General features: G+C 41.0%; 55 protein-coding genes (1 of these 55 running past the window's edge). 27 read left to right on the forward strand and 28 right to left on the reverse strand.

Annotation, left to right across the window (positions count from 1 at the left end; genetic code table 11):
* The 4 genes from VIM89_RS01480 to VIM89_RS01495 all read left to right on the forward strand — a co-directional run.
* On the forward strand, window positions 1–351 hold a 351-nt coding region (locus VIM89_RS01480), incomplete at its 5' end, for a glycosyltransferase family protein (RefSeq protein WP_488154346.1).
* Between the two features lie 106 nt (window positions 352–457).
* Window positions 458–1,480 carry a Holliday junction branch migration DNA helicase RuvB gene (gene ruvB, locus VIM89_RS01485; protein ID WP_488154347.1) on the forward strand — a complete coding sequence of 341 codons (1,023 nt, stop codon included), beginning with the start codon at window positions 458–460 and terminating at the stop codon, window positions 1,478–1,480.
* 73 nt (window positions 1,481–1,553) lie between these two features.
* The gene (locus VIM89_RS01490; RefSeq protein WP_488154348.1) at window positions 1,554–2,630 is read left to right on the forward strand and encodes a Gfo/Idh/MocA family protein; all 1,077 of its coding nucleotides are present in this window, start codon (window positions 1,554–1,556) and stop codon (window positions 2,628–2,630) included.
* 81 nt (window positions 2,631–2,711) lie between these two features.
* A complete protein-coding gene (locus VIM89_RS01495) occupies window positions 2,712–3,527 on the forward strand; it encodes a polysaccharide deacetylase family protein (protein ID WP_488154349.1) in 816 nt (271 codons plus the stop codon).
* Here VIM89_RS01495 and VIM89_RS01500 read toward each other — a convergent pair.
* The gene (locus tag VIM89_RS01500; protein ID WP_488154350.1) at window positions 3,524–3,907 is read right to left on the reverse strand and encodes a pentapeptide repeat-containing protein; all 384 of its coding nucleotides are present in this window, start codon (window positions 3,905–3,907) and stop codon (window positions 3,524–3,526) included. The genes VIM89_RS01495 and VIM89_RS01500 overlap by 4 nt on opposite strands.
* A 179-nt stretch (window positions 3,908–4,086) precedes the next feature.
* Between VIM89_RS01500 and VIM89_RS01505 the strand changes: the two genes are divergently transcribed.
* Window positions 4,087–4,569, forward strand: coding sequence for a nuclear transport factor 2 family protein (locus VIM89_RS01505; RefSeq protein ID WP_488154351.1), 483 nt, complete (start codon window positions 4,087–4,089; stop codon window positions 4,567–4,569).
* A gap of 2 nt (window positions 4,570–4,571) precedes the next feature.
* Here VIM89_RS01505 and VIM89_RS01510 read toward each other — a convergent pair whose 3' ends face one another.
* Both VIM89_RS01510 and VIM89_RS01515 read right to left on the reverse strand, forming a co-directional pair.
* On the reverse strand, window positions 4,572–4,811 hold the full coding sequence (locus VIM89_RS01510; RefSeq protein ID WP_488154352.1) for a hypothetical protein: 240 nt from the start codon (window positions 4,809–4,811) through the stop codon (window positions 4,572–4,574).
* A gap of 12 nt (window positions 4,812–4,823) precedes the next feature.
* Window positions 4,824–5,291 (reverse strand): SpoIIAA family protein, encoded by a 468-nt coding sequence (locus tag VIM89_RS01515; RefSeq protein ID WP_488154353.1) that lies wholly within the window; start codon window positions 5,289–5,291, stop codon window positions 4,824–4,826.
* Window positions 5,292–5,406: 115 nt separating this feature from the next.
* Between VIM89_RS01515 and queG the strand changes: the two genes are divergently transcribed.
* Window positions 5,407–6,351 carry a tRNA epoxyqueuosine(34) reductase QueG gene (gene queG, locus VIM89_RS01520; protein ID WP_488154354.1) on the forward strand — a complete coding sequence of 315 codons (945 nt, stop codon included), beginning with the start codon at window positions 5,407–5,409 and terminating at the stop codon, window positions 6,349–6,351.
* A 40-nt stretch (window positions 6,352–6,391) separates the two neighbouring features.
* Here queG and VIM89_RS01525 read toward each other — a convergent pair whose 3' ends face one another.
* On the reverse strand, window positions 6,392–7,453 hold the full coding sequence (locus VIM89_RS01525; RefSeq protein WP_488154355.1) for an exonuclease domain-containing protein: 1,062 nt from the start codon (window positions 7,451–7,453) through the stop codon (window positions 6,392–6,394).
* Between the two features lie 120 nt (window positions 7,454–7,573).
* On the opposite strand from VIM89_RS01525, the gene VIM89_RS01530 reads away from it, so the two are divergent.
* The 3 genes from VIM89_RS01530 (at window position 7,574) to VIM89_RS01540 (ending at window position 13,503) form a co-directional block, all read left to right on the forward strand.
* Window positions 7,574–9,556 (forward strand): DUF3858 domain-containing protein, encoded by a 1,983-nt coding sequence (locus VIM89_RS01530; protein ID WP_488154356.1) that lies wholly within the window; start codon window positions 7,574–7,576, stop codon window positions 9,554–9,556.
* Window positions 9,557–9,619: 63 nt separating this feature from the next.
* Complete coding sequence (locus VIM89_RS01535; RefSeq protein ID WP_488154357.1) at window positions 9,620–11,599, forward strand: transglutaminase family protein; 1,980 nt, start codon at window positions 9,620–9,622, stop codon at window positions 11,597–11,599.
* The gene (locus tag VIM89_RS01540) at window positions 11,596–13,503 is read left to right on the forward strand and encodes a DUF3857 domain-containing protein (protein ID WP_488154358.1); all 1,908 of its coding nucleotides are present in this window, start codon (window positions 11,596–11,598) and stop codon (window positions 13,501–13,503) included. Before VIM89_RS01535 ends, VIM89_RS01540 begins: the two co-directional genes overlap by 4 nt.
* Here VIM89_RS01540 and VIM89_RS01545 read toward each other — a convergent pair whose 3' ends face one another.
* The 6 genes from VIM89_RS01545 to VIM89_RS01570 form a co-directional block, all read right to left on the reverse strand.
* Window positions 13,504–13,626: a hypothetical protein gene (locus VIM89_RS01545; RefSeq protein ID WP_488154359.1), complete on the reverse strand. Its 123-nt coding sequence runs from the start codon at window positions 13,624–13,626 to the stop codon at window positions 13,504–13,506. It abuts the gene before it with no gap.
* A gap of 27 nt (window positions 13,627–13,653) precedes the next feature.
* A complete protein-coding gene (locus VIM89_RS01550) occupies window positions 13,654–14,223 on the reverse strand; it encodes a C40 family peptidase (protein ID WP_488154360.1) in 570 nt (189 codons plus the stop codon).
* Window positions 14,224–14,294: 71 nt separating this feature from the next.
* Window positions 14,295–16,904 (reverse strand): DNA mismatch repair protein MutS, encoded by a 2,610-nt coding sequence (gene mutS, locus VIM89_RS01555; protein ID WP_488154361.1) that lies wholly within the window; start codon window positions 16,902–16,904, stop codon window positions 14,295–14,297.
* A 100-nt stretch (window positions 16,905–17,004) separates the two neighbouring features.
* Entirely contained in the window at window positions 17,005–17,469 is a 465-nt protein-coding gene (locus tag VIM89_RS01560) for a DoxX family protein (RefSeq protein ID WP_488154362.1), read from the reverse strand.
* 156 nt (window positions 17,470–17,625) lie between these two features.
* Window positions 17,626–17,874: a 4a-hydroxytetrahydrobiopterin dehydratase gene (locus tag VIM89_RS01565; RefSeq protein ID WP_488154363.1), complete on the reverse strand. Its 249-nt coding sequence runs from the start codon at window positions 17,872–17,874 to the stop codon at window positions 17,626–17,628.
* Between the two features lie 129 nt (window positions 17,875–18,003).
* Window positions 18,004–19,035: a right-handed parallel beta-helix repeat-containing protein gene (locus VIM89_RS01570; RefSeq protein ID WP_488154364.1), complete on the reverse strand. Its 1,032-nt coding sequence runs from the start codon at window positions 19,033–19,035 to the stop codon at window positions 18,004–18,006.
* 338 nt (window positions 19,036–19,373) lie between these two features.
* On the opposite strand from VIM89_RS01570, the gene VIM89_RS01575 reads away from it, so the two are divergent.
* The 3 genes from VIM89_RS01575 to VIM89_RS01585 all read left to right on the forward strand — a co-directional run bounded on the left by VIM89_RS01575 (window position 19,374) and on the right by VIM89_RS01585 (window position 21,665).
* Window positions 19,374–19,757 (forward strand): ribosomal maturation YjgA family protein, encoded by a 384-nt coding sequence (locus VIM89_RS01575; RefSeq protein ID WP_488154365.1) that lies wholly within the window; start codon window positions 19,374–19,376, stop codon window positions 19,755–19,757.
* Between the two features lie 14 nt (window positions 19,758–19,771).
* Window positions 19,772–20,536 (forward strand): oxygenase MpaB family protein, encoded by a 765-nt coding sequence (locus VIM89_RS01580; protein ID WP_488154366.1) that lies wholly within the window; start codon window positions 19,772–19,774, stop codon window positions 20,534–20,536.
* Window positions 20,537–20,729: 193 nt separating this feature from the next.
* A complete protein-coding gene (locus tag VIM89_RS01585) occupies window positions 20,730–21,665 on the forward strand; it encodes a hypothetical protein (RefSeq protein ID WP_488154367.1) in 936 nt (311 codons plus the stop codon).
* Window positions 21,666–21,721: 56 nt separating this feature from the next.
* On the opposite strand, the gene VIM89_RS01590 is transcribed toward VIM89_RS01585, so the two are convergent.
* The gene (locus VIM89_RS01590; protein ID WP_488154368.1) at window positions 21,722–22,021 is read right to left on the reverse strand and encodes a DUF3175 domain-containing protein; all 300 of its coding nucleotides are present in this window, start codon (window positions 22,019–22,021) and stop codon (window positions 21,722–21,724) included.
* 4 nt (window positions 22,022–22,025) lie between these two features.
* Complete coding sequence (locus VIM89_RS01595; RefSeq protein ID WP_488154369.1) at window positions 22,026–22,289, reverse strand: hypothetical protein; 264 nt, start codon at window positions 22,287–22,289, stop codon at window positions 22,026–22,028.
* Window positions 22,290–22,431: 142 nt separating this feature from the next.
* Here VIM89_RS01595 and VIM89_RS01600 point away from each other — a divergent pair, with 142 nt between their 5' ends.
* Both VIM89_RS01600 and VIM89_RS01605 read left to right on the forward strand, forming a co-directional pair.
* Complete coding sequence (locus VIM89_RS01600) at window positions 22,432–22,821, forward strand: hypothetical protein (RefSeq protein WP_488154370.1); 390 nt, start codon at window positions 22,432–22,434, stop codon at window positions 22,819–22,821.
* A 101-nt stretch (window positions 22,822–22,922) separates the two neighbouring features.
* Complete coding sequence (locus tag VIM89_RS01605) at window positions 22,923–23,357, forward strand: hypothetical protein (protein ID WP_488154371.1); 435 nt, start codon at window positions 22,923–22,925, stop codon at window positions 23,355–23,357.
* A gap of 56 nt (window positions 23,358–23,413) precedes the next feature.
* On the opposite strand, the gene VIM89_RS01610 is transcribed toward VIM89_RS01605, so the two are convergent.
* The 4 genes from VIM89_RS01610 to VIM89_RS01625 all read right to left on the reverse strand — a co-directional run bounded on the left by VIM89_RS01610 (window position 23,414) and on the right by VIM89_RS01625 (window position 27,803).
* A complete protein-coding gene (locus VIM89_RS01610; protein WP_488154372.1) occupies window positions 23,414–24,160 on the reverse strand; it encodes a hypothetical protein in 747 nt (248 codons plus the stop codon).
* A gap of 25 nt (window positions 24,161–24,185) precedes the next feature.
* Window positions 24,186–24,731, reverse strand: a complete 546-nt coding sequence (locus tag VIM89_RS01615) for a DUF6252 domain-containing protein (protein ID WP_488154373.1) — start codon at window positions 24,729–24,731, stop codon at window positions 24,186–24,188.
* Window positions 24,732–24,959: 228 nt separating this feature from the next.
* Complete coding sequence (locus tag VIM89_RS01620; protein WP_488154374.1) at window positions 24,960–25,499, reverse strand: GNAT family N-acetyltransferase; 540 nt, start codon at window positions 25,497–25,499, stop codon at window positions 24,960–24,962.
* 6 nt (window positions 25,500–25,505) lie between these two features.
* On the reverse strand, window positions 25,506–27,803 hold the full coding sequence (locus VIM89_RS01625) for a glycosyl hydrolase family 95 catalytic domain-containing protein (protein WP_488154375.1): 2,298 nt from the start codon (window positions 27,801–27,803) through the stop codon (window positions 25,506–25,508).
* Between the two features lie 126 nt (window positions 27,804–27,929).
* Here VIM89_RS01625 and VIM89_RS01630 point away from each other — a divergent pair, with 126 nt between their 5' ends.
* Window positions 27,930–28,259: a YbjQ family protein gene (locus VIM89_RS01630; protein ID WP_488154376.1), complete on the forward strand. Its 330-nt coding sequence runs from the start codon at window positions 27,930–27,932 to the stop codon at window positions 28,257–28,259.
* Window positions 28,260–28,334: 75 nt separating this feature from the next.
* On the opposite strand, the gene VIM89_RS01635 is transcribed toward VIM89_RS01630, so the two are convergent.
* From VIM89_RS01635 to VIM89_RS01655, 5 genes are all read right to left on the reverse strand, one after another.
* Window positions 28,335–29,483, reverse strand: a complete 1,149-nt coding sequence (locus VIM89_RS01635; protein WP_488154377.1) for a metallophosphoesterase family protein — start codon at window positions 29,481–29,483, stop codon at window positions 28,335–28,337.
* A 175-nt stretch (window positions 29,484–29,658) separates the two neighbouring features.
* On the reverse strand, window positions 29,659–31,101 hold the full coding sequence (gene cls / locus VIM89_RS01640; RefSeq protein WP_488154378.1) for a cardiolipin synthase: 1,443 nt from the start codon (window positions 31,099–31,101) through the stop codon (window positions 29,659–29,661).
* 17 nt (window positions 31,102–31,118) lie between these two features.
* Window positions 31,119–33,542 carry an alpha-L-rhamnosidase-related protein gene (locus VIM89_RS01645; RefSeq protein WP_488154379.1) on the reverse strand — a complete coding sequence of 808 codons (2,424 nt, stop codon included), beginning with the start codon at window positions 33,540–33,542 and terminating at the stop codon, window positions 31,119–31,121.
* A gap of 56 nt (window positions 33,543–33,598) precedes the next feature.
* A complete protein-coding gene (locus tag VIM89_RS01650) occupies window positions 33,599–34,144 on the reverse strand; it encodes a pyridoxamine 5'-phosphate oxidase family protein (protein WP_488154380.1) in 546 nt (181 codons plus the stop codon).
* A gap of 5 nt (window positions 34,145–34,149) precedes the next feature.
* Window positions 34,150–34,347, reverse strand: a complete 198-nt coding sequence (locus VIM89_RS01655; RefSeq protein ID WP_488154381.1) for a hypothetical protein — start codon at window positions 34,345–34,347, stop codon at window positions 34,150–34,152.
* Between the two features lie 264 nt (window positions 34,348–34,611).
* Between VIM89_RS01655 and VIM89_RS01660 the strand changes: the two genes are divergently transcribed.
* On the forward strand, window positions 34,612–34,824 hold the full coding sequence (locus VIM89_RS01660) for a hypothetical protein (RefSeq protein ID WP_488154382.1): 213 nt from the start codon (window positions 34,612–34,614) through the stop codon (window positions 34,822–34,824).
* Window positions 34,825–34,923: 99 nt separating this feature from the next.
* Here VIM89_RS01660 and VIM89_RS01665 read toward each other — a convergent pair whose 3' ends face one another.
* The 4 genes from VIM89_RS01665 to VIM89_RS01680 form a co-directional block, all read right to left on the reverse strand.
* Entirely contained in the window at window positions 34,924–35,298 is a 375-nt protein-coding gene (locus tag VIM89_RS01665) for a cupredoxin domain-containing protein (RefSeq protein WP_488154383.1), read from the reverse strand.
* A 132-nt stretch (window positions 35,299–35,430) separates the two neighbouring features.
* On the reverse strand, window positions 35,431–36,300 hold the full coding sequence (locus tag VIM89_RS01670) for a creatininase family protein (RefSeq protein WP_488154384.1): 870 nt from the start codon (window positions 36,298–36,300) through the stop codon (window positions 35,431–35,433).
* A gap of 71 nt (window positions 36,301–36,371) precedes the next feature.
* Window positions 36,372–36,845: a CYTH domain-containing protein gene (locus tag VIM89_RS01675; protein WP_488154385.1), complete on the reverse strand. Its 474-nt coding sequence runs from the start codon at window positions 36,843–36,845 to the stop codon at window positions 36,372–36,374.
* 3 nt (window positions 36,846–36,848) lie between these two features.
* Window positions 36,849–37,637 carry a CHAD domain-containing protein gene (locus VIM89_RS01680; RefSeq protein ID WP_488154386.1) on the reverse strand — a complete coding sequence of 263 codons (789 nt, stop codon included), beginning with the start codon at window positions 37,635–37,637 and terminating at the stop codon, window positions 36,849–36,851.
* Between the two features lie 182 nt (window positions 37,638–37,819).
* On the opposite strand from VIM89_RS01680, the gene VIM89_RS01685 reads away from it, so the two are divergent.
* The 5 genes from VIM89_RS01685 to VIM89_RS01705 all read left to right on the forward strand — a co-directional run bounded on the left by VIM89_RS01685 (window position 37,820) and on the right by VIM89_RS01705 (window position 44,997).
* Complete coding sequence (locus VIM89_RS01685; RefSeq protein ID WP_488154387.1) at window positions 37,820–40,543, forward strand: Ig-like domain-containing protein; 2,724 nt, start codon at window positions 37,820–37,822, stop codon at window positions 40,541–40,543.
* A gap of 50 nt (window positions 40,544–40,593) precedes the next feature.
* Window positions 40,594–40,998: a DUF1761 domain-containing protein gene (locus tag VIM89_RS01690; RefSeq protein WP_488154388.1), complete on the forward strand. Its 405-nt coding sequence runs from the start codon at window positions 40,594–40,596 to the stop codon at window positions 40,996–40,998.
* Window positions 40,999–41,199: 201 nt separating this feature from the next.
* On the forward strand, window positions 41,200–42,885 hold the full coding sequence (locus tag VIM89_RS01695) for a DUF6600 domain-containing protein (RefSeq protein WP_488154389.1): 1,686 nt from the start codon (window positions 41,200–41,202) through the stop codon (window positions 42,883–42,885).
* A gap of 162 nt (window positions 42,886–43,047) precedes the next feature.
* On the forward strand, window positions 43,048–43,908 hold the full coding sequence (locus tag VIM89_RS01700; RefSeq protein ID WP_488154390.1) for an aldo/keto reductase: 861 nt from the start codon (window positions 43,048–43,050) through the stop codon (window positions 43,906–43,908).
* Window positions 43,909–44,211: 303 nt separating this feature from the next.
* Window positions 44,212–44,997, forward strand: a complete 786-nt coding sequence (locus tag VIM89_RS01705; RefSeq protein WP_488154391.1) for a hypothetical protein — start codon at window positions 44,212–44,214, stop codon at window positions 44,995–44,997.
* 57 nt (window positions 44,998–45,054) lie between these two features.
* On the opposite strand, the gene VIM89_RS01710 is transcribed toward VIM89_RS01705, so the two are convergent.
* Window positions 45,055–45,345, reverse strand: coding sequence for a YciI family protein (locus VIM89_RS01710; protein WP_488154392.1), 291 nt, complete (start codon window positions 45,343–45,345; stop codon window positions 45,055–45,057).
* Between the two features lie 135 nt (window positions 45,346–45,480).
* Here VIM89_RS01710 and VIM89_RS01715 point away from each other — a divergent pair, with 135 nt between their 5' ends.
* The 3 genes from VIM89_RS01715 to VIM89_RS01725 all read left to right on the forward strand — a co-directional run bounded on the left by VIM89_RS01715 (window position 45,481) and on the right by VIM89_RS01725 (window position 48,063).
* Entirely contained in the window at window positions 45,481–46,656 is a 1,176-nt protein-coding gene (locus VIM89_RS01715; RefSeq protein WP_488154393.1) for a galactokinase, read from the forward strand.
* Window positions 46,657–46,727: 71 nt separating this feature from the next.
* Entirely contained in the window at window positions 46,728–47,261 is a 534-nt protein-coding gene (locus VIM89_RS01720) for an RNA methyltransferase (protein ID WP_488154394.1), read from the forward strand.
* Window positions 47,262–47,385: 124 nt separating this feature from the next.
* Complete coding sequence (locus tag VIM89_RS01725) at window positions 47,386–48,063, forward strand: YdeI/OmpD-associated family protein (protein ID WP_488154395.1); 678 nt, start codon at window positions 47,386–47,388, stop codon at window positions 48,061–48,063.
* 117 nt (window positions 48,064–48,180) lie between these two features.
* Here the strand turns inward: VIM89_RS01725 and VIM89_RS01730 are convergent, their stop codons facing one another.
* Window positions 48,181–49,659: a glutamate synthase subunit beta gene (locus VIM89_RS01730; protein ID WP_488154396.1), complete on the reverse strand. Its 1,479-nt coding sequence runs from the start codon at window positions 49,657–49,659 to the stop codon at window positions 48,181–48,183.
* A 6-nt stretch (window positions 49,660–49,665) separates the two neighbouring features.
* A complete protein-coding gene (gene gltB, locus VIM89_RS01735; protein ID WP_488154397.1) occupies window positions 49,666–54,189 on the reverse strand; it encodes a glutamate synthase large subunit in 4,524 nt (1,507 codons plus the stop codon).
* A 402-nt stretch (window positions 54,190–54,591) separates the two neighbouring features.
* Between gltB and VIM89_RS01740 the strand changes: the two genes are divergently transcribed.
* The 3 genes from VIM89_RS01740 to hisG all read left to right on the forward strand — a co-directional run.
* Window positions 54,592–55,092 carry a D-glycero-alpha-D-manno-heptose-1,7-bisphosphate 7-phosphatase gene (locus VIM89_RS01740; protein WP_488154398.1) on the forward strand — a complete coding sequence of 167 codons (501 nt, stop codon included), beginning with the start codon at window positions 54,592–54,594 and terminating at the stop codon, window positions 55,090–55,092.
* Window positions 55,093–55,300: 208 nt separating this feature from the next.
* A complete protein-coding gene (locus tag VIM89_RS01745) occupies window positions 55,301–56,815 on the forward strand; it encodes a hypothetical protein (protein ID WP_488154399.1) in 1,515 nt (504 codons plus the stop codon).
* Window positions 56,816–57,120: 305 nt separating this feature from the next.
* Window positions 57,121–57,671 carry the 5' portion of an ATP phosphoribosyltransferase gene (hisG, locus tag VIM89_RS01750; protein ID WP_488154400.1) on the forward strand. It continues 301 nt past the right edge of the window, so 551 of the gene's 852 nt are visible here — the first part of the coding sequence; the start codon lies at window positions 57,121–57,123; its stop codon lies off the right edge, out of view.

Raw genomic sequence — 57,671 nt, forward strand, 5'->3', positions numbered from 1 at the left:
ATCAAAAACTGGCCTTTCGACCGCATCTTCATTTCCTATGGCGCTTCAGTCTATGTGCGCATGATCACCTGGATGCCTGTGAAAGATTGCACTGCAGGTTTTGTATGCTACAAAAAAGAAGTGCTGGAAAAAATACCCCTGGACAAAGTGCAGTTTATTGGCTATGCTTTCCAGATAGAGATGAAATATACTACGGTAAAACATGGCTTTAACCTGGTTGAAATCCCTATAATTTTTACAGACCGTACGGAAGGCGCCTCAAAAATGTCAAAAGGGATATTTAAAGAAGCTATTTTTGGCGTTATACAAATGAAGATCAACAGTATTTTCAGGAAATATCCGGAAGGATGAATGCGGAAGTTTGAATGCGGAAGTTTTTTTTAAATTATTGTTTTTCTAATTCCGCATTCGACATTTCGACTTCCGCAATCAAAAAATAAATACTAAATTCGTTAGCATGAATGAATACCTTGATCCTGATGGTGAAAAACTCTCTCCTGTTGAACGTGATATCGAAAAAGTATTACGTCCGCAAGCATTTGAGGATTTTACCGGTCAGCATAAAATATTAGCCAATTTACGTGTATTTGTACAGGCAGCACGCCAGCGCGGCGAAGCGCTTGACCATGTGTTGCTGCACGGCCCACCGGGATTAGGTAAAACCACTCTATCGCACATCATCGCCAATGAGATGGGCGTTGGTATCAAGATTACTTCTGGCCCCGTATTAGATAAACCCGGTGATCTTGCAGGTCTGCTTACCAACCTTGAGGCGGGAGATATCTTATTTATTGATGAGATACACCGCTTAAGTCCACTGGTTGAAGAATACTTGTATTCGGCCATGGAGGATTTTAAGATCGATATTATGTTGGAGACCGGCCCTAATGCACGCTCGGTACAATTGTCGTTGAATCCGTTTACATTGGTGGGTGCCACTACCCGATCAGGCTTGCTTACCGCCCCCCTTCGCGCCCGTTTCGGAATTAATTCAAGACTTGAATACTATGATTCTAAGTTATTGACTAACATCGTATTAAGATCAGCATCGATATTAAAAACACCGATTAGCGAGGAAGGCGCTTATGAGATAGCACGTCGCAGTCGTGGTACACCGCGTATTGCGAATGCACTGTTGCGTCGTACGCGAGATTTTGCCCAGATAAAAGGGAACGGCAACATCGATACCGATATAGCCAACTATGCACTGAACGCCCTGAATGTAGATCAGCATGGTCTGGATGAAATGGATAACAAGATTTTGTTGACCATCATTGATAAATTTAAAGGCGGACCTGTCGGTTTAAAAACCATTGCGACAGCCGTTGGCGAAGATGAAGGAACTATTGAAGAGGTGTATGAACCGTTCCTGATACAAGAGGGATTTTTGATGCGTACAGCCCGCGGTCGGGAAGCAACTGATAATGCGTATAAGCATTTGGGCAAGCCGCGTACAGGTGGCAATCCAACTTTGTTTTAAAGTGTTATTTTTCTGTTACATCTGCTGATCGTATTAAAATATTATTTCTTTTGCTGCACCCATTTATTTTACCATGAAAAATAAAATATTCCTGACTATTGCTCTGTTACTGAGCTTATTCACCATCGCATCGGCTCAAAAATTAAAAGTATGCGTAGCCGGTCTTAATCACGATCACATCTATAACATCCTGAATGCCTATAAACACGGGCAGGTAGATATTATCGGCATTGCAGAACCCAATCAGGAACTGTGGGAAAAATATGGCAAACAATTCAATCTGCCGGATGCTGTATTTTATACCGATTTGAAAACCATGCTGAAAGGCAAAAAACCTGATGCCGTGTTGGGCTATAACGCAGTCGCAAATCACGTTGATATTGTAGAAGTATGTGCACCGCTTGGTATCCCTGTTATGGTAGAAAAGCCTCTGGCAGCTACTTTAGATCAGGCAAAACGAATTGAAGAACTTGCTGATAAATATCATATCAAGGTATTGACCAATTACGAGACTACCTGGTACCCATCTTACAATGATGTGTATACTTCTGTAAACAACGACAGCATCGGCCCTATCAAAAAGATGGTGTTTCATGATGGTCACCAGGGGCCAAAGGAAATTGGCTGCAGCAAGGAGTTTTTAGCCTGGCTTACTGACCCTGTATTAAATGGTGCAGGCGCATTAAACGACTTTGGCTGTTACGGCGCCGACCTGGTAACCTGGTTTATGCATGGCCAGCAGCCTATTGCTGTAACTGCTATTGCAAGGCATTACAAACCAGAAGTTTACCCTAAAGTGGAAGACGACGCTACCATCTTGGTAGAATACCCAGGCGCTACCGCACAAATTGAAGGATCATGGAACTGGCCTTTCTCTATAAAAGACATGGAAGTATTTGGTGAACATGGTTATTATCATGCTTTTAACGGAACCGAAATTGCCAGTCGCATGCGCGAAAACAAGAAAGGCGCAAAGACTGTTACTTCACTGCCTGCACCTATTAATGATCCTTTGGTTTACCTGGCTGCAAATTTGAAAGGTGAGATAAAGGAAGATGACCAGTCGTCATTAAAATATAATATGATTGCGATGAAGATACTGGATGCAGCCAAAAGATCGATCAAAGAAGGTAAGCGGATAGTTTTATAAACAGTGCCAAATATTGTTAACATTTAACGATATGGTAATGTTATTTTCTTTTAATTTCGCCATCAAACAATACCATTCACTATGTTAAAATTAACCCCTGTACTCGCTGCGCTTGGCTTATTTGCAACCGTTACCTGCCAGGCTAAACCGATAGAAAATCCAACGCCGCTGCCTTTTGTAGTGATACCTCAGAATAATGCAGCCATCATGGGCCGCAAACAAGTACCTATTTTGTGTTACCACCAGATACGCGATTGGAAATCTACTGATTCCAAAGTATCAAAAGATTATATCATACCACCTGCGGCTTTTAAGTCACATTTAAAAATGCTGGCCGAGCAGGGTTACCATACTATCCTGCCCGATCAATTGTATGATTACCTGACCAAAGGCACACCGCTGCCAAGCAAACCTATCATGCTGACTTTTGATGATACCGATAAGGATCAGTTTGATATAGCCCGTCCTGAAATGAAAAAATATGGTTTTAAGGGCGTGTTCTTTATCATGACTGTATCAATTGGTAAAGTAAAGCATTACATGAGCTCTGAACAGATAAAACAGCTATCTGATGAAGGAAATGTTATTGCCAGCCATACCTGGAACCACAGCAACTTCAAAAAATTATCTACTGCCAAGGACTGGGAAATTCAGTTGGATAAACCAACCAAAAAGCTGGAGGAAATTACCGGAAAACCTGTTAAATATTTTGCTTATCCATTTGGTGTATGGAACGAAGCGAATCTGCCTCAATTACACAAACGCGGCTTTAAACTGGCATTCCAGTTAGCCGAGAAACGTGACGCAAATGACCCACTGATGACCGTGCGAAGAATATTGGATAGCGGTTACTGGTCTGACAAAGCGTTGATGAATAGCATCGAGCATAGTTTCTAAGAAGACTTTCCGACGGTATATTGATTGATCAGTTCTTCAATCAGTATACCGTTTATTTTTAGTCCTTTTATATTACAATCCGTTAGTTCAACACTACTAAGGTCGCAATTAGTAATCGTGCTACCATGTAAATCACAATCCTTAAAACGCAGAGGGCGCTGCCTCGCTTCAGGGTCATACATTGGGTGATCTTTCGGCGGCATACCAATATTATGAATATAAGCACCGCCTAATTGTGCTCCTTCTATCTCCAGGTCGCTTAGATTAGCATTCACAATTTTTACGTTAGCCATCGCTACATCAAAAAAATCTGAATTATTTAGCATGGCATTCTTTGCAATAATTACTTTGCAATCTTCTTTTATTTCGATGGTATCCATAGCGTTTGGTTTACTTCAAATGTCAGTAATTAAAGCCTGAAAATGAACTCATAAAATCGACAAACTAAGGGTGCTTTTGCGACACTCAATCATATTAAAATAAGCATTTACGAGTAACTCTTTTAGGGTGATTTCAATAAAAAATTTCCATAATTAACTGATAATGTGTATATTCAAACATGAACCGACCATTATCTTATTGTAGCATAGTCGTCTTACTGATACTTTCAGTACAGGTTTTAAAAGCACAAACAACCGATGTGATAAGCGAGCATTTTAAGCTTTTGAATAGTCACGATATCAAAGGATTAGCCAATGAATATGCGATTGATGCAATGATTTATTCGCCTAATTGGGAAGGCCCCAAGATTGGGCCAACAGGTGTAACCGATGTTTACACTCGGTATTACAAAACTACACCAGATCTTGCTTACACGGTTACCAATACTATCAAGTCAGGTGATAATATAATTGTGCAGTATTCTTGGGGAGGTACCATGGCTAAGCCGGAAAACGGGGAACCGTCCTATATGGAAGGCAAAAAATATATGCTGCAATGCTGTGCAATCTTCGTTATTAAAAACAATAAAATAATCAAAGAAACCAACTATTTTGATCAGGTGGCGTATCTGCGCCAGGTTGGTTTCTTTGATAAGCACTGATCCTACAGCGCATATTTTTTAGATTCAGCATTCTTTTTAGATGGCTTTTCTTCGGCCGGAGCTCCCGGATCGCCATTATCATTATCGGGTGTAACGGTGGGGACACGTTCCTTATCAGGCTTATTCTGATCTGTTGGCTGCTCGCCTTTTTCTAAATAATTATCACCATCTTTATTGGTTATCGAGTCGTCCTTATTCAGGATATGCTCGTCCTTAGGATTATTCATTGCTGCGCTTTCCATAAAATTATATTTTTAAAGATTTTCACCTGCAGGGCCCTGCCCTTTGTTTGATGAGCGAGATTGAATATCGTTCAATACCGTATCCGAGGAAACTGTATCATGAAATTCATCTTCATGTTTTGCAGATACCCAGGCAATAGCCTCAGGCAACTCCGTTAATTTATATCCACGCGATTCGCCGGGTATAAAATGTCTGAACACATCAGTAAGCCATTCAACACTCGCCTGATCTGTTACTATCGCAACCTTATTCCACTTAGTAAAATTCTTTAAACCAAGCTTAAAGTCTTCGAACCAGGCCGCCGCGCTAAAATTCTGCACGTTAGTCTCTAGTACCAATAAATAATTTATTTCACCCTGACGCTTTGCTAATTCCTCTAAATGCGGAATTAATACTCTTTCATAATCGTCTTTATTCACTTCTCCTGTGGCACGTATGCCAACAACATGATCCGGAAGATCATTTATAAACTGTAACATGTTAGTATTTTATTAATAGTTATAATTATACAACAGTTAAGAAAAAAATCTGTTTCGCTTAATACCGCATTCATATGATTTAGCCATCATTTTACTTTATATTATCTTTGCATAAATGCAGCAGAATCTATCGGCTTATAGCAAACTGATCAAAACCGAGGCTAAAAAACTCGGCTTTTTGTTTTGCGGTATTTCTAAGGCTGAATTTTTGGAGCAGGAAGCCCCACGCCTCGAGTCGTGGTTAAAGCAGAACATGCAGGGCGAAATGCATTACATGGAAAATTATTTTGATAAGCGCCTTGATCCCCGTTTATTAGTAGATGGCGCTAAATCAGTGATTTCCCTTGGATTGAATTATTATTCAGAACAACAACAATCAGATCCCTCAGCTCCTAGGATTTCAAAATATGCATATGGTATTGATTACCATAGTGTTATTAAAGATAAATTAAAGCAATTATTGCAGACGCTCAACGAGAAGATCGGCGAGGTACATGGCCGTGCTTTTGTTGATTCTGCTCCGGTCTTGGATAAGGCCTGGGCAAAAAAAGCAGGATTAGGTTGGGTTGGTAAAAACACCAATCTTATTAATACAAAAAAAGGATCTTTCTTTTTTTTAGCTGAGCTGATCGTAGATATCGAATTAGAATATGATATTCCTTCCACTGCCGATCATTGCGGTACCTGTACCCGTTGCATCGATGCCTGCCCCACTGAAGCAATTGTTGCACCATATGTTGTTGATGGTAGCCGGTGCATCTCCTACCTCACCATCGAGCTGAAAAACGAAATACCACAAGAGTTTAAAGGCAAAATGGATAACTGGATGTTCGGTTGCGATGTATGCCAGGATGTTTGTCCATGGAACCGTTTCTCCGTCCTGCATCACGAATCAGCCTTTGAACCTCGCAGTAATTTACTTGAAATGAGCAAAAAAGACTGGGAAGAGATTACCGAAGATGTTTTTCAAAAAGTATTTGAAAAATCTCCGGTGAAAAGAGCCAAATTCGCAGGCTTGCAACGGAATATCTCGTTTTTAAAGAATATCCCTGATCAGTAAATCAGTATTATCACTAATTTACCGATCACTGATTAACTAATCATCCCTTCTTAAATTTATCCGTAAGCATCTTTAGCATGTCGTCATCAACGGGCCGGGCAGGCTCATCCTTTTTAGGCGGACGATTGTAATTATTATTCCTGTTATCGGGTTTACGAAATTCCTTTTTAGGCTGGTTGTCTGCAGGCTTTGAAGTCGTAGCGGGCTTTGAAGCGGCAACAGGTTTATCAGTAGGCTGAGCTGGTTTTTCCTGCTCTGTTTTAGGTTGAACAGGTCTTTCCCTGCGCTCTGCTACTCTTTTAGCATTCCAACGACTGTAAATTTCTTCCAGTTTGCGCTTGGTATACAAAGGGAAATCGCCCTGCATCATCCAGGCATAGTAGCTTGGTTCTACAGTAAAAACGTCTTCTACTTTTTTGCCTTTGTGCTTACCAAAATTAAATATTTCTTCGCCCTGCTCATTAAATACCATTCGCCCGGCAAAATCAACCGGTCTGTTCAGGTTAGTAAAGTGATGTAAAGCTTCAATATCGTTTACAATAGGCTTTAAACTATTACCTTTCTTATCGATAAAGTCTGCATCCTTATACTTTTCTATCTGTGCCAGCAACACTTCCATAGTAGCACGGGTATCTGCCTCAGCGGAGTGCGCATTGATGATCTCCTTATTGCAATAGAATAAATAAGCCGCCTTTAAGGTGCGCTGTTCCATCTGGTGAAAAATATTCTGCACATCAACAAAATACCTGTTGTCGATATCAAATGGGATGCCCGCACGCAAAAACTCCTCCATCAGCATCGGGATATCAAACTTGTTGGAATTGTACCCCGCAAGGTCGCTATCACCAATAAACTCAGCTATTTCGGCTCCTACTATGCTAAAAGCAGGTTCATTTTTTATATCATTATCATATATTCCATGTACCAGAGAAGTTTCAAGGGGAATGGCAACACCAGGGTTAATGCGCCATGTTTTAACTTCCTCTTTTTCTTCCGGATTAAGTTTTATAACAGATATTTCTACAATACGATCGATCCCAACATTAGTTCCGGTAGCTTCCAGGTCAAAGAATGCAAGAGGGCGTTTTAAATTCAGTTTCATTTTTCTTATAAAGAAAGGCATGCAAAGGTCTTAAAAAGTTTTTACAGGCAAAATTTTTTGAAGCATTAAAAATTTACACATTTTAAATTTTATCTTCATCCGCTTAAACTTTTTACCCCTATGTGTAAATACCTGCTCTCTTTTATCATACTTTTTATCTCTCTCTCAGTAAAAGCTCAAAATTTCGAATATGGCAAAGCCACTCAGGCAGAGATGGATATGAAAGTCTATGATAAAGATACTTCAGCACACGCCGTAATATTGAATGAATATGGCAAAGCGGAGATCGGAATGTCTTTTGACAACAATATTCGGTTGACTTACGAATACCATGTTAAGATAAAGATTCTCGACTCAAGGGGTTTTTTTAGTGGAACGGTAGTATTGCCTTTGTTTAACAATGAAGACAACACCGCTGGAGATGAAATTAATAATATCAGCGGCATAACATCTTATAAAGACGATAATGGTATAACACAGGTAGCAGAACTGGATACCAAAAACATCTATAAAACCAAAGTAAACAAATTTGAAAGCACCTGGAAGTTTGCAATGCCGGATGTGCGTGCCGGTTGTGTAATAGAATACCGGTATATCTTAATATCTCCGTTTTTTGATCATTTGCACAGCTGGGCTTTTCAGTCTATTCTTCCCAAGGTGCATTCAGCATATGAAGCTAAAATACCGGGATTCTGGAACTACAATGTAGCCTTAAGAGGTTCGCTAAAGTTATCAAAAAGTAAGTCGGATGTTCAAAACGATTGCTTTTCAGCGGGAAATTCTAAAAGTGGCTGCCTGTTGCTTAGCTATGCGATGGACGATGTGCCGGCATTTGTATTTGAAGAGTATATGACTTCGCCCAAAAACTATATGGCGGCGTTGAATTTCGATCTGATCGAATTTACCAATCCATACACCGGTCAAAAAAAGAAAGTAACCAAAGAATGGAAGGATGTAGATAATATTCTGAAGGATAATCCTGAGTTTGGTAGCCTGCTCAAAAAGAAAAATGTAGTAAAAGACCATGTCCCACCAGCAATTTTAACTATCAACGACACTACTGAGCGGGCAAAAGCCATATACAGGTGGGCACAAAGCTGGTTTAAGTGGAATAATTTTAACGGTATTTACAGCCATGATGGCTTGAAGAAAGCCATAGAAGCACACACAGGAAGCGATGCGGAGATTAACCTGACGTTGGTTAACGCTTTAAACATTGCAGGAATTACTGCAGAAGCTGTTTTGTTATCAACACGCGAGCATGGTTTAGTTAATAAACTATATCCCGTGATAGGTGATTTTAATTATGTAGTTGCCCGGGTCCCTATAGGTGGTAAATCTTATTTTTTAGATGCCACTGATCCGGTTTTACCTTTTGGTATGCTGCAAATAAAATGCCTGAACGACCAGGGTCGTGCATTCAGCCTGGATAAGCCATCCTATTGGGTTGACATGGATACCAAACAACGCAAGATAAGCACAATTACGCTTGATCTGACGCTGCAGGACGATGGTAAACTAAAAGGCAAACTCAATCACTATACACAGGGATTTGATGCTTATGTCAGAAGAAAAGAGATAAAGAAATTTAATTCAATAGATGAATATATAGAAAGCCTTGAGGGGCGGTGGCGCCATATAAAAGTCCTGAAATCAAATATTACCAATATTGACAGTTTGGATGCGCCTATTAACGAAGACCTTGATATTGAAATAGATACAAGAAACAGCTTTGTTAAGGATCATTATGGTTTTAATCCATACTTCTTTGACAAAAGAGATGTCAACCCATTTAAGCTAACCAATCGCAACTATCCTGTCGACATGGGAATGCCCTATGAAGAGCGTTATGTTTTAGTTCTTCACATGCCCGATAAGTACGGAATTGAATCTGCACCGAAAAACCAGTCATTATCATTAGCTGATAATGATGCTTTTTTTGCTATAAAGTTTGATGAAAACAATAATACTTATACATTTTCAAGCCTGATCAAGGTCAACAATACGATCTATCCTGCCGGTGAATATACTTCTTTAAAAGAGTTTTTCAATAAGGTAATTCTTGCGGAAAAAGAAAACCTATTATTTAAAAAGAAGCAGTAATCTTTCCTTTTAAAATATGCGTTAAAAGTCATAATTTAATGCCACCTAAATTTTGTAACAATTATGAAAAAAATTTTACTCCTCTTTATAGTTATTTTTAGTTCAGTATGCGCATTTGGTCAGGATTTTCCTTATGGTGAGGTAGATAATGCCGCATTGAACCTGAAAAAATATGATAAAGATACTTCGGCACATGCTGTTGTTTTGAATGAATACGGAACATCAAGAATAAATCTGACAAATGACTACCAGGTAAGGCTAACTTTTGAATATCACACCAAAATAAAGTTTTTTGATAGTAAGGAATTTGAGAGAGAAGGCACATTTGTTATACCGGTTTATAGCGGTGATGCTATGGCATATGAAGAGGTTGAGAAGGTTAAAGGTATAACTTTTTATAAAGATGATAACGGGAATGTCCAACAGGCAGAGCTGAATCCCAAAAAAGTTATAACGGAAAAAAGAGACAAACACTATTCATTAATAAAGTTTACAATGCCTGCTTTGCGAAGCGGTTGTATTATCGAAGTAACCTACCACCTGATATCGCCTTATTTTCGGCTGTTTCATCCATGGTATTTCCAGGATTATATTCCTAAAATATATTCTGAATATGAAGTACATATACCGGGTCTGTGGAATTTCAACGCCTCAATGCGTGGTTACTTAAAGCTTACCAAAAACACTGCAAAAGTTGAAAGCAAGTGCTTTACGTTTGGAAGCGGTTCGGCAGATTGTTCAAACATTGTGTACGGCATGAGCGATATTCCTGCTTTTAAACCAGAGGATTATATGACTGCCGAAAAAAACTACAAATCGGCGGTGTATTTTGAACTGGAGGAAGAGACGGATCTGCAGAACGGTGCAAAAACAAAATACGCCAAAGAATGGAAAGATATAGACTATAACCTGAAAACAGAGAGATGGTTTGGCGGACAGCTTAAACGTGGTGGGTTAATGAAGGACCGTATTGCGCCCGTAATCGCCGGTAAAACCGATCAGATGGAAAAGGCCCAGGCCATTTATAATTACATTAAAAGTACTATAAAATGGAATGAAGATGAGGATTTTGGGAGCGACGATGGTATCCGGCAGGCACTGACAAGTCATAGCGGCAATGCCGGTGATATTAACCTGGCCCTGGTAACTGCCTTAAATGCCGGAGGTATACCTACAGAGGCAATATTATTGTCTACCCGGGAACATGGTAACATCAATAAACTATATCCAAGTATTGGTGATTTTAACTATGTGGTAGCTAAGGCCAACATTGGTGATAAAAGTTATCTATTGGATGCAACAGAGCCACTGCTGCCTTTTGGCATGCTGCCTATGCGTTGCCTTAACGATCAGGGGCGTGTTTTCAGTCTTGATAAGCCTTCTTATTGGATCGATCTGAATACCAACCAACGGGAAAATATAACCTACGCATTGGATCTTACTTTACAGGATGATGGTAAAATGAAGGGCAGCATTACCCGTTATTCATCCGGCTACAGTGGATATTTGAGACGTATTGAAATAAAAAAATTCAACTCGATAAATGAATATGTGGAAAGCATTGGTGAAAAGTTGCGGAAGACAAAAATCGTCAAATCTGATTTTGTCAACATAGATAGTTTGGATAAACCCCTGGGCGAAACTTACGATGTAGAGATGAACATATATGATAGTATGAACCACGATCAACTTTCGTTTAGTCCTTTTCTGTTAAATCAGATTACCACTAATCCATTTAAACTAGCTGAACGTGATTTCCCTGTCGACTGGGGGATGCCTTCTGATGAACGTTATATTGTTAATGTTCATCTTCCGCAGCAATATGTTCTGGAAAATCCGCCACAGGCAATGTCAATAGCCATGCCTAATAAAGGCGGCAATTTCTTCACCGCGTTTGATGGTGATACTCAAAATTTCAGTTTCTCATATGATACGCGCTTTAATAAGTCTATTTATAGTCCCGAGGAATATCCATATTTGAAAGAGCTTTATAACAAGATCATCCTGGCTCAGAAAAACGAATTTGTGTTTAAGAAAAAATGATAAAAAGAATATTCCTGTTACCCTGCATGCTGTTGTGCTGTGTAGTAGCTAAAGCCCAGAGCAATTACGCAGCAAGCCTTATACCCAAAAGTTTACTACCATACGCGAGTGCTGTTGTTCGTAATGAGGAGATAACCGTTGAAATAAAGGATCTGGATAATGTATCCTACCATTTAAAAAAGGCGGTCACTGTACTTAACAAAAATGGCGACGACATAGCCCATATGGCGATCTTTTATAACAAAAGCGTTAGCATAAAAAATATTAAAGGCGTGGCCTATGATGAGTACGGAAAGCAAATAAGCAAGTTTAGTGAGCGCGATTTTGCTGATGAAGCCACCGGTGGCGGCGGCAATCTGTTCCAGGATTACCGGGTAAAACATTATATCCCTTCCATTACTCAATATCCTTACACCATTGAGTACGAATATGAACTGAAATATAAGCAGACATTAAATATTGAGAGCTGGGAGCCGGTCAATGAAACTAATATGGCTGTTGAACAAAGTTCATACAAGATCATTGCCAAACCTGATTTCAACCTCCGCTACAAGGAGATCAATGTTCCTCAAAAGGCAGAGATCGGTTCTACAAAAGATGGGCTAAAAACCTACTCATGGCAAATAAAAGATGTAAAGGCTATAAAAAATGAGCCTTATAGTCCGGATTGGCATACCTATTTCACACGTGTAATGGTTGCGCCCGAAAAGTTCAGTTATTATGGCATACAGGGTTCTTATACCAATTGGCAGCAACTTGGTAAATGGCAGTACGATAAACTATTGGCGAACAGACAGGATGTCCCGCCCGAAACAGCTGCTTATATTAAGGAATTAACTAATAACATTAGTGATCCGAAGCTCAAAGCACAGAAAATATATGAGTACATGCAGCATAAAACGCATTATGTGAGCATACAGATCGGCATTGGCGGTTATCAACCCTTTTCAGCCACTGAGGTAGACAAAGATGGTTATGGCGATTGTAAAGCATTGTGCAATTATACCAGGGCTTTGCTTAATGTAGCTGGTATCGAATCGTATTATTGTATTGTTTATGGCAATCGTAATGATAAGATCAGCATGCTACCTGATTTCGCGAGTATGCAAGGCAATCACGTAATCTTGTGCCTTCCATTTAAAAATGATACTACCTGGCTGGAATGTACAAGTCAGCAGATCCCTTTTGGATTTTTGAGTGACTTTACCGACGACCGTACTGTGCTGGCCTGCACACCCGATGGTGGCAAATTAATGCATACCCCAAAGTATACGGCGGAGGAAAATATTGAAAAACGCAAAGCTGACTTTGTGCTGAATGATGAAGGTGTTTTATCAGGCAGCATGGAAACCGTATTAAAGGGGACGGATTATGATGATCGGTATAATATTATAGAGGATGCTCAGTCTGAACGCATCAAGGATGTAAAAAGATATTATCCCATAAATAATATGGAGATAAAAAAACTGACTTACAAACAGGATAAAAGCCTTACTCCCTGCACCACAGAAGAGATAGAATTATCAGCCAAAGAATATGCCGCCATGAATAATGGGAAAATATATTTTTCGCTTAATTCTGTAAACCGTGCCCGAACACTCCGACAGACTATAAATCGCACTAATCCGGTATGTATTCAACGGGGGTATACAGAGGAGGATGATATTACTTATACCCTGCCCAAAGGCTACAAGTTGGAATCTGAACCTATAAAAAAACATCTTACCAGGCCTTTCGGGAACTTTACAATGACCATGAGCCTTGAAGACGATAAACTGGTTTATCATAGGGTATTGCAGCTTAAGGACGGAAATTATAGCAAAGACACCTACCAGGAACTGGTTGATTTCTTCCAAACAGCAGTAGACGCTGATGAATATAACGTAGTGCTCATTAAAAAGTGATCAGCCAAAAATAATGATGCCCAGGATGATGCCTACTATCATAATCACATAAAGTAAGATCTCCGTAGTGGCGAAGCGTTTATATTTAGTCCAAAAATTGTAGCGTTCCTTTTCTTCCGGCATAGTGTCGCAAAGTTACGGAATTTTGAATTACTTACTATCTGATGCATTAACGGTATCATCTGTAACCGCTACAGTCCCACATCGCGAAAAGTACTTGTAGGTATACGGATCGTGCAGTTTGGTTATCGTAACACCCCGGGTAGAGCTGGCATGAACATAATATCCATTTTGAAGATAGACTCCTACATGACTGAATTTTTTGCCGTCATAATCAAAAAACACCAAATCGCCTTCTTGTAGCTCTTCTTCATATTTCCTTTTGATGATCTGCACCTGCTGACCGGTAGTACGAGGGATATTGATGCCATACACCTGCTGTTCCAAAAGAAAGGATAACCCGGAGCAATCGATCCCGTCATGATCCAAACCACCAAAACGGTACGGTGTCCCCATCCATTGATCAATAAATGCATACAGGCGCCCGTTCTGTATCGAGTTGACATCCACCCCCAGTATAGCCGAATATTTTTCAGCAATATTAGGCTGTGGAGCCACAACTTCACCCGGTTCGCCTTTCATCACAGCACGGCGCGAATGACAGGCGGATAGAATTATGGTTGCTGCGAAAAGGATAATCAGGTTGTATTTTTTGATCATGAATTAAAAGTACAGACATTGCTTAAAAGTTAACTGCTTAGATTTTTAACATATCAACATTGAAATCCAAATCAGCTTTTGATCAATCGCTGTATTTCGTCTAATTTCATTAAAGCTTCAACCGGGGTAAGAGTATTAACATCGAGGTTATTCAGCGTATCGCGAATTTTTACTAATACCGGGTCATCAATGCTGAACATCTGCATCTGCACAGCCTGCTTCTGCACTTTACGAATGCTTTCTTTAATGTGCTCACCTCCTGTGCGTTCGTTTTCCAGTTTCTTTAATATTTCGTTAGCGCGCGCCAGTACTTTCGGTGGCATACCTGCCAGCTTGGCCACATGGATACCAAAACTATGCTCACTTCCTCCCGGAACCAGTTTCCGCAGGAAGATCACTTGATGGCCGACTTCTTTTACTGTGACATTGAAGTTTTTAATCCGCGGGTGAGAGTTGCTTAACTCGTTCAATTCGTGATAATGCGTAGCAAATAAGGTTTTAGCCCGTGCTGTAGGGTTGTTGTGCAAATATTCAGCAATAGCCCATGCAATGGAGATACCATCATATGTTGACGTACCACGACCGATCTCATCCAACAGAATTAAACTACGGTCCGACAAATTGTTCAATATACTTGCCGTCTCATTCATCTCCACCATAAACGTTGATTCGCCCGATGAAAGATTATCAGATGCCCCTACCCTTGTAAATATCTTATCAACCAAACCGATCGACACTTGCTTGGCCGGCACAAAGCAGCCCATTTGCGCCATCAGCACGATCAATCCTGTTTGTCTGAGCAAAGCCGATTTACCCGCCATATTCGGACCGGTAATAATGACGATTTGCTGTGATTCGCTGTCAAGGTAAACATCGTTGGTTATGTATTCTTCACCCAACGGCAAATGCTTTTCAATTACCGGGTGACGACCGCCTTTGATATCAATAAGCCGCCCTTCGTTGATATCTGGCTTTGTATAGTAGTTCTTTATAGAGATTGTTGCAAAGTTGAGCAGTACATCCAACTTGGCTATCAATTGCGCATTGAGTTGTATTGGCTTAATGTATTCGATAAGTGAATACAGCAGATCATTATACAGCTGAGATTCAAGCGCAAATATTTTTTCTTCTGCGCCTAAAATCTGCTCTTCGTATTCTTTAAGCTCTGGAGTAATATATCGTTCAGCATTCACTAAAGTTTGCTTGCGTATCCAATCGGAAGGCACTTTATCTCTATGAGCATGCGTTACCTCCAAATAATAACCAAACACATTATTAAAGGCTACTTTAAGTGATGGTATTCCAGTTTGCTCTGCTTCCCGTTTTTGTATTTCTAATAAATAGCCTTTTCCACCAAAAGCAATTTTGCGTAACCTGTCCAGTTCCTCACTTACTCCGGTATTGATCACTGAGCCTTTGATAACTGCAACCGGTGGCTCAGGATGAAGCTCCTTCTCAATCTTTTCGCTCATCAGCGTACAGGGGTTCAGCTGTTCAGCAATGGCTTTCAATGGCTGATTATCTGTTGCTTCGCATTGCTTTTTGATAGCCTCAATAGCTCTCAAAGCTTTCTTAAGCTGACAAACTTCACGCGGATTAGCTTTTTGCAAACCAATTTTAGAGATCAGTCTTTCCAGGTCACCGATCTGGCGGATATGTTGCTGCAATTCATCCCGCAGTTCATCCTGAGCAACTAAATATTCAACAACACCCAAGCGGTCGTTAATTGGTTTAATTTCCTTCAACGGCATTACTATCCATCGCCTCAATAACCTTGCTCCCATTGGGGAGCAGGTTTGATCCAGCACCTCTACCAGTGTATGCGCATTCTCATTGGATGAGCCCACCAATTCCAGGTTGCGGACGCTGTAACGGTCAAGCCATAAGTAACGATCTTCCTCTATCCTGCTGACAGCCGAAATATGCTGCAAGTTGCGGTGTTCGGTCTCATTCAAATAATGGAGAGCAACACCTGCAGCTATAATGCCCAGATTCAATTTATCAATACCAAAACCTTTTAACGATTTTACACCAAAATGCTTTAGTAATGTTTCCTGCGCATAATCACCGCTGTAGGGCCATTCATCCAGCATGTAGGTGTAAAAGCGGTCGCCATACAATTCTTTGAATTCGTGGTAACGGCTTTTTGGAAAGATCACTTCACTCGGACTAAAGCTTTGAAGCAATTTATCGATATAAGCACCATTACCCTGCGCCGTATGAAATTCGCCTGTCGAAATATCGATCAGGGCTATACCTATGCTGTTCTTCTCAAAATATAATGAGGCGAGATAGTTGTTACTTTTTTGCTGAAGGATATTATCGCTTATAGCTACTCCCGGCGTAACCAGTTCCGTTACCCCGCGGCGGACAATAGTTTTGGTAGCTTTCGGATCTTCCAACTGGTCGCAGATAGCCACACGTTGCCCGGCTCTTACCAGTTTGGGAAGATAAGTTTCTAATGAGTGATGCGGAAAACCGGCCAACTCGATATGAGTGGCGGCTCCATTGGCTCGTTTGGTCAATACAATGCCCAGTATACCGGCTGCCTTAACTGCGTCCTCGCCAAATGTCTCATAAAAATCCCCCACACGGAACAGCAATAACGCACCCGGATATTTCCCCTTGATCTGGTTATACTGCTGCATCAACGGCGTCTCTTTGCCCGAATCTTTTGCCAATAGTCTGTCCTTTTTATTAAAGGGCTAAAGTTAATTTATTGGCCTGTGATTGCCGTATTTGTTGAAAATTCGGGGTAGTGTTAGTTATTGCAAAAAGTAGTTAATAATTCTGCTCGACGATTAATCCAAAGTATGCCGCCCATACTATAAAGAATACTTGCATGGGGATGCGCAACCATAAATAGTTAATCCCCCTGCCTTCGTAAGTAGCGGTCTGGTAGTCAACGCTTTTATAAGCAGCATTGATATTGGCAGGTAATATGAGCAAAAAGAAGAGTATCAGCAAATCAGCCGAAAGGCGCCTGGTTGATGGCATGCACAATCCGATAGCAAATAAGGCTTCTACTACACCCGTGACATACACCAGCGCCCTCTTGCCCGGAATAAAGCTGGGCATCATCAGCATCATACCCTGCGAATAAATAAAATGTCCTATTGCTGTAAAAACCAGCATGGCGGCCATACCCAGGTTACCGGCGATAATGTAATCCCAACCGCCCGAGATGGCATGCGTGATCAGTAAAATAACCACTGAAGCTATAAGTAAAACGAGCAATGGCTTCATGATAAAGTCTTTGTAGCCTGAAAGATAAGAAATTAAATCTTAAAATCTAAATCCTAAGCGTCAAGCAAAAATTCTAAATTCTAAGCCCTAAATCCTAAATGTAAAATTCAACCTGCGAAATATTAAAATTCCGAAATCGAAAATCCGAAATCAATCTTAAACCAGCTTATCTATTCCCTCAGCCAGCTTATGGTCTTTATCGGTTACGATATCTCCGGCATCGTGGGTATTGAGCCAGATCTCTACCTTGTTCCATGTGTTTGTCCATGTAGGGTGATGATTGCTTTTTTCGGCCAGTAAAGCTACCCGGCACATGAATGAAAAAGCATCTGAGAAGTCTTTAAAAGTGAAAGCTTTATAAAGTTTATTGTCTTTTTCCTGCCACATGGTGATTGGGATTTTCATAAAAACGTTGGGTTGAATATAATTGTTTTGAAAAACAGACCAGCTAATCGGTTACAACCATGCTTGTAATTCACATTAAACAAAAAAGCCCCCTGCAATTACTCACAGAGGGCTGTCGCAATAATCGTCTTATTGCATTGTGATAATGGTTGTAGGAAGTATCGTAGCTGATATACCTGCTTTCAGATAATTGGTACTCCAACCAGCCGGTGCCGACACGCTCTTATCTACCCAAACATCCCATTCGGCGCCAGAGGTTTGATAATATTTAACCCAATTATAGCTCATATTCACATCCGTACTTGGTGCGCCCGAATAGTTAGCATAGCACATCCCTGCATTAGAGTACGGCGTGCTAGCACCATAGATCACATTATGATCCATTTTGATATGGCTTCCACCCTGCACCTGTGCGCCTACATAACCCGGATTGACCAGTTTATTCCAGCGCGCAACCTGGTATGAACCACCCACATCACCCAAAACGATGCCTGCTGCACCACCTGAATCATGCTGAATCTGTCCGCCTCTGATCCAGTTACCCATAACCTGTATAGAGTCACCAGGCAAACCGTTAGACTGATACAAGCTCAAACCATCCTGCGGATGTCCTACGCCTGGTATATCCTCGCACTTGTTATTATTGATCTGGTTGCCACCGCCACTTACGCCTGCAAATTGAACAAAACAACCGTCGGGAAATGGACCGAGCATGTTAAGGAACTGATTGCTGTTTACCTTTATCGTTGATCCCTGGTAAACATGAACACCTGATTTTACATTGGTAATAAAGCAATTATCAACGGTAATATTTGTGCAGTTGTTCAGCATAATACCGTACACTGAAGCATTGGCTAGCCTGCAATTGGTAATATGCACATTATTACAGTTATACAAAGCAATACAGTTGGTGCCACCGCTTATGGAAAGCCCGCTGATAGTGATATTACTTTTACTGTAATAAGCAATAGGAGCCGCAGTTGTGTAAGTTGTAGCCAACGAGCTTGTGGTATTCACAACTGCTATCGAGTTAGACGCAACTACTGCTTTTTCGACCGGTGCAGCCTGCTGGTCCTTCTGACATGATGATAAAGTTGCTGATAATAAAGCGGCTACACCTATCGTAGCCGCCATTGAACATAATTTGTTTTTGGTGGACATAATAATATTTAAATTAATTAGGCCCTCTTCTACGGTAAACCATGTTGCAACAGTTACCTATTGGTTAAATAATGTTTTCCACAAAAGCAAAATATTGTCCACAAAATCAATTAAACTAAACATATAGAAGTATAGTTCAGAATGTATCGGGTTATTCATAACGCAATGGCGCAATTTTTAACCAATAAGAAATTGCGAATTCACATATGGAATTAACTTAGATGATATTTGGTTTAAAAATCTGACTTGGCTATTTATTGAACTTTTCTTTAGTGAAGGAAGAAATCATTTGAAAATGTTGATAATTATATTTTACTTTGCATAACAAAGTACTTTTTATGAGAGCTAATTTAAATTATTTCCTCTTTTTTATTGTGTTGCTGGTCGTTGAATTGATGATCGGCATTTATATGCATGATGCATTCATCCGGCCATATGGCGGCGATTTCCTGGTGGTGATATTATTGTACTGTTTCATTAAAAGCTTTATGGACGCTTCCGTTACGAAGACTGCAATCGGAGTATTGGTATTTGCCTATGCTGTTGAGTTATCGCAGTATTTTCATTTAGTAAAACTTTTAAGTTTACAACATTCCCGGATAGCTCTATTGATCCTGGGAAACAGCTTTTCATTCAGCGATTTACTGTGTTATACACTTGGGATACTGCTTGTGCTGATTATCGAAAAAATACGAATTGGCCGGAAATTGAGTTTTAATTGAGAGAGGGAATATAGATGAGCAGCTATTTTGTAGATAAAAATTCTATTGTCCGGCAGATATGGGGAAAAGCCGATACCATACTTTTTATTTTTGCCGGTGCATCGGCTGAGTTTGCCTTAAATAAATCGGTCGATTGGTTATATTTTACCGGGCGTCTCCCCTCCGACCCTCTTGGACGCTTATTCAGCACGGTTGCTTACGCCCGGCGAATCCTGTTTTCAGAATATGATGCGGCATTACGTGCAATAGATCAGATCACTGCTATTCACAAAAATGTCGAGGCAGATCGGGGTATGCAAATCCCCGATGAGGCTTACCTGGACGTTTTATACCTGTTGATAGATTATTCTATCCGTTCTTACGAATTACTGGAACGCCAACTTTCCGAGGCTGAAAAGGCAGAAGTGTTTGAAGTATTTTATCGTGTAGGTAAGCGCATGGGCCTTGTCGGTTTGCCTGTAAGCTACCAGGATTGGCTGATCAAACGCGAAGAGCAATTATCAACAGACTTGATTTGCAGCGATTTCACTTTCGATCTTTATCGTAAATACCGAAAGCATTTGGGGTTTGTGCGCTATTGGATATTGAAGCAGGCGCAATTATTACTGGTTCCTCAACAGGCCAAGAAATTGCTTCGTCTGGGCAAAATTCATTGGTTATCGCCCATTGTATTTATTTATAAACTTTTCAGGCTCGTTAATCTTCAAAACATACTGAAAAACGCTATCCTTCCTCCTGCATATGTGGCACAGGTGCAGGCTATGGATCGTATTCCCTAATCACTGATTGCAAACATTCCGGCAAATAAATTTCGCCTGAGTAAAACTACGCTTTCATATCAGGTAAAATAACGCTTTACATTGCGTGCATACACTAACAATCATTCGGTTGCACTTTTTCAATTTTGGGTAATTAAAGGCTACAGACGCCTTTTATATCATTAACCCTATTAGAAAAATTAAATCCTGAAAAATGAAAAAGATCAATTACTTATCAGTTTTACTGGTTGCTGCATTGTTTTTTGTGACATCATGCGGTAAGGATGGCGCAACAGGTCCACAAGGTCAAACCGGGCCACGGGGGGTTACAGGTGCACAGGGAACCGCCGGTGCACAAGGTTTAACAGGGGCTGTTGGTCCGGCAGGCCCCACAGGAGCCAATGGCAAAAACGGAAGTGTTATTTATAGTGGCACAACCATACCCGCCGCTTCACTTGGCGTAGTTGGCGACTTTTACCTGAACACCACAACTGGTTTATTATATGGCCCCAAAACAGCTTCTGGCTGGGGAACAGGGTTTTCTCTGAAAGGCCCAACCGGCGCAACAGGCTCAACCGGAGCAACAGGAGCAGCGGGTAGCCAGATATTAAACGGCAGTGGCATTCCATCTGCGTCATTGGGCAACAATGGGGATTATTATCTTGATAAAACAAACTATTTACTATATGGACCTAAAACAATTACAGGCTGGGGGCCTGCGGTATCATTGCAAGGACCGGCAGGCACAGCTAATGTGCAATACTCTGGCTGGAATTTTGCAACAAATATCAGGGATACAACTATTGATGAATCCAGTTTAGTGATTGCTGATCTGTCTGCTCCTTCAATCACGTCATCAATGCTGAGTAACGCATCAATTCAAATGTATTTAAATTTTGGAGCTGGGGTATTTCCAATGCCTTATACCAGTGATGCAGGTGGCAAGGAAAGCACAATTAGTTATCTCCCTATGATAGGTCGCTTCATTATCACACGATTTACTGCAGACGACTCTGCCGGTGTATCATTATCAACCTTAATCCAATATCGGTATGTTATTATACCTGGCAGCGTGAATATTGGTCTGAATAATCATGTTAATCTTAAAGATTATGAGGCTGTAAGGAAATACTATCGAATACTTGATTAAATCCAAAACATCCTAATGAAAGAAGGATGCGGGTTAGCCTGCATCCTTTTTTCTTATTACTTTTCTTCTCGTCCAAACAATTTCCTGAGCTTATTCTTTGCCTTTTCTAAAGGCGCCCGTTGCCGCTTGGATAAGTTTCGTCCCGCACGGTTCTCATAAAAATTCAGCATTGACATAGCACTTTGAAATGGCGATGCCTTGCGCCTATCGCTATGCTCGGCTGAGCTTTTTAAAGATGCTGCGATCTTATCCGGGTCTTTTGATTTAAATATATCTTGTTCCAGAGAAAGCGCATTGCTTTCCTTTGTCACTTTTGCCGACCATTTCCTGGTTTTCTTTTTTGTTTTTACAGCCATGGCGTTATTTCTTTTTAGCAGTATCCGTTGTGGCAGTATACTTAGCTATTTTGGTACCACCTGATCCGCTGTTATCTATGCTTGAAGCATCGCCTGTTTTATCAGTTATTGCGGCAGTGTCTTTATTCATTTTTTCAACTTTTGCCGTATCAACACCATAACGGTTACCTACAGTGTCTCTCATCGGATGATCATCAGAGTGATTGATACAGGCAGCAAAAGAAACTACTGTAATCATCATCAAAATAATCTTGCTTATGTTTTTCATGATAATTTGTTTTTATATATAAACAACTCTTGATTACAGCAGTTTCAAAATATTAACTTTTAACTAAATTAATTTAATTAAAACCTAACAAAGTCGACAATGTTGTTTTTATTGATTAACATTTAATTTAATAACAAATATTATGAGAAAGTTAAGTGCATTCGTTATAGCAGCCATTCTAGCCGGGGTGCTTGAGGTCGCGACAGCAAAAAGTGAACATTATACAAACGGCACCGCAGTGATTACTGATCACACAACAGCCGTTCAGGATACTATTCCATCTAAAAAGAAGAAAAAGACTGACCCAAGTCAGCCGACTCCTGCACCAAATCCAAATCCTAACCCCAATCCAAATCCGCCTGCGCCAAATCCCAACCCGACTCCTAGTCCGAGTCCAAATCCACCAAACCCTAGTCCCAATTCGCCTACAAACCCTAATCCTACCACGCCAACAACACCTACAACCCCACCAAGCAATCCAAGCCCCAGCCCTACCACACCAACCAACCCGACAACGCCTCCAAATCACTAATCAGGTGATTTGCTGACTGTCTTAATATAAATCCAAAATGGCCGGTAGAATGTACCGGCCATTTTTTCTTATTGAGGCCGAAATTCGTTTTATCTTTGCGTATGAATTTTGATGAGACAAACGAACAAAAGCCAGAACAACAGGACATAGCAATTTATTCAAAATGGGCCATTTTGGCTTTCTCCATATTTTTTTCACCATTATTTGGTGGCATTTTGCTTATGATTAACCTGCGCTCCATAGGATTTAAAAGACAGGCAACAGGGATATTATTATTTTCTATCGCTTATGTTTTCGTATCGGCCCTGGTGGTGTTTAGCGTCTCTAATATTCCTCAAAATGCTACTGCTCTTACAATAGTTCAAAACACGCAATATGATATTTATAGCCTGGTGGCTCAAATTATAGGAGGTGGAATCCTGGCTGAGTACTTCTATAAAAAATACTTTCCTGCTGATCATTATAAATACAAAAGCGTTTGGCGCCCATTAGCCGTTATTCTTATCATCACATTGGCGATCAGTTTACTTCGTTAAACAAAAAAACCTGCTTCGAATTAACTAAGCAGGTTTTCAGGAATGATCCGGAGTTATTATAACCCGAAATTAAGACCTATCGTTGTATTGATCGTATTAAATGGTTGTTTTGTAACTAATCTGCCAAGGCTTATATCACGGTATTGATTGGTGATTGATGGGCCAGGAGAATACAGATATGCTCCACGCAGTGTCAGGAATACATTCTCGCTCAATCTATAACGTAAGGCGGCAGTACCGCTATAACCCAATACAGTAGCACTAGCGCTTCTTTGATAGAAAAGAGCGGTTTGCTGAGGAACATCACTTAATAGTGTATTGGTTTCGGGAGTAGAGAATACTTTAATAATACCTGCTGACGCCCTCAAATCCAATAAAAACTTACCTTTTTGAAAAGTATATTGTGGTCCAAGCAAAATGTTTACTGTTTGATAACGTTTGGTAGCGGTAACAGTGGCCTGGTCGGCATTGTAAGAATTGGTATAGCCGGCTGCAAGACTATCGGCATTGGCCTGGTTCAATTCGCCGTTATCCTGGTAAGTAATTGAAGCCCCAATAGCCCAGTTTTTATGGAAATAAAAGGCACCATCCAAACCATAAGTTAAGCCTCTTTTTCCAAAACCTGATTTGTTGTTATAGTAATCGGTGCTTTTGAAATCGCCCATCGGGTTAGATACACCGCCAAAAAAACCAAAATAACTTTTCACCGGGTTCTCATCCTGTGCATGTACGTTTGTGGCAACGAAAGCAAGAAATGCAATGGATATTGTTGTAAATATTTTCTTTATGTTATTTGAATACATGTGATGCGTGTTTAAAGTTTCAGGATCAGTTGCTGGTGAACGTGTATGGTAGGTTGGTAAATTCTCCGCCCAAAATATTGTCAACTGTGACGTCGCCATTCGGATCTGAGGAACGGGAGTAAAAATTAAATGTACCTGTGATTTTTTTCGCTACCGAGTCAACCGAACTAACAATAATGACCCCGCTGCCGGCAGAAACAGTACCATGAGGTAAAAAAACATATTGCCCGTTCTGCAGAACCTGTGTATTATAGTTGATCAGAACCGAAGAAGCATCTACATTATAAGTTCCGATAGCAAAGCCAGGTGTATTAGATGCATTATTAAGTATTACTGTCATAATAACCTGCTTCTGAGCTTCTGTGCCCTCCAGAACAAAAGTTTTGGTTTTATTGGTTGAATTATAAGTAATGGTATTACTTATCGTATCAGGCGCCCATACAGAACCGTTGATATTAGCCTGGAAAGGTTTGGTTGTATAAGCGGTACCAACGATGGTATCCTTTTTACAACTTTCGATCATAAGCAGTCCGGCTAACAGAAGAAAAGTGAAGAGTCTAAGTTTATTCATATTTTTTTATTTACGCAGATAACGGGTTTTCTATTCTTTAATTATTGCAGTAACCATTATTTTACACTATTTAACATTTCGGCAGAGGCTGCATAAAATGCTATAAAGGGCGAAATAACGAAATAATTCTATCAATAGTAAACGATTTGCAAACAGGCTGCAAAGTTGAGGTTTTTATAACTCAAATCACAAAAAGGTAAATTAGATTATCATTATAATTTCGGAGTGTTATTTGACAGCAGAAATTTTATATACCACATGCTTTTTCAACCAATGTCCGTCAGCTATTAAAGGGTGATCAAACTCTCCAGCCCTCTCCATGCCGATTCGCTGCATTACTTTTTCTGAGCGATTGTTAGGTATAGCGGTAAATGCATATATCTCTTTAAGATCAAGTTTCTCAAATCCAAAATTAAGGCATGCCAATGCAGCCTCGGTAGCAAAGCCATGCCCCCAGTTTTCCTTACTCAACCTCCAGCCGATCTCGATACAGGGTGTAAAATCTGCCTCGAATCCTGGCTCGCATATCCCGGTAAAGCCGATAAATTGATGATTATCCTTTCGCTCAACAGCCCAAAAGCCATAACCGTGCTGATCGATATAATCAGCTATCCTTTTGATCTGAGCCAACGTTTCACCCGGCGTTTTGATAGATGGAAAATACTTCATCACCTCGGGGTCAGCATTCAGACTCACATATGGTTCATGGTCTTTTTCTTCCCACTGGCGTATTGTAAGACGAGGCGTTTCAATAAATATATTTGGCATACTGAATTAGTCCTGACTATTAGTGATGGAAATAATATCACCGGGTTTTGACTCAATCTCGACTAATGTTTTACCGTTCTCTCCCTGAGTAATTTTAGGTGATGATATGCTTTGCACTTTTAATTCCTTTACGGGAATATCAGTTTTAATGATACACTTTCCTCCTTTTTCACTTCTGATTTTGACAAAGGCAGTGATTCCGTTTTTCTTTGAGGCACTTACGAGGAAAGCCCCTTCGGTACGAAGATTCTCGAAGCTGATATCCTTCCAGTTAGATGGTACCGCCGGCATAACCTCTATAAAACCAGCATAGCTTTGTATCAGCATCTCCTGCAAACCTGCCGCAAATGCGAAGTTTCCCTCAAGTGTAAACGGACGATATTGAAATTTTGAATAGCCTGATTTGGTTTGATCGCCATTTAAATGGAAGCTGTTAATCGAACAAAAAGCTTTTGCAAATATCCGCAGATCCTTTGCAGCGCCATCACCGTCTTTTGCCCTCGCCTTCATATTGGCCAACCACGAATAGGAATAACCACACCATTCATCCGGACCAATGCTATCTAAAAGGTGGATACTATTCTTTATGATGCGCTGCGATTGCGCTCCGTCCTCCCATTTTATTAATCCAAGCGGATGAATAGCCATCATATGGGAAAAATGCCTATGCGACTGGTTATAAGCCATTGTCGGCGCAAACTTCAGTTCATAATTAGGAGTTACTGCAAAATCACCAAACTCTGAAAGTATCTTTTTCCAATGTGCTGCTTCATTCTTTAAGCCCAATTCATCTGCCAGCTCTGCTGCCATTTTAAATGTCGACTTCATTAACGCCAGATCATAGTTAGTATTCTGCGGGAACCATGCGGTTAAGTCATTATCATTTATTTCAGGGCTCGAGCTGATCGGCAATTTGCGGAACCCATCATCGCCCTTAAAAGTCAGGTTTTCAAGAAAAACAGCCACGTCCTTTATCCATGGATAAGCTCTGTTTTTAAGAAAATTCCGATCCATGCTATAACGCCATTGCAGATAATAATGCTGAGCAAGCCAAGAAGATACTGTGGGCGACAAAGAATACTGGATCCAGCCACCCATTTCGGTACCATCTAATGTGGTCACTCCGGGTACCGCCAGACCATCTTTTCCGAAATACATCTTAGTGTAACGTTTATAGTTGGCTTTGTTGGCATCCAAATGGTCGAGATAAGACATGCCTTCCTGCAGATGGTTAGCACTATAACAAGGCCAATAACTTAACTGTGTATTAAGGTCATGGTGATAATCTCCTTTCCAGGGTGGTATGCGGCCATTATCTGCTGTCCATACTGCCTGAAGTGAAATTGGCGGAGCGCCTTGCCTTGATGAGGAACCAAACTTGTATTGTTCCAGGTAATATTGTTTCTCTATTAAAGTATCGGGCACACGAATGGCTGACTTGCTCCAGAAGTTACGCCACCACTGGATATGTGAAGCATAGGTGTTAGAGTAATACTTTTGCAAAGCTGTTTGAGTTACGGTCGACGCGGGAGTATTAATCTTCTTACCAGGATATTGCGAGGATATACTCCAAACACCTTCCACTACACCGGGACTAACCTTACGCCATCTTACATTAATTTCATAAGTAAACCCGCCCCAACCCTGCTGTTTGTAGGTGATACTATTACCATTACGTTTTACTGTTCCTTGCGCGTATCCCAATCTCGACAGATCATCACCGCCGACAGGATCACCCGACGTTTTCACTGCGCCCTGGTACCGCGGCATTATCAGTTGTGGTTCAAAATCTGCCTTTAGGTTCTCGAATTTGAACCAACCAACAGGCTCTGTTGCATGCACAAACGTTTTTAGTGTGATCCCATTAGCCCATTTTACTTCGCATAATGCATCATTGATGTATAAATGAACGGATTGTACCTTTCCCCAGTCTTTAATATTAAGCTCTAATGCGCCACCTGGTATACGGGTAGGCGCAGGTTCCTTGTCGTATGGTTCATCAAAATACTTTTGCACAGGGGCATAGTCTTTTGATTTCACATGATCGATCACCCACTGATACTTGAATTCTTTTCGATGCAGGCCTTTCATCGGGCGCATATCCCAAAGATCGGCCCTGTCTAAAGAAAATCTTAGATTATCTCCCTTCTGCCAAACCAATGCGCCAAGCATTCCATTTCCTAATGGTATTGCCTCATCCCACTGTTTTGCAAGCGTATCAAAATTCAGATCGTGCTTTGATGCTTGACCGAAACTCACATTAAGCTGCAAAAGGCATATTAGAATGAAGACTATTTTTTTCATAGGTGAAAGCGATGCCGGTTACATCGGTTAACAATTATAACAATAACTTTTTGTAACAAACAGATGTGCCCTACATCTCAATATCAATTATATTTATCAATTAAAAATCACCTAAAAACAAATAAAATGGATCATTCATTAGTAACTACCAGTAACGAATTGGAAGGCTATAAAATAGTAAAACACCTTGGCATGGTACGCGGTGTTACCGTGCGTAGTCGAAGTGTGTTGGGAAATATCGCCGGGGGCTTTCAGTCGCTTTTTGGCGGACAACTTTCTATTTATGTTGAGCTTTGCGAAAATGCCCGTGAAGAAGCCTACCAATTATTGATACAGCACGCACAGGTTATGGGAGCCAATGCCATCATTGCTATGCGTTATGACGCCAACGAGATTATGCAGGGCGTAACCGAAGTGCTGGCTTACGGAACCGCTGTTGTGGTTGAAAAAGTATAACAAAATTCTATAGAAGGGCCCCATACTGACCAAACATCAATAGGAGGCCCTTTGCAATAAGATAATAAGTGCTCTTTATAAACTCACAACATCATTTTCTCCTAAAAAGAGTGCTTCAGCAGTATATTTAAATGTATCTGCCTTTTTAGTGACATCTCCGTTTTTATCAATGAGTGTTAATTCACCCGAGACATTATTTTTATCAACAGTAAGTGTTATATAACCGTGGTTTTTGTCATCACCATACATAATTTTTGCGCCGGTATCAGAGTCAACAGTACCTGTTTCTGCTGTTAAATTATGCAAATGATAGTACCCTCCTAATCCGGCAACCAGGAACGGGGTTGGTTTTCCTTTTATAATCTCTTTATGTATCCTTTGATAATTATGTACATGTGCCGTTAAAACGATATTAGGGACACGTCTCGACTCATTAATGGCATGCTGTAACACATCAGCCATTTTAGGGCTTCCGGAGTGATGATCGTCAAAAGAATAAACCGGGTGGTGTAAGCTTACAATCAGCGCTTTATCTTTTGGGGCAGTATGCAGTTCATTAGTAAGCCATTGTTGCTGATCGGAGTCGACAGAACCATGTTCAGGTACATTGGTATACATTCCCACCATGGTGGCGTACGGGGTTAGCAAGGTGAAATAAACATTGGGTAACGATAAGGTAACTCGTGGTGCATCCTGGGATACAGGATCGATATGAGGCACTTTTTGCATAAAATAATCTACCCATCCATCTAATGATACCTGGTCTGAGTCAGGCAACGGGTCACCATCATGGTTACCCGGAATAGAAATAATCGGCGGAGAGTAATGATCATAAGGCTCATAAAACTGGTCATAGTATTTGCTTCTTTCGCCATTATAATAAACTACGTCCCCCAGGTGATAAAAGAAAGATGGCATAACCCCGCCCGTTGTTAGATCAGTTTTCATTTGTTTAGCTACATCTGTTTGATATTCCGGATGCTTAATGCCCCCTGTGTCACCAACTGTATGAAAAACAATTTTCCCGTCCTTTGATGCTTTTGCATTAATCCCCGGAATTACCGATTCAAGATCAATATGATAAGGTGGTTCACCAATTGGCGGTGGCAGCGGTTGAAAACGTTGGGTGCCAAATTTTGATATGGGCTGGATACCCGTAAATGCCTGCGATTTTTTGTGAGGGGGTCTTTTGCGTACCTCTCCCTGCAATAGTGAAGTTGTCATGGCTGATTTATTGAAATTAGGTTTGTCCTATCAAATTTCAATAATCAGAGGTCTGGTAAACAGAGGTAAAACACCTGTATTCGTTGAGTATTTTCACCTTTTTTTATAAGTACAATCACGGTATTTAATTATTTCATATTCAATTAATTAAACATTCACACCAACTACTATATAATCACAGCAAGGGAGACATTAATCGTGCTAATTTCTCAGGCAGTTGTTTATAATAGGGGCGTTTTTTCCAGGTATTAGGGCTTATCTTTTTAGCATGTTTGATATCCTCGAAAAAAACGTCCCTTAATTGTTTGGCAGTAGTAATATCGTAGATCATGCTATTCACCTCAAAATTCAGGTCATAGCTCCGGTGATCCATATTGGCTGTGCCGATGATTGCCATTTGGCCATCTGAGACTAAAGTTTTAGCATGAACAAATCCCTTTTGGTACATATAAATTTCAACACCCACAGCCAGTAAATCTGCATAATAAGAGCGTGCAGCAGCATTTACAAAAGCAGAGTCTGATTTGTCGGGCACCAGAATCTTGATGTTTACACCACTCATAGCCGCCACTTCTAAGGCGTCCATAACCGCCTGGCCAGGGATGAAATAGGGTGTGGTGATCAGTAATTCTTTCTCTGCCAGTCCTATTGTTTGCACCATTGAGAACATGATTGTTGGTGCATCAGAGTCAGGTCCGCTTGCGGCTATTTGTACGGTAGCTTTGCCGTGTTCAGTAGGTTTGGTGCAGAAGAAATCTCTTTCCAGTTTCAGGCGTTTACCTGCGCAAAAGTTCCAATCAGATATAAATAAATATTGTAGATAGTAAACTCCAGGACCGTTGATTTTCACGTGGGTATCCCGCCAGAATAATTGGCCGGGCTTATTTATATAACGATCGCTAACATTAATACCGCCTACAAATCCAATGCAGCCATCCACCACAATTATTTTACGGTGATTACGGTAATTCACCCGGTTGGCAAGCAAAATAAAATGGATTTTATAAAAAGGATAAGCTTCAATTCCTGCAGCTTTCATTTCGTCAACAAAGGAACGGCGAATAGAACGACTGCCAAAGTCATCGTAGATAAACCGTACAGCAACCCCTTCCTGTGCCTTTTGGATGAGTACATTTTTTATCTCTTCAGCAATCTCACCGTCTTCAAAAATGTAGTATTGAATATGGATGTGATGTTTGGCATTCTGAAGTGCCTCCAGTACTTCAGGGAATTTATTTTCGCCGTTGATGAGCAGCTTTACACGGTTACCTCCTGTCAATGGGCTCATACCATCATTTAAAAGATACAGAGCCAGCTTTCTATGCTTTTTAATAGCTTGTTCCTGGGTATCCAACGCCTTTTCTGATTCAAGTGTGATACGTTCCCTGAGATCAGCCAGTGTAGTTTTATTGCGGACTATCTTTTTACTATACAGCTTATTCTTCCGCCTGTTAGTACCAAAAGCAAAGTAGATGGCTATACCGGCCAGCGGTACAAATATGGTGACCAGCACGTAAGCCAGTGCTTTATCATTGGAAGGGGTATTATAAACAATGTGCAGACATATGCCAATGATCAGCAGGATATACCCTATGTCGATCAGCAATTCCCAGTTCATTATTTATGATGATGATACTAAAGCGTTAAATTATTTTCGCCGGGTTTCAATACATAATCCTTCCCTTTCCATACCAACCTTCCGGGTACTCCTTCAGGTAAAGTAATATTCATATGCCACTTATTGTTTTGCAGGGCATATTTTACACTCACAGTCCCTTTTGGATGAGGTATTTCACCACCGATCTGTGTGATCGTGCCAAGATGGGGTTCGATTCTAACCTTACTAAATCCCGGCGCATCGCTCTCAATCCCTAATACCGTACGATATAGTTCAATATTCGGGCTCGAACCCCAGGCATGGCAATCGGAACGTGAGGCAGCAATATCCGACATTTCGGCCCAGGTGGTCATACCCATTTTAATATTGTCGCGCCAAATGTCGAGCCAGTTGATATAATCGTTACCTAAGCCAGCTTTAATAAGTGCCTGATGCAAATAATATTTAAAGTAGATAGATGCCGGAACAAGCGTTGTATCCGACAATAACTGATGAGCCACTTTGGGGGTCTCTACAGGAGTAGTCATCCCAGTAAGAATAGCCAGCGAATTGGCATGTTGAGAGAACACATCCTTTTCCGATCTATCGGCAAACTCATTTCGTTCCGCTACCCAATATTTTGTGCGAATGGTTTGTTTTAACTGTGCAGCGCGCTGTTCATAGGTTGCAGCATATTCCTTGCTGCCTAATTTGCTTTCGAGTTCGGCGGCAAGCTGATAGGCCCATAGTAATTGCAGATCAAGAATTGATGAATTACCATTCTCTCCTATAGGCCCTACACCTGCATTCCAATTACTTTTCGGCTTTGGAGTTTTGCCGTTGGCCCAATCGGTAAATTCCCAATAAGGTGGGTTATTCAAGGAGCCGTCGGCCTGTTGATATCGATTAAAGAACGTAAGTACGTCTCTAGTGCCTTGTAGTTTATCTTTCACAAAACCGTTGTCATCCCGGTACAAGTAATAATCGTGCAGCATACCTATCCACCATAAAGAGAAAGTGGGTATTTGCTGCATTACGGCTGTAGGATAACGGCTTTGCGTTATCCCTTCTGAAAGACGGGAATGATCCAGCAATGTGATAGCATTACGAGCAAGTCTGTCATCACCACTATTATAATAGGATACTAATGCCTGTATGCGCGTATCACCTACATATTGTAACTGCTCATAATACGGGCAATCCATATAGGTTTCCCATGCGCATAAGCGGGCCGTGCGCCAGCCTATTTCCAATATTTTAGTAAGCGTATCATCTTTTGTTTCCAGCTTGGCATTGTACTTAAACGGATAACCGGTAAACATGCTGTAAAGATCATCGATTACTAAAGGCTTATCTTTAGTCTGAACGGTTAGTTGGATATATCGGAAAGTTCTCCAGTTAAGCGGAGTAAACTGCTGTTCATCGCTACCATCGCTGATCAGGCTATCTTTACGACCAACAAAGCGCTTACCTTCTATTGAATCACGGTTACCTTTAACGGTTTGGGCTTTCCAATCTTTAGCGTTTTTACCTTCGGTTTCTATTTTGTACATGCCTTCAGCATAACTTAATAAGATACCGGCATCCTTCCCTTTGCTGAAAATAATAGTTGGATAAGCATTGGTTAGATAAGTTTGGTCGAGTAATATGGTTGCTTTGGTATGAGCGGGTATGGTAACAGGCCCTTTTTCCGCCGGAAATGTTGAAGGCAGAGTAACGCCATCCGCCCTGCGCATTTTCTGTAGTCGCTGCATCACCAGGTCTCGGGCAGGTATGGGCGATGGCACCAGCATCCAGCCTTCAATAAATGTAAACTCACCTTTAGGTGTACCGTCAGATACCTTTTTTGCCGCGCTCCATTTAGAATCATCAAAATCAGCTTGCTGCCAGTTTTTAGGATGTAATTTCATGGTGATCTGCTCACCAGGGCCGGCAGCATAATAACTATAAACGAGCACTACTGGTATCGGAACATATGACGAGTCGCGGTAGCATTTCCAGGTCGAATTGGTATTAATCGAGTCCTGAGCTTGTGTATGCCCTTGTAAAATGAATCCTGTATGGAAAGTCATCTGCGCGGTTGGCCGGATAAGACCCTCATTAAAAGCAATCGCGCTAATCACGTTTTTTCCTTCTTTCAGGTATGGTGCCAGGTCTACCGTTTCATAATTCCAGTAATAGAAATCGCCGCGTGCAGGGCCTATAGATACCAATGTACCATTGACATATAATTTGTACCTATTATCTGCTGACACATGTACCAGATAGCTTGATGGCTTGGTTGTTAAACTGATCGTTTTCCTGAACAGGCAAATCTCATAATCAACACCTGTGCCACCGGGAACAGTTATCCACTGCGCATTCCAGCGACTGGGTTTATTCGTTTGATCGGGCGTTTGGGCATAAGTCCAGGAAGAAATAGATACAAAAAATAAAAAGAGTAATAAAAGGCGGTTCTTCATTATAGGTTTATTTAGATGAAAAGAAGACGCCTAAATTTAAAGAAGAGAATTGATTTTTAAAATAAAGCCGTCGGCAAACCATCCAGGCTGATGCGGTTTTTTTCGGCTTTGTAGGCTTCAAGACCATCAGCGCCTTTGTTCAATGCCCATTTGTCAGCATGATCGCGTTCACCAAGATATTCATATAAAGGCACGCTGAAACCGCATGAAGTTTGTACTTTATCGATCTCAGCAATGATGATTTGCCGTGTAACAACTCGTAGATGAAAATGCTGTGCCAGGTTCTCCCATTCGTCATTACCGGGCAAAATGGTACGACCATGCCCATATAGTCTCAAAATATTGGGAGGTCCTTCAAAAGCGCAGAACATAAAAGTAATGCGGCCATTCTCCAACAGGTGAGCCGATGTTTCATTGCCGCTCCCAATAATATCCATATAGGCAACCTGGTAGTCTGATAATACTCTGAAACAATCGCTGCCTTTGGGCGACAGATTAACGTGACCATCCTGGCTAAGCGGGGCGCTAGCTACAAAAAACATTTTTTGTTTAGCTATAAACTCCTTGTGCTGATCGAGAATGCTTTCATAAAATTTTGCCATAACAATTATTTAAAGTACGACAGCGGGATCTCCTTCCACATGCCATGCGAAAGATTCCCGGTCAGGAGCTCATAAATAAGGTACAAAGGCCAGAAAATATAAGCAAGGATCAGCAAAATAATATTATGGTTGTAATACCAGTTTACCATTAAAGCGTATATACCTAACAGCAGGTAGGCAATACTTGAGTCTCTTTTATTCATAACAGGAGTTTTGGCTATACAATAATAACAATTTTGACGCGCAAATGTTACTTATAAGCCTTTGGGAAGAGTAACAAAATATACAGGTGATTTACAGCAATATATTTGCCTTTACATTAAGCCAATTTCCTAGAAATAAAAAAACATTTGTTGAAAACAGCGTGAAAGTGGATAACTAAAATCACGCTAATAATAAAAAATACGTTTATTGGTAAACAATTCTACTTAAATAAGGTTAACATAAAAAAATTAAAACAACTTATCATGGCAACAACAGGGAGCGGAATAACCGCGTATTCAGTAAAAACCAAGACTAAAAATGTTCCGATGATCGATCCGGTTATTGATGTTAAATCAGGCAGATACATTGCAAGCGGTAAAGATAGCGCAGGCAATAAAATGTCAGCTATCATGAGTAAAGCTACTGCTGAAGGACACATTAAGAATGGAAATGCTAAAAAAGGCACCGGCTGGTGATTAATCCCGCCATACCGCTGGCATCTGTGATGCTTTGGTAAAAATAAATAGGCCCTGCAACCAGGACGGATGCAGGGCTTATTTGTGTGTGGTCTTTTCTTAATTTCCTACTACAACTGTTGCATTTGGCATCATCGAGTGAATAGTGCAATGATAAGTATAAGTTCCTGCTGTTGCAAAAGTCTTGGTATAGGTTTTATCTGTAGCCAGGCTACCACTATCAAAACTTCCATTCAGGTCGGTAGCTGTGTGCGGGGTAGTGTCCTTGTTTGTCCACGTAACCGTACCGCCAACCTTAACATGAACCACTGCAGGCGAAAATGCAAAATTCACTATGCTTACAGAGGCTGCCGCTACCGGCGTATTTCCTGAAGATGTAGGGTTTGTCGAGTTGTTTGAACTCTTACCGCAGCTAGTCAGCACAAATAACCCGCATGCTATTAGTAAGGCTAACGAAATGATTCTGGTTTTCATAAAAATGTGTTTTCTGTATTAGTGTATACAGTCATCACGCATTGATACGAAAAAAGGTTGCTTTGGGGTTAAGAAATTCAAGGATTTTTAAGACTTACGAAGTTTTAAAACTTCGTAAGTCTCATTAGCCACTTATTTTACAAGGTTATCTACCCTGTCGTAATACTCATTTTGAAGTTTTAATGTGGTTTGATCAGCTTTTACTTCCTTTAAAGCTTTTATAAATGAAGCAATTTCATGATCGGTAATAAACTTGCCAAATTCACTGGTTGCCTTATCCCCTTCACCGGCATAGTGGTTTGGATATGATGCATACCACCAAATAGGAGTATAAAGATTTGGCAAATTCAATCGTTTCTGGTCTGCTCCGGATTGCGATGCAGCCCTATCCATACGCATTAAATCAGGGCGATAATAAAGTAATACTGATGTCTCACTTTCGCCGGCATGCTGATCGGTTTTCATATCAGATTTATGCATCTGGCGGTATTGCTTTGCATAATCCTGGTCATCCCGGTCAGGTGTATAGAAATAGATCACATAATTATGCCTTTTGTTCAGGAACGATTGCATAAAAAAGCGGATAAATTCAGGGTTACCGCCGTGACCGTTCAATATCACGATCTTTTTAAATCCATTGCGGGCAATTTCGTCACAGGTTGCTTCCAGCAGCTCGTAAATTACGTGGCTTGGCAGGGCAAAAGTTCCGAACTGCTGTTTAGCCTCGTTGATCTGCCCGTAAAAATAATCAGGGAATACTACGGCATATTCCTGTTTGGTTGCCCTTGCAGCCCATTCGCGAACATGGATCAGGTCGGTACCGATCGGCGAATGCGGCCCGTGTTTCTCCAATATGCCAAAGGGCAGAATACATGTTTGTGATGATTTGTCTAAAGCGGCCGGGAAATCGGTTGCAGTCAGTTCATCCCATCGGGCGGGAATATCCTGCGCAGATGCGTAGCCGCAAACAAAAAGCAGGATAAAAAATAAAATAGTTCTCATTTTAAAGGTAATTGGTTAATGCAATGAAGATAATAAATCGGGTAGTGATTCTATTGCAAATAACCAAATTATTACATACGCCAATCCTTGTATGGGTGTACCGATAAACTGGCATTAGTATAGCGCCCGTCATGGGTAACTTCGGTGGTCACCCAATCAGGTTTTTCAAATTCTTCATCTTCGCTTTTCAGTTCAATTTCTGCGACAATTAATCCGTCATTATCGCCCGAAAAAACATCTACCTCCCAGTTTTTCCCTTTGAACGGAATTACATAGCGCATTTTCTCGGTACCGTTTGTGGTGAAAGCATCCAGAATTTCCAAACCATCCTCCAATGGTATTTCATATTCATATTCTTTTCTGCTAATCCCGGAAACCTTGCTTTTTAAATTCAAATGCGCCTTTTTATCCGACACCCTTATCCGTATAGTTTGCTTTTCATCACGCAGCATATAGCCCTGCCTGTAGGGTATACCAACAGGCTTTTCTACCTTATCCCATTTGGCATGATCAACCAAAAATTTGCGTTCTATCTCAACTTCCATTGTTTAATGCACGCTTAATTGTTGTGTTACGATTGCTTTTCGTTCAAAATCATGCGCCAGGGCGGTGATCGATCTTTTTAACCTAGTATTCTGGCTTTTGATTTTGGTGATGATGGGTTTTGAATTAAATCCTGCGGATGAAAATAATTCCAACGCCAGCACATTATCGTGCCAATCGCCTATCAGCGTTTGCAGTTTATCAAGGTAATCGTTGCTGATCTGTAATTTGCCATCCAATGCATTTTGAGCTATCTTCCGGTTATACATCAATGTTTTTATTTGCTTGCGGGCAGCGTGCAATTCGTCATTAAATTGAAGGTTTTCAAGGAAGGAACCAATATTGTATAGCCTGGCTTTATAAAACTCTACTATATCTTTATTACCTACATGTTGTAAATCGCCGCCAATATCATCATGTGCTGACTTTATTGTCTTCAGATATTGCTTCCCAAGCTCTTTCACCTCATTTGTACCTTTTTCTATTTCATACAAATGATTCATAAAAAAATCTTCATTCTTAAAATGGAAACGTTGACCGTATTGCAGGTGGATAAAGGCTTCCCGTATCTCTCCGCAACGCTTAAATATTTTCCGTACGGGTTTAAAATCCTTTTGAAGCGGATGTTTTGCTGAATTCGTATCCAAAAGTTCGAGCATTGCCCGCAGTTTTTTTACCTGGACGCGAAACTGATGCAACTCCTCCTGCTGGCCGGTTTCTATAAAATTCTTAAGGTGGATGGTCATTTCATCCCACTGATCATTGAAATATATTTTCTCTTTTTTCTTCTTCATTTGATCGAAATGCACAACGTAACATCTCTACTACATCTACACTTTATATTTATAGTATACGTTACATTTAGCGTACTGTTTTCAGTATTTTATTGTAAAAAAATGTTAAACCCGGGTCTTAATTCATGGCCTCTTGCCTGAAATAACTATATTTAGCCGGCATCTTTGATATACCAAATTTGATGAATTTAAGAAAATTTTTACTTGTTCTGCTAACTTCTCTTACTATCACGCATTTTTCGGCCTATGCTCAGCGCGATAGTATTCCACTAACTACCATCATTGCTAAAACTCAAAAGCTAACCAACGATCACCCTACAGAAAAGGTTTATATTCATTTTGACAAACCTTACTATGCAGTAAACGACACCATCTGGTTCAAAGCTTATGTTACCATTGATTTGCATCAGCTTACTTCGTTAAGCAAGATATTATATATTGATTTTATCAATGAGGGCCAACTGACAAAGGAATTAAAATTGCAGATGGTAAACGGAACTGCAATTGGCAGCCTTATACTGACACCTGATTTTGCCAAGCGGGGAAATTTCCATGTGAGGGCTTATACCCAGTGGATGCGCAATGCTGATCAGGCTTATTTCTTCAATAAAACTATAACTGTCGGCAGTAATACAAGCGGACTTGTGTTGCCTCATATTACTTATAAAAACGCTATATCAGAAAAGTCAGGTAAAATAAGTGCACAAATAGTCTACAAAGATGAGAATGGCGCACCTTATGCCGGTAAGAAAGTAAGCTGGAAGGCGGTAAATGATGATCGTACAATAAGCAAAGGAAAAGGAGAAACTGATCAGAATGGCGTGGTGAATATTAGCTTTATAAGTGACAAGCCTGAAGAGCTAAGCACAAGCACCATTAGCGCCGACCTGGAAACCGAAGAAAAAAAGACGGTAACCAAAGTTTTTCCAATTCAATTATCGCAACCTGCTATTGATGCGCAGTTTTTCCCTGAAGGCGGTTACCTTATTACCGGCATTCGGTCGAGAGTAGCGTTTAAAGCTATAAAACCCAATGGCCTGGGTATTGATTCGAAAGGAACTGTCGTTGATAACAACGGCACCGTTGTGGCAAATTTCGAGTCACAGCACCTCGGCATGGGAGTGTTTGTCCTAACTCCTGAGAATGGTAAAACCTACAAAGCCAATTTCACTTTTGCTGATGGCTCGCAAAGTAGCTTTGATTTACCTAATGTGAGGACTGAAGGCATTAATTTATCTGTAAATAACAACCAAAAGGATAGTTTAAGCATAAAGATCACTACAAACGATGGCTACTTTCAGAAGAACCAAAACAAAACCTTTTATGTGATGGCGCAAAGCAACGGTATTGTGTGCTACGCAGCCCAAACAGTTTTGAAGAATACTACTTATACTGCAGCTATTCCAAAAAGTAAATTTCCGACGGGTATCCTGCAGGTCACTGTTTTCTCATCAAAGGGAACGCCATTGAGCGAGCGTTTGGTTTTTATCCAGAACAATGATCAGATGAATGTGACGATGAAAACTGATCAGTCAACCTATTCGCGCCGGCAAAAAATGCGACTGTTGGTTGCTGCTAAAAGCAAAGGGTTACCGGCTGAAGGCAATTTTTCAGTAGCTGTAGTTAATGAATCCGTAGTGCCCTATGATGACGACGAGGCTCCGAATATCTTAAGTTATCTCCTGTTGACATCAGATCTGCGGGGTTATATAGAAAAACCGGGGTATTATTTTAATCATAACGATGAAAAAAGTATAACCGATCTTGATGTATTAATGTTAACACAGGGTTATCGCCGTTTCTCTTACAGGAATATCCTGGCTGACAAAATTCCACCTTTGGCTTTTTTACCGGAGCAAGGTATAGCTATATCAGGAATACTTAGAAACAATACGGGCTTACCTATAGCTAAAGGGAACATCCGGTTGTTTATACCGGATAAGGCTTATTCTACAACTACTACTACTGACGCAAACGGTGTATTTAAATTTCCGAATGTGCTGGTTTCGGATAGTTCAAAAATAAAGATCAGCGCACGGGATAATGCAAACAGCAATAACCTGATGCTTTCAATTAATCCATTGGTTGGACCGCCATCATCGTTATATATTAATCCTACCGGGGAAGTTGCCAATATCGATAGCGCGCTGCGGCCCTATTTACAGAATACTAAAAGGCAATTTAACATGCCACACACACTGGAAGGTGTAGTGATAAAAGCCAAACCGAATATTAAAAAACCGGATCATACCGATTATGGCACGCTGAGCGGATTGAGTATGATTGCTGATCATACAATACCTGGCGAACGCTTTAAAGATTGCAATTCCTTTGCTGACTGTCTTGTGGGCGCCGGATTGGGTTTGACCTATGACAATAACAACTTTTATATCACCAGGGACTACACCTCAGGCAAAAGAATACCAGTTGCTTACTATGTCAATGGTATGTCTGTGGATTATAATTATTTATATAATGTTGATACTAAAATGGTTGAAACGGTGGAAATCTTCAACAATGACGGGTTTAGCAGCATCAACCGAACCACAGGAACAAATGGCGTAGTATCAATTATTACCAAAAAACCACCTAAAGGCGAAAAGATATCAAAAGAAGAATTACTTAATATGTTGCCCAAAAACTATGAAGTGGAATTTATACCGGGCGGCTATAGTACAGCACGTACTTTCTATTCTCCAAAGTATGAAAATGCATCAGGCAATAGGTCAGAGTCAGATTTTCGCAGTACCATATATTGGAACCCTCTTATATTAACAGACAAAACCGGCAATGCTTCATTTGAGTTCTTCAATTCAGATGGCACAGGTACTTACAAGGCTGTGATTGAGGGTATAGATAAGGATGGCAATATCGGTCGTTATGTGTATCGTTATAAGGTTCAATAGTTTAAATATTTTTCTTAGATTTATTTAAACGTAGATTAAACCTTTAAACAATGAATCCTTCTTTTATCAACTGGCTGGCAGTGATAGTTGCCGGCCTCTCCGCTTTTGCAGTCGGCGGAATCTGGTATTCGCGCCCACTTTTCGGTAATGCCTGGATGGCAGACAGTCACCTAACCGAGGAACAAATAAAACAAGGCAAAAAAGGCAAAATATTTGGCTTTACTGCTCTTTTTTCATTGGTGATGGCTGCTAATCTGGCAGCTTTCCTTGCTACACCTACAACTACTGCGTCATGGGGCGCTACAGCAGGCTTTCTTGCTGGTGTATGGACTTTTTGTGCCATTGCAATCCATAGCTTATTCGAACTTAAAAGCTGGCGGCATATCTTTATAAATGGCGGCTATAGCGTGGTTTCATTAACGCTAATGGGGCTTATTATCGGAGCCTGGAGATAAAACAAAATTGTATGTAATTGATATTTATGAAGCTGAATAGCTGGGTAGCTGTTCAGCTTTTTTATTTTCTTCTCTTTAACAGCTAAGCTCCGATCATATATTAAAATATCTTTTTAATATTGTTGATATATAGCTTAAACTTATTGAATCAGCAACCGTCATACTTATAAATTTCTAAATTATATTTTAACAAACGCAATCATGAAAAAGATTTTATACATCGTATTACCGGCTGCCATATCACTTGCAGGGTGTTCGGCAATGGTGCAAACCACTGCCTACTCGCCCCAGCCGCAGCCGGTATACACCGACAATTTTGATAATACCAACTATCAAACCGACCAGGTATTTTATGATGAGCTTGCTCCTTACGGTACCTGGGTAAATTACCCTGATTATGGCTATGTATGGGTTCCTGATGCAGGCCCAGATTTCAGGCCGTACGCTACCAATGGTTACTGGGTATACAGCGATTACGGCTGGACCTGGGTATCAAACTATATATGGGGCTGGGCGCCATTCCACTACGGTCGCTGGTTTTATGACGACTACTATGGCTGGGCATGGTTACCGGGCCAGGAATGGGCGCCCGCATGGGTTACCTGGGGTAGCTATAATGATAATTTCTGCTGGGCCCCTATTGCACCGCATGTCAATATGAACGTGGTAGCAAGCGGCCAGTGGATGCCTGATGCAAATAGCTGGAATGTAGTTTCGGGAAGGCACATGACCCAGGTAAACGTGAATAATTATATCCAGCATAATACCACCATCGTCAACAATATTACCATTGTTAATAATGTAAATACTTACAATGCCGATAATGACCGCGGGGTCAATAGTCATGGAGGCTATAGATATAACCGTGGACCGCAAGTAGGCGTGGTTCAAAATGTGGCACATACCAGTATACAACCGGTAAGAGTAATCAATAATTCAAGGCCGGGTGCACAGGTTTTGTCGAACAATCAGCTTTCGGTTTATCGTCCGGCTATTCAACAAATGCCTGCGCAGGGAAATAATAACAGACCTGCCCCAAGACAGGTGCAAGCTTACAGGTCAGGAAATAATCCGAACAGGTCTAATCAAAACCAGCCCTTTAACAGGCCAAACAGGGATCAAAATCCTCAGCAAGGTCAGAATCAACAACCGAATAATCCACAACCGGATCAAAGGTTTAATAGAAGTAATGGCAACCAGAACCCTCAGCCAAACCAGCAACCTGGCAATCCGCAGCAGGATCAAAGGTTTAACAGAGGTAATGGAAACCAGAACCCACAGCAAAACCAGCAACCTGGCAACCCTCAACAAGATCAAAGGTTTAACAGAGGTAATGGAAATCAGAATCCTCAGCCAAATCAGCAACCTGGCAACCCTCAACAGGATCAACGGTTTAACAGAGGTAACGGTAATCAGAGCCCACAACCAAACCAACAACCGAGCAATCCTCAACAGGATCAAAGGTTTAACAGAGGAAATGGTAATCAGAACCCTCAACCAGGCCAGCAGCCTGGCAATCCTCAGCAGGATCCAAGGTTTAACAGAGGTAATGGTAATCAGAATCCTCAGCTAAACCAGCAACCTGGCATTCAGCAGCAGGATCCAAAGTTTAACAGAGGAAATAGTAACCAGAACCCACAACCCGGTCAGCAGCCTGGCAATCCACGACCGCAGCAAAATCGTTCGCAGTTTAACAGGCCTGAGAGCCAGAACCCTAATCCAAGACCGAACTCTCAGCCTAATGGACCACAACCTGGGCAGAATTTGAACCAGCGGCCGGCGAATCAAAATGCGATACCCGGTTTCAACCCGAATGCACCAAGGAATCGCCAGCAACAGCCTCCCAAGCCTGATACCAGCAAAAGAAGGCCTGTATTAAAAAGCTAAAAGCAAAGAAACCCGGTTGATTAACCAGGTTTCTTTGCTTTAATTGTTTATGTAATCTTTTTATGCCATATCAACTAATGAATCAGCTATGACAAATTTCCGCCTGCTTCTCCGAACATTTGTGTAGACGAGGTGTTAAAAATTTTATAAAACCATTTAATTATGTCAGATACAGCAACATTCAGCAAGGAATTTACCATCGGAGGCGATCTAACAGTTAATCGCCTGGGTTACGGAGCAATGCGGATCACCGGAAAAGGTATCTGGGGGCCGCCTAAAGATCATAATGAATCTATAAGGGTTTTAAAAAGAGCGGTTGAGCTCGGCGTTAATTTTATTGACACGGCCGATAGTTATGGCCCATATGTTTCGGAAGAATTGATAGCAGAGGCCCTATACCCTTATCCAACGGGCCTGGTTATAGCAACCAAAGGTGGTTTAACGCGTACCGGACCAGATCAATGGCCGGTAAATGCGCATCCGGATCATCTGAAAGAAGCGTTGGAAGGCAGTTTGAAACGCCTAAAGGTTGATCGGATCGATCTTTATCAATTACACCGTATCGACCCAAAAGTACCTGCCGAAGAAAGCTTTGAGTTTTTGAAAAAAGTACAGGAGGAAGGCAAAGTAAAACACATAGGCTTATCCGAAGTAAGTGTAAACGATATCAAAAAAGCGCAGCAATACTTTGAAGTGGTATCGGTACAAAACATGTACAGCGTTGATAACCGTAAATGGGAACCGGTATTGGAATACTGCCAGGCTAATAATATTGCATTTATTCCATGGTTTCCACTAAATGCAGGCAATGTGGAGGCGTCTGATAAAATTAACCAGATTGCGGAAAAACGTAATGCAACGGTTCACCAGGTGGCACTGAGCTGGTTATTACATCATTCGGATAATATATTATTAATACCCGGCACATCAAGCGTTGAGCACCTGGAAGAAAATATGAAATCGGCAGAGTTGGAACTATCCAGCGGTGATACTTATGTGCTTGATAGCATATCACCTCAATAATGGTAATAAAAAATTGATAATTCCTTTCATCAGGTTTAACAATAATTGCAACTTAAAATCAATCAGTTACGTAAAATGAGTTGTGAATAGTTTAGTTAAGTTTAGGTGTTAGGTTAATGTAAATTATGCCCTCGCTATAAGCGGGGGTTTTTTGCTTAGTATCTGCCTAACTATCTCGAGGATAAATATTTATCAAAAAAAAATTTGAACATATTAAACCTTTTTGTCATCGCCAAGTCATACACAGAAACAAAACAAAACTGAAATAATTTTTACAACCCCAAAAAACAACCCCCTTACGTTATGAAAAGTATTAAATTATCCCTAATTGTGCTATTAATGCTCGGTGCTTTTTCGTGTAAAAAGGATAACAGCACATCATCCGGCAACAGTGTGACAACAGACCAGGCGGCTGATATTGCAGCAGGTTCATTAGCTGAAAACTCTAATGGCTTTACTACTGTAACCGATGATATTGCGGTAAATGCACAAGGTATCAATTCAACAGGCAGTAATCTGACCGTAAATTCTACCCAGGCAACAGCATCTGTTCACCAGGAATGTGGTACCACCTTAACCGATAGTGTAACCCGTAATATTACTGTTGACTCGGTTACTGTTAATTATTTCTTTAAGTATGCTCACACTTTAAATTGTAATTCAAGTAATGTACCTGATAATGTGATCGATACCCTGAATTACAAAGGGAGCTTCGACGGCCCAAGATTAAGTTCATCAAACTCAGGCAACGCAAAGGTGACTATTGCCGGTTTATCACCAAGCGCAACCGACTTTGTAGTTAATGGTCAGTATACCCGCGATGGTTCATTCCAATCTAAAGTAGGTAATAAAGCTTCCGGTAACAGCCATGTAAGCATTGTAGGTACAAACATTACTTTGTCAAAACCTGGCCGTAAAATATTAAGCGGTACTGCTACCATTACTATCACCGGAACAGGCCCGAAAGGAAATTCATTTAGCTTTAGCGGTACTATTACATTTAATGGCGATGGTACAGCAACTTTAGCATGGTCTGGTGGTGCTTCATATACCATTAATTTAACAACCGGCTGGAGAGTCCGCCGTTAAGAATCCCCTTATTAAATATTTATTTTAAGCCGGTAGTATTTACTACCGGCTTTTCTTTTATACATCGGCCACTTTAAAGGGCTTTATATCTACCGTTTCCCAAACTTTTTGGGTGATATAAGGTTCACTTTTCTTCCATGCCTCCAGTTCTTCGTCAGTTTCGAATTGTAATATCATTACTGAGCCGATCATCTTGCCATCATCGTTCAGCATAGCTCCGCCTATAATAAAATTGCCTGTTTCTTTTAATTCCTTTGCACCAACAAGGTGATGCGGACGTGTGTTCATGCGATTTTGCAAAGCATCCTCATGTGTATAATCATAAGCTGTTACCAGGTACTGCTTCATTTTAGTTTGATTTATTTTAATAATTTCACTGCCAAATTTAAGACTCTTATTAACCTCGAAATAGCTTTTTAGTCAAAATAAAAAATAACTGTATAATTTACATATATTTGTTCTGCCAATAACTGCACCTGAAAGATGAAGAATAATCTTTACCCCGAATTTCAAAATACATTTAATAAAGAAGCAGAAAAAATATATTTCTCTCCCGGTCGCGTCAACCTGATCGGCGAACATATTGATTACAACGGTGGCTTAGTTATGCCCTGCGCTATTACCTTTGGTACTTATGTAGCAGTAGCCCCTAATAATGATAATGTATTCAGGTTTAGAAGTTTGAATTTTGATGATAAATTAGATATTCCGCTCCAGAAAGGCTATAAAAAAACAGGCGAAACCTGGTTTAACTATCCGCTGGGTATCATCGATTATTTTTTAAATGATGGTCACCAATTGCAGGGATTGGATATGTTGTATTATGGTGATATTCCTATCAGTTCTGGTTTATCATCATCAGCGTCTATCGAGGTGGTAACAGCTTTTATGCTGAACGATTTATTCAACTCCGGATATACTAAGCTTCAGTTGGTACAGTTGGGCAAACAGGTAGAAAACGTATTTATCGGCGTAAACTGCGGCATTATGGATCAATTTGCCGTTGCCTTTGGTGAGAAAGACAAAGCGTTAATGCTGAACTGTGATACGCTGGAATACCAAGCGGTAAATACCAATTTGGGTGAATATGTATTAGCGATCATCAACACAAACAAGCCCCGCAAACTGGCTGAATCAAAATACAACGAACGTGTACAGGAATGCCAGACAGCGCTAAAAGCTTTGCAACAGGAATTAAATATACAGCATTTATGTGATATCGATAGCGATACTTTTGAGAAGCATCAACACCTGATCACAGATAGCATCGTTTTAAAACGCGCAAAACACGTTATTGAAGAAAATGACCGTGTAAAATTGGCCGCCAAAGCATTAGCTGCCGGCGACTTACAATTGTTTGGCCAATTAATGTATGCTTCTCACGATTCTTTAAAGAACCAATACGAAGTAAGTGGTAAAGAATTGGATGCAGTTGTGGAATACAGTCAAACTAATCCTAATGTAGCAGGTGCACGCATGACAGGCGCCGGTTTTGGCGGGTGTGCTATTGCATTGGTAAAAGAAAGTGCTTTCGATACTTACAGCAAAGAGGTATCTGAATACTATACCAAGAAAATTGGTTATGCACCTTCAGTTTATAGCTCATTGATTGGAGATGGTGTGGGATTATTGAAAGAAATTCTAAACACTAATATCTAAATCCTAATATTTAGAAGATCATTAACTTTGCGCCAACTAATCTCTAATCTCTGATCAACTAAACTCTCCACTTGCGTAAATTAAAATTAGAAGAATTAAACCGTGCCTCCGTTGAGGAATTCAAATCACAGCAAAAACTGCCTATTGCGGTGGTGCTGGATAATGTGCGCAGCATGCATAATGTGGGCTCCATATTCCGCACTTGCGATGGCTTTGCAGTGGAACAAGTTTGCCTTTGTGGCATAACCGGACAGCCACCACACCGCGAAATAGAGAAAACTGCCCTGGGTGCTACGCAATCGGTTAACTGGAGTTACTACGCTGAACCTTTGCAAGCTGTAGAACAATTGCGAAAAGAAGGTTATAAAATAATAGCTATAGAGCAAGCCGAGAAAAGCATAATGCTTAATCAATTTGAGGCAGTTGAAAACGAAAAATATGCTCTGATATTCGGCAATGAGGTAAATGGCGTAAGCGACGAGGTGATGAAAGTGATAGATGCATGTATCGAGATTCCCCAGTTTGGCACTAAGCATTCTTTTAATATAGTTGTATCTGCAGGTATAGTTTTATGGGACTTTTTTACCAAGTTGGTTGATAACTGATCTTTCTCCTATCCTATCCTTTTTTTAAAAAAATAGCAATTTTCAATAACTGGTTTTCGCTCTGTTAAGTAATATTTGTGGCAGTAATAAATCTATTATTAAATTAGATTCTATTTTTATCACCATGACCAACGAAGTCACCATTAGCCCGCTCGCAAAGAAATTACAGGTAAAACCTAGCAAGCACTGGTTGCTTTTTAATGCTCCAGCTAATTATTTAACCTTGCTTGAACTATTGCCTGAAGGAGTGACGGTTTCATATGAAGCTAAAGGCACTTTTGATGGTGTGCAGTTATTCGTGAAGAACAGCTCAGAGCTTATCGAAAGTTTGAAAATAGTGGTACCTACACTAAAGCCTGACACTATATTCTGGGTCATCTACCCAAAGAAAAATTCAGGCATTGAAACTGATCTGGCTATGATGGGCAGTTGGACCGCGCCTTCTGATCACGGCCTGGAGCCTGTAGCATCTGCTGCGGTTGACGAAACATGGACAGCATTACGTTTCCGGCCTGTCGGCCAAGTAAAAGCATCCAATGTTGGCGCTGATGAGATCAAGCAAAATGAGTACGGGAAATGGATCGATGTAGATAAAAAAGTCATTATCCTTCGCGAAGATATTAAACAAATACTCGAGCAAAATCCGCAGGGATTAGCCAATTATGAGAAACTTTCCTGGTCTAACCGCAAAGAATATGTGCTTTGGATATTGACGGCTAAACAGGAAAAGACCAGGGAGGAAAGGCTGACTAAAATGGTCGAGAAATTAGAGGCTGGAAAGAAGAATCCGTCTGAGAAATAACAAAAAAGCCGGCAAGCATACTTGCTTGCACGGCCTAACTTGGGTTTATTAACTGATTGTATTAGAAATGCACTTTTATAACTAATTCACTAATCTTCAATCACTAATCCATTATCCTCAAAACACTTGTTCAAACTGGTTTACGGCATCTTTGCTTTCCAGTATGGAGTGTCCCATCAAAAATTCGTCAACTTTGCGGGCGCATTCGCGGCCTTCAGAGATGGCCCAAACCACCAATGATTGTCCGCGGCGCATATCGCCTGCTGTAAATACTTTGCCTACATTTGTACGATAATTGCCTTCTTTAGCTTTTACATTTTTACGCTCATCCAGGTGAACGTTAAGGCTATTGATCATTCCTTCATGTTGCGGATGCACAAAGCCCATCGCCAGGAATACGCGCTGGCATTCTATCTCGCGCTCAGAACCTTCTACCTCAACAAACTTGATCGGCCTTCCCATGATATCGGTTTCCCAGGTTACGTCGGTTACTTTTAGAGCTCTCAGATTGCCATCGGCATCACCTAAAAACTCTTTTGTATTGATACCCCAGTATCTTTGGCAACCTTCCTCGTGGCTTGAAGTTGTTTTCAACACCATTGGATATGAAGGCCACGGCATGCTGTGGGTACGGTCAACAGGTGGCTTCATCATCACCTCAAATTGATGGATAGATTTTGCCCCCTGACGATTTGAGGTACCTACACAGTCAGAACCGGTATCGCCACCACCTATCACCACCACATCTTTACCTGTTGCCAATATATCGTCGGCATCAAAGCCGATATCACTTACACGTTTGTTTTGCTGTTTCAGGAAATCCATTGCAAAATGGATACCTTTAAGCTCACGGCCCGGAATTGGCAAATTACGGGGGATAGTTGATCCGCCAGCCAATACCACCGCGTCATTACCACGTACCAGTTCATCAGCAGCTATATCTTTACCAACTTCAACGTTACATTTGAAAACAACACCATCTTCTTCCATAACTTGGACACGACGTTCAACTACCCATTTTTCCAATTTGAAATCAGGTATACCATAACGCAGCAAGCCTCCCGGTTTGTCATCGCGCTCATAAACCGTTACGGCATGACCGGCTTTAGCCAATTGCGCAGCTGCAGCCAAACCCGCAGGTCCAGAACCCACTACGGCAACCCTCTTACCTGTTTTAACAAGTGGTGCAGTATGCTTCACAAGGTTCTTTTCGTAAGCGATCTCTATGATATGTTTTTCTATCTCCTCGATAGCTACGGGCGGTTTATTGATACCCAACACACATGCTGACTCGCATGGTGCAGGGCAAATCCTTCCTGTAAACTCAGGAAAATTATTTGTCGATGATAATATCTGGTAAGCTTCTTCCCAGTTTTTACGATACACTGCATCATTAAATTCAGGAATAATATTGCCCAGCGGACAGCCTGAATGGCAGAATGGAATACCGCAATTCATACAGCGTGCAGATTGCTCATTCAGCTTTTGCTCCGAATACAGTCCCTCGAACTCTTTGTAGTTCTTTACACGCTCAGCCGGTGATACTTTATCGGGAAGTTCCCTGCTATACTCTTTAAATCCTGTTGCTTTTCCCATAAAATATTAGCTGATAGTTTGATATTCTGCTTTTAATAAAACCGCTTTATAGTCTTTCGGAAACACCTTCACAAATTTGGTTGAAGCTTCGTTCCAGTTTTTCAACAGGTTTTGCGCCACTTTACTTCCGGTCAGGCTTACGTGTTTCTTTAATAAGATTGTGATCTGCTCTGAATCTTTTTCAGTCAGCGGATCAAGGTCGACCATCTCCCTGTTGCAGTTGTCGGCAAACGTATTTTCAGGATCATAAACCCATGCTATACCGCCGCTCATACCTGCAGCAAAATTGCGTCCGGTGCTACCCAATATCAGGGCACGTCCGCCGGTCATGTACTCACAACCGTGATCGCCTATGCCTTCAACAACTGCTGTTGCCCCCGAATTACGTACAGCAAAACGCTCACCAGCCATACCCCGGATGAACACCTCTCCCGATGTTGCACCGTATAGAGCCACGTTGCCGATGATGATATTTTCTTCAGGTGTAAACTTCGCATCAGCAGAAGGATAAATCGCTAGTTGTGCTCCTGAAAGACCTTTACCTACATAGTCATTTGCTTCGCCTTCCAGTTCAAAAGAGATACCTTTTGTGTTGAATGCACCAAAGCTTTGTCCGGCAGAGCCTTTAAATTTATAGTTGATGGTATTATCCGGCAATCCGGCTGAACCATATTTTTTTGAAATCTCATTGGATAACATTGTCCCGATGGTACGATCTGTATTTTTTACATCGAATGATGCAAATACCGGGGTTTTATCTTCTAAGGCTGCTTTAGCGCTCTCTAATAACTGCCAGTCAAGTATAGTATCGATACCGTGATCTTGCTTCTCGCTGTTATACAGCGTCATACCTTTCGGATTGTTAACCGGGTGCAGTATACCAGACAGATCGATATGATTTACTTTCCAGTTTTTCAGTCCGTCTTTCACTTTCAGGAATTGTACACGGCCAACCATTTCGTTAATGGTTCGGAAACCCAGCTCAGCCATGATCTCACGAAGTTCCTCAGCCATAAAGCGGAACAGGTTTACTACGTGTTCAGGCTTACCGGTAAATAACTTCCTTAATTCCGGATCTTGTGTAGCCACACCTACAGGGCAGGTATTCAGATGGCATTTACGCATCATGATACATCCACCTGCAACAAGGGCTGCAGTAGCTACGCCCCACTCTTCGGCACCCATTAGGGCTGCAATAGCCAAATCGCGACCAGTTTTTAGCTGACCGTCTGTTTGCAACACCACACGACTGCGCAGTTTGTTGCGAACCAGTGTTTGATGAGCTTCGGCCAAACCAAGTTCCCAAGGCAAGCCAGCATGTTTTATAGAGCTGATTGGGGATGCACCTGTACCACCGTCGTATCCTGCGATCAGGATCACGTCGGCGTGCGCTTTTGCAACACCCGCAGCAATTGTGCCTACGCCTGCTTTTGATACCAATTTCACATTGATACGTGCCGCGCGGTTGGCATTTTTTAAATCGAATATTAATTGAGCCAAATCCTCGATAGAGTAAATATCGTGGTGCGGCGGCGGAGAGATCAACCCTACTCCAGGAGTTGAGTGACGCACTTTAGCGATCCAATCATCCACTTTATGACCCGGCAGCTGACCACCTTCGCCCGGTTTTGCACCCTGAGCCATTTTTATTTGCAGCTCATCCGCATTGCTCAGGTAATTTGAGGTTACACCGAAACGAGCTGAAGCAACTTGTTTGATAGCCGAACGCATCGAGTCGCCATTTGACAATAACTCGTAACGCATTTCGTCTTCACCGCCTTCTCCGGTATTGCTCTTACCGCCGATACGGTTCATAGCGATAGCCAAAGTGCTGTGTGCCTCGTGAGAGATCGAACCAAATGACATTGCACCTGTCGCAAAACGCTTCATAATGCTCTCCGCAGGTTCAACCTCTTCCAGCTTAACTGATTCACGGTGATGAGCAAAGTCAAGCAGGCCACGTATAGTAAAATGTTTCTCTCCCTGTTCGTTGATCTGTTTCGCATAGCTCTTGTAGATCGAGTAATCGTTCATACGGGTTGCATGCTGCAACAAATGCACTGTGGTTGGATTGAATAAGTGCTCTTCCCCTCTGCGTTTCCACTGGTAGATACCGCCTTCAGGCAATAAAAGGTTCTCGTTTTTACTGCTGCCGAAACCGATCTTGTGTTTGCAAAGCGATTCACGTGCGATTTCGTCAAGACCTAAACCACCTATACGGGTTACGCCGCCTGCAAAATAACGATCGACTACAGTTTTGTTAATGCCCAATATCTCGAATATCTGCGAGCCATGATAAGACTGCAGCGTTGAGATACCCATTTTAGAGAATATCTTTAATAAACCATCGCAGATGGCTTTTACATAGTTCTTAGTGAGTGTTTTAACATCCAGGCTGGTTTCCAGGCTGCCATTTTCTTTAATCGTATTGATGGTGGAAAGCGCAAGGTATGGGTTAATGGCAGTAGCACCGAATGCCAGCAAAGTAGCAAAATGATGTACTTCCCATGCATCGCCCGCTTCAACCACCAGACCTACTGCCCCGCGACGACCTTTGCGCACCAAATGATGGTGAACCGCAGACACAGCTAACAATGACGGAATCGGAGCATGTTCTGAATCGATAGCACGGTCTGAAAGGATCAATACTTCAAATCCTTCATCAACAGCATCTTCCGCATAACGACAAAGTCTTGCAAGACCTTTTTCAATTGATCCCGGCATACCATCGGCTACAAAATAGCATTGCAGTGTTTTGGCGTGGAACATACCGGTATCGATACTTCTCAGCTTTTCCAGGTCATGATCAACAAGGATCGGGTGCTTTAAAGCCACACAATGGCAGTGCATTTTATCTTCGTCAAGCAGGTTGCCATTGTTACCGATGAAGGTAGCCAGACTCATCACCAAACGTTCACGAATCGGGTCTATCGGCGGGTTGGTTACCTGTGCAAAGAATTGCTTAAAGTAGCTTGATAAATGCTGTGGTTTATCTGACAATATGGCCAAAGGCACGTCGGTACCCATTGAACCTACAGGCTCTTTACCATCAACAGCCATTGGTTTGATGATGGTTTCGATATCCTCACGGGTGTAACCAAACACCTGCTGATAACGGAACACAGCACTTGGCGATAACGGCGCGAAAGCCAAACGAGGCTCGGCCAGGTCTTCCATGCGTATTTTATAGTTCTCAAGCCATTGCCCGTAAGGCTGGCGTGAGGCTATTTGTTTCTTTATTTCTTCATCAGTGATGATCTTACCTTTATCGGTATCGATCAGCAGCATTTTACCTGGCTGTAAACGGCCTTTGCGTAAAACAGTTTTATCATCGATAGTCAATACACCGGCTTCAGAAGCTGCAATAACACGGCCGTCGCTGGTAACGACAAAACGCAATGGGCGCAAGCCATTTCTATCCAATAACGCGCCGACCAGCTTACCATCAGTAAACGTAATAGCTGCCGGACCGTCCCATGGTTCCATCAAAGTAGCATGGTATTCGTAGAATGCTTTCTTGATAGGATCCATCTGTTCGTTACCATCCCATGCTTCTGGAATCAGCATCATCATTACGTGTGGTAATGAACGACCTGTGTGAAGTAAAACTTCAATAATATTATCCAAACAAGCTGAGTCTGACTGGTTATTGTCGATCACCGGCAATAACATTTCCATCTCTTCACTGGTGAAATAAGATGAAACGTATGATTTTAAGCCTGAATAGAACCAGTTTAGATTACCTGTTAAGGTATTGATCTCACCATTATGGGCGATCAGTCTGAATGGCTGAGCCAGCTTCCATGACGGGAAAGTATTGGTTGAGAAACGCGAGTGAATCATGGCCAGGCCAGATGCAATACGCGGGTCTCTTAAGTCTGCAAAATATTTACGCAGTTGGTAAGTAGTTAGCTGACCTTTGTAAATAATGGTTTTGCAGGAAAATGAGGTAAAATAAAAATGCTCACCTGCACCAGGAATGGTTTCGGTAATGGTTTTATTGATATATCTTCTTAAAACGTATAGTTTACGTTCAAAGTCATTTACATTGGTGATATGATGCGGGCGCAAAACAAATAGTTGCTCCACATCCGGCTCAGCAAGATGAGCGGTCTCTCCTATTACGGATGAATCGACAGCTAGCTTACGGTAACCTAGTTTTTGTAGACCCAGTTTCTCAAGCGCATTGGCAATTACCATGCGGCAGGCCTTTTTTAATGATGAGTCTTTAGGGAAAAATATCATCCCTACACCATACTCTCCCGGCTCAGGCAGGCTGATCTCCAGGTTAGAGCATTCATCCATCAAAAATTCATGGGGCAATTGTATCAAAATACCCGCACCGTCACCGGTCTCAGGATCACAGCCGCAAGCACCGCGGTGTTCCATATTCTCCAGCATAGTAAGGGCATCATCTATAATCTGGTTGGATTTATGGCCATGTATATTGGCTATAAACCCGGTTCCGCACGAGTCGTGTTCAAATTCCGGCCTGTAAAGGCCCTGCTGGGGGTTATCAGTTTGATCCATCTTCAATCTCTCAGTTTTATAAGTATTTCACTTAGGTCGGTAATTACGAAATTACAAATTAATAATCTTTTTTGTAATATAGTTAGTAATTTTTCAGATTATGTTAAAAAATATTACCTAAATCATATAAAAATTCAATTTTCGTTAATAATTTGAGTTTCATTATAACATTTTCATAATAGCACATTAACATTTAATATGCCTGCATAACAATAAAATTTCCCCTATTCCGAACAAAATGTTGCAAAATGAGAAGATTTTAGGGCTATGAATTATAAAATTGATAAAATCCGGGCTTATATTTTGACATTGTATTACTTTTCATACCTAACCCAGAGCATGTAAGTTCTCCGCGTTATATTACAAAAACAGGAGTTTTTAAGAATTGTTACCTTTGCGGCAATGAATACACCTGCTAAAACTAAAGCCGTGTTCCTTGACCGCGACGGGGTACTGAACCAGGAAATGGGTGACTATGTATGCCGACTGGAAGATTTCCATGTGCTGGAGCAAAACATTGAACCTTTAAAAACTTTACAAGACAAGGGCTACTTATTAATAGTGGCAACCAACCAGGGTGGCCTTGCCAAAGGCTGGTATACTGAAGAAGAGCTCGGTAAAATGCATGAAAAGTTGAGAGCTATATACAAGGAACATGGTGTTGAATTTACCGATATATTTTATTGCCCGCACCATCCCAATTTCACAGGCGAATGTGACTGCCGTAAGCCAAAGCCAGGTTTATTGCTGCGTGGAATAGAAAAATACAATATCGATCCAGCCAAGTCTTACTTCATAGGCGACCGTGAACGTGATGTAGAAGCAGGCACTGCAGCAGGTGTAAGGGGAATATTGATAAACAGTGATCAGCCTATCAGTGATGTATTAGATTTGATTGAGTAATGTTATGAGAGGTTGTATTGGTTGTAGCAGTTGTATTAGTTGAAAAGGTTACGAAATCGCACAAAACCATATGCAATTAATTCAACTTTACAACAAACAAAGATCAAGAAGTTAAAATGGCCAAAAAACGTTACTTAAATTTACATAGATCCTGACAACTAATACAACTATTACAACTACTACAACTACTACAACCAATTTAACCGACATGAAGTTGAACCTTTATCTTAAAAATCTTGATTCACTTATTGCTGCTATTATAGGGTACTATGCCATCTACCTGTTCACTTCTTACAGTGGCGTAGGCCTCTCACCCGATTCCATCATGTATGCCAGCACGGCAACCAATTTGCAGGCGCATGGGTCAATCTTAACATTTAATAAAGGCCCACTGGTATTTTTCCCTGTGTTTTACCCTGTGTTTTTGGGTATTATACAGTTTATAACCCGGGTTGATCCCATCACTGCCGGAGCAACCATTAACAGCTGCTTGTTTGCTGCCGTGGTTTTCACGACCGGATGGATCTTGGAAAACTTCACTTCGCATGCAAGAATTTACAAGTGGTTGATATTAATAGCTATCATATTAAGTCCTGGGTTATTGGAGATATACAGCTTTCTGTGGTCTGAGACCTTATTTATATTCGAGTCCCTCCTGTTTATTATAGCATACAGGCATTATCTGCAGTCACATACTACAAAAGCCTTATTGATAGCCGCTTTTATTACCGCCATTATTTGTATTACCCGTTATGCAGGTATCACCATAGTCGGCACAGGTGGTTTGATGCTTTTGCTGGATACAGAGCTACCGATTAAGAAAAAGATAAAACATATACTTGTCTATGGTTTGGTGTCGATTTCATTACTAGTCGGGAACCTGATCATGAACCGCATCAATACCGGTTTAAGCACAGGTACACGTGAGCCTTCGATTACTCCTTTTGTTGATAACCTGCATTACTTCGGTACAGTGATATGGGATTGGGCTGCATTACGAACCGATAAGGCTGATCCGTACGCTGCTTTTATTACCGCTTTTATCCTTTTAGCACTTGCAGGCATTTTGGCCTGGAAGACCTACAAACGTAAGATTGATACCGTTGAAAATATAGTGATTGCCTTTGCATTAGTCTACGGCTTATTCATCGTTGTTTCAGCCAGTATATCCCGGTATGAACGCATCAACAGCAGGCTCATAGCGCCAATGTTTATTCCCCTACTGATCTCTTGTACCAGTTGGGTGCCGGATGTATTGCGGTTTATCAAAAACAAGGTTGCAAAATATGCCTTATCAGGAGTCGCCATTTTACTTATGCTGGCTTTTGAGTATTCAACCGTACTGGTGGACTATCAGCGTTATGATGATGAAAATGATTACGGTGTACCGGGATACAGCGACGATAGCTGGAACAAATCGGAATTTGTACAATATCTGAGAAAGCACCAGCACATGTTTAAACCGGGGATACCTATTTATAGTGATGCTGATGAAGCCGTTTATTTGTTTACAGGTATGTCATCCACACTGATACCTCATAAACTGCAAACTAACCTGGTACAAAAAATGTATGCTGAGAAACGTTTTTACCTGATCTGGTTTGATAACCTGTACAACTCTGAGTTGATCAGTCTGCAGGATATTATGGCCCATAAAAAACTGGTAAAAATTGGCAGCGCCAAGGAAGGTGAGATTTATTATTACGACGAGAACGCGAAATAAGAATTTCTCCCTGCTGTATATGAGTGAATCTTTAAATATCACCCTTAAACAGAAAGTGCTTATTAACAAATTGTTATGAACAATTTGTTAAGGTTTGCCGTATTAGACCCGAAACTTAACCTTGATTTTATTAAATAAAATATATATTTGCAACACTTCATCTATAGCTTTACTATACAAAAATGAACGGGTTCAACATACATCGTCACAATATGCATCATCGCCATCATTTGGCGACCAGATAATGTCTGTTTCTGAAAGAAATATAGCCCCCTGTTTATTTGTAATACCTTTAAATTTAATTTGTGAAAACACTTAAAATAGCCATCCAGAAATCCGGAAGGCTCAACGAAAAATCCGTTGAGTTACTAAAAAATTGCGGTTTAGACTTCGATAATTACAAAAGTTCGCTCATTTCAGGCGTATCAAATTTCCCGCTGGAGATCCTTTTCCTGCGCGATGATGACATTCCTGAGTATGTTCAGGATGGCATTGCCGACTTGGGCATCGTTGGCGAAAACGTGATACAGGAAACTGAGGTTGAGGTGGCTTATCTGCAGCGTTTGGGCTTTGGCAAATGCTCGTTAAAGATCGCTATACCAAATTCAGTTGATATAAATGATGTTGCTGAATTAAGCGGTAAATCAATCGCCACCACCTACCCTGTGATACTGGGTAAATACCTGAAAGAAAAAAATATTAATGCTGAAATACGCACCATATCGGGTTCTGTTGAGATTTCTCCCGGCTTGGGATTAAGTGATGCTATCTGTGATTTGGTTTCTACAGGTGGTACGCTAAAAAGCAATGGACTTAAACCGTTTTGCAATGTGATGTCATCAGAAGCCATTCTGAT

Origin of the sequence: Mucilaginibacter sp. (genome assembly GCF_036568825.1) — a bacterium.
Classification (GTDB): Bacteria; Bacteroidota; Bacteroidia; order Sphingobacteriales; family Sphingobacteriaceae; genus Mucilaginibacter.

What these genes read in the sequence shown, in the direction of transcription:
- ruvB (WP_488154347.1), top strand. Translation starts at nt 458, where the DNA reads ATGAATGAATACCTTGATCCTGATGGTGAAAAACTCTCTCCTGTTGAA.
- VIM89_RS01490 (WP_488154348.1), top strand. Translation starts at nt 1,554, where the DNA reads ATGAAAAATAAAATATTCCTGACTATTGCTCTGTTACTGAGCTTATTC.
- VIM89_RS01495 (WP_488154349.1), top strand. Translation starts at nt 2,712, where the DNA reads ATGTTAAAATTAACCCCTGTACTCGCTGCGCTTGGCTTATTTGCAACC.
- VIM89_RS01500 (WP_488154350.1), bottom strand. Translation starts at nt 3,907, where the DNA reads ATGGATACCATCGAAATAAAAGAAGATTGCAAAGTAATTATTGCAAAG.
- VIM89_RS01505 (WP_488154351.1), top strand. Translation starts at nt 4,087, where the DNA reads ATGAACCGACCATTATCTTATTGTAGCATAGTCGTCTTACTGATACTT.
- VIM89_RS01510 (WP_488154352.1), bottom strand. Translation starts at nt 4,811, where the DNA reads ATGGAAAGCGCAGCAATGAATAATCCTAAGGACGAGCATATCCTGAAT.
- VIM89_RS01515 (WP_488154353.1), bottom strand. Translation starts at nt 5,291, where the DNA reads ATGTTACAGTTTATAAATGATCTTCCGGATCATGTTGTTGGCATACGT.
- queG (WP_488154354.1), top strand. Translation starts at nt 5,407, where the DNA reads ATGCAGCAGAATCTATCGGCTTATAGCAAACTGATCAAAACCGAGGCT.
- VIM89_RS01525 (WP_488154355.1), bottom strand. Translation starts at nt 7,453, where the DNA reads ATGAAACTGAATTTAAAACGCCCTCTTGCATTCTTTGACCTGGAAGCT.
- VIM89_RS01530 (WP_488154356.1), top strand. Translation starts at nt 7,574, where the DNA reads ATGTGTAAATACCTGCTCTCTTTTATCATACTTTTTATCTCTCTCTCA.
- VIM89_RS01535 (WP_488154357.1), top strand. Translation starts at nt 9,620, where the DNA reads ATGAAAAAAATTTTACTCCTCTTTATAGTTATTTTTAGTTCAGTATGC.
- VIM89_RS01540 (WP_488154358.1), top strand. Translation starts at nt 11,596, where the DNA reads ATGATAAAAAGAATATTCCTGTTACCCTGCATGCTGTTGTGCTGTGTA.
- VIM89_RS01545 (WP_488154359.1), bottom strand. Translation starts at nt 13,626, where the DNA reads ATGCCGGAAGAAAAGGAACGCTACAATTTTTGGACTAAATATAAACGC.
- VIM89_RS01550 (WP_488154360.1), bottom strand. Translation starts at nt 14,223, where the DNA reads ATGATCAAAAAATACAACCTGATTATCCTTTTCGCAGCAACCATAATT.
- VIM89_RS01560 (WP_488154362.1), bottom strand. Translation starts at nt 17,469, where the DNA reads ATGAAGCCATTGCTCGTTTTACTTATAGCTTCAGTGGTTATTTTACTG.
- VIM89_RS01565 (WP_488154363.1), bottom strand. Translation starts at nt 17,874, where the DNA reads ATGAAAATCCCAATCACCATGTGGCAGGAAAAAGACAATAAACTTTAT.
- VIM89_RS01570 (WP_488154364.1), bottom strand. Translation starts at nt 19,035, where the DNA reads ATGTCCACCAAAAACAAATTATGTTCAATGGCGGCTACGATAGGTGTA.
- VIM89_RS01575 (WP_488154365.1), top strand. Translation starts at nt 19,374, where the DNA reads ATGAGAGCTAATTTAAATTATTTCCTCTTTTTTATTGTGTTGCTGGTC.
- VIM89_RS01580 (WP_488154366.1), top strand. Translation starts at nt 19,772, where the DNA reads ATGAGCAGCTATTTTGTAGATAAAAATTCTATTGTCCGGCAGATATGG.
- VIM89_RS01585 (WP_488154367.1), top strand. Translation starts at nt 20,730, where the DNA reads ATGAAAAAGATCAATTACTTATCAGTTTTACTGGTTGCTGCATTGTTT.
- VIM89_RS01590 (WP_488154368.1), bottom strand. Translation starts at nt 22,021, where the DNA reads ATGGCTGTAAAAACAAAAAAGAAAACCAGGAAATGGTCGGCAAAAGTG.
- VIM89_RS01595 (WP_488154369.1), bottom strand. Translation starts at nt 22,289, where the DNA reads ATGAAAAACATAAGCAAGATTATTTTGATGATGATTACAGTAGTTTCT.
- VIM89_RS01600 (WP_488154370.1), top strand. Translation starts at nt 22,432, where the DNA reads ATGAGAAAGTTAAGTGCATTCGTTATAGCAGCCATTCTAGCCGGGGTG.
- VIM89_RS01605 (WP_488154371.1), top strand. Translation starts at nt 22,923, where the DNA reads ATGAATTTTGATGAGACAAACGAACAAAAGCCAGAACAACAGGACATA.
- VIM89_RS01610 (WP_488154372.1), bottom strand. Translation starts at nt 24,160, where the DNA reads ATGTATTCAAATAACATAAAGAAAATATTTACAACAATATCCATTGCA.
- VIM89_RS01615 (WP_488154373.1), bottom strand. Translation starts at nt 24,731, where the DNA reads ATGAATAAACTTAGACTCTTCACTTTTCTTCTGTTAGCCGGACTGCTT.
- VIM89_RS01620 (WP_488154374.1), bottom strand. Translation starts at nt 25,499, where the DNA reads ATGCCAAATATATTTATTGAAACGCCTCGTCTTACAATACGCCAGTGG.
- VIM89_RS01625 (WP_488154375.1), bottom strand. Translation starts at nt 27,803, where the DNA reads ATGAAAAAAATAGTCTTCATTCTAATATGCCTTTTGCAGCTTAATGTG.
- VIM89_RS01630 (WP_488154376.1), top strand. Translation starts at nt 27,930, where the DNA reads ATGGATCATTCATTAGTAACTACCAGTAACGAATTGGAAGGCTATAAA.
- VIM89_RS01635 (WP_488154377.1), bottom strand. Translation starts at nt 29,483, where the DNA reads ATGACAACTTCACTATTGCAGGGAGAGGTACGCAAAAGACCCCCTCAC.
- cls (WP_488154378.1), bottom strand. Translation starts at nt 31,101, where the DNA reads ATGAACTGGGAATTGCTGATCGACATAGGGTATATCCTGCTGATCATT.
- VIM89_RS01645 (WP_488154379.1), bottom strand. Translation starts at nt 33,542, where the DNA reads ATGAAGAACCGCCTTTTATTACTCTTTTTATTTTTTGTATCTATTTCT.
- VIM89_RS01650 (WP_488154380.1), bottom strand. Translation starts at nt 34,144, where the DNA reads ATGGCAAAATTTTATGAAAGCATTCTCGATCAGCACAAGGAGTTTATA.
- VIM89_RS01655 (WP_488154381.1), bottom strand. Translation starts at nt 34,347, where the DNA reads ATGAATAAAAGAGACTCAAGTATTGCCTACCTGCTGTTAGGTATATAC.
- VIM89_RS01660 (WP_488154382.1), top strand. Translation starts at nt 34,612, where the DNA reads ATGGCAACAACAGGGAGCGGAATAACCGCGTATTCAGTAAAAACCAAG.
- VIM89_RS01665 (WP_488154383.1), bottom strand. Translation starts at nt 35,298, where the DNA reads ATGAAAACCAGAATCATTTCGTTAGCCTTACTAATAGCATGCGGGTTA.
- VIM89_RS01670 (WP_488154384.1), bottom strand. Translation starts at nt 36,300, where the DNA reads ATGAGAACTATTTTATTTTTTATCCTGCTTTTTGTTTGCGGCTACGCA.
- VIM89_RS01675 (WP_488154385.1), bottom strand. Translation starts at nt 36,845, where the DNA reads ATGGAAGTTGAGATAGAACGCAAATTTTTGGTTGATCATGCCAAATGG.
- VIM89_RS01680 (WP_488154386.1), bottom strand. Translation starts at nt 37,637, where the DNA reads ATGAAGAAGAAAAAAGAGAAAATATATTTCAATGATCAGTGGGATGAA.
- VIM89_RS01685 (WP_488154387.1), top strand. Translation starts at nt 37,820, where the DNA reads ATGAATTTAAGAAAATTTTTACTTGTTCTGCTAACTTCTCTTACTATC.
- VIM89_RS01690 (WP_488154388.1), top strand. Translation starts at nt 40,594, where the DNA reads ATGAATCCTTCTTTTATCAACTGGCTGGCAGTGATAGTTGCCGGCCTC.
- VIM89_RS01695 (WP_488154389.1), top strand. Translation starts at nt 41,200, where the DNA reads ATGAAAAAGATTTTATACATCGTATTACCGGCTGCCATATCACTTGCA.
- VIM89_RS01700 (WP_488154390.1), top strand. Translation starts at nt 43,048, where the DNA reads ATGTCAGATACAGCAACATTCAGCAAGGAATTTACCATCGGAGGCGAT.
- VIM89_RS01705 (WP_488154391.1), top strand. Translation starts at nt 44,212, where the DNA reads ATGAAAAGTATTAAATTATCCCTAATTGTGCTATTAATGCTCGGTGCT.
- VIM89_RS01710 (WP_488154392.1), bottom strand. Translation starts at nt 45,345, where the DNA reads ATGAAGCAGTACCTGGTAACAGCTTATGATTATACACATGAGGATGCT.
- VIM89_RS01715 (WP_488154393.1), top strand. Translation starts at nt 45,481, where the DNA reads ATGAAGAATAATCTTTACCCCGAATTTCAAAATACATTTAATAAAGAA.
- VIM89_RS01725 (WP_488154395.1), top strand. Translation starts at nt 47,386, where the DNA reads ATGACCAACGAAGTCACCATTAGCCCGCTCGCAAAGAAATTACAGGTA.
- VIM89_RS01730 (WP_488154396.1), bottom strand. Translation starts at nt 49,659, where the DNA reads ATGGGAAAAGCAACAGGATTTAAAGAGTATAGCAGGGAACTTCCCGAT.
- gltB (WP_488154397.1), bottom strand. Translation starts at nt 54,189, where the DNA reads ATGGATCAAACTGATAACCCCCAGCAGGGCCTTTACAGGCCGGAATTT.
- VIM89_RS01740 (WP_488154398.1), top strand. Translation starts at nt 54,592, where the DNA reads ATGAATACACCTGCTAAAACTAAAGCCGTGTTCCTTGACCGCGACGGG.
- VIM89_RS01745 (WP_488154399.1), top strand. Translation starts at nt 55,301, where the DNA reads ATGAAGTTGAACCTTTATCTTAAAAATCTTGATTCACTTATTGCTGCT.